The sequence below is a fragment of the Enterocloster sp. 210928-DFI.2.20 genome (assembly GCF_020554465.1).
Classification (GTDB): Bacteria; Bacillota; Clostridia; order Lachnospirales; family Lachnospiraceae; genus Enterocloster; species Enterocloster bolteae.
On record NZ_JAJCHK010000029.1, the window covers coordinates 1 to 57,671 of the forward strand.

45 protein-coding genes and 3 tRNA genes (1 of these 48 running past the window's edge) are annotated in these 57,671 nt (G+C 51.1%); all 48 read right to left on the bottom strand.

What is annotated here, in order from left to right:
* Positions 1-128: 128 nt before the first annotated feature.
* Entirely contained in the window at positions 129-455 is a 327-nt protein-coding gene (locus LI015_RS21005; RefSeq protein WP_002564372.1) for a hypothetical protein, read from the bottom strand.
* A 182-nt stretch (positions 456-637) separates the two neighbouring features.
* Positions 638-1,471, bottom strand: coding sequence for an MBL fold metallo-hydrolase (locus tag LI015_RS21010; protein ID WP_002564373.1), 834 nt, complete (start codon positions 1,469-1,471; stop codon positions 638-640).
* Between the two features lie 246 nt (positions 1,472-1,717).
* Entirely contained in the window at positions 1,718-4,018 is a 2,301-nt protein-coding gene (locus LI015_RS21015) for a FecR domain-containing protein (RefSeq protein WP_227126295.1), read from the bottom strand.
* 21 nt (positions 4,019-4,039) lie between these two features.
* Positions 4,040-5,887: a CHASE2 domain-containing protein gene (locus LI015_RS21020; RefSeq protein ID WP_117626962.1), complete on the bottom strand. Its 1,848-nt coding sequence runs from the start codon at positions 5,885-5,887 to the stop codon at positions 4,040-4,042.
* A gap of 22 nt (positions 5,888-5,909) precedes the next feature.
* The gene (locus LI015_RS21025) at positions 5,910-6,899 is read right to left on the bottom strand and encodes a hypothetical protein (protein ID WP_002564376.1); all 990 of its coding nucleotides are present in this window, start codon (positions 6,897-6,899) and stop codon (positions 5,910-5,912) included.
* The gene (locus LI015_RS21030) at positions 6,900-7,784 is read right to left on the bottom strand and encodes a CPBP family intramembrane glutamic endopeptidase (protein ID WP_117626963.1); all 885 of its coding nucleotides are present in this window, start codon (positions 7,782-7,784) and stop codon (positions 6,900-6,902) included. It lies immediately after the preceding gene.
* Positions 7,785-7,798: 14 nt separating this feature from the next.
* On the bottom strand, positions 7,799-8,071 hold the full coding sequence (locus tag LI015_RS21035; protein WP_002564378.1) for an STAS domain-containing protein: 273 nt from the start codon (positions 8,069-8,071) through the stop codon (positions 7,799-7,801).
* A 37-nt stretch (positions 8,072-8,108) separates the two neighbouring features.
* Complete coding sequence (locus LI015_RS21040; protein ID WP_002564379.1) at positions 8,109-8,516, bottom strand: ATP-binding protein; 408 nt, start codon at positions 8,514-8,516, stop codon at positions 8,109-8,111.
* Positions 8,517-9,725, bottom strand: a complete 1,209-nt coding sequence (locus LI015_RS21045) for a SpoIIE family protein phosphatase (RefSeq protein ID WP_227126297.1) — start codon at positions 9,723-9,725, stop codon at positions 8,517-8,519.
* A 23-nt stretch (positions 9,726-9,748) separates the two neighbouring features.
* Positions 9,749-10,534, bottom strand: coding sequence for a hypothetical protein (locus LI015_RS21050; RefSeq protein ID WP_227126298.1), 786 nt, complete (start codon positions 10,532-10,534; stop codon positions 9,749-9,751).
* A gap of 39 nt (positions 10,535-10,573) precedes the next feature.
* Positions 10,574-13,615 (bottom strand): hypothetical protein, encoded by a 3,042-nt coding sequence (locus LI015_RS21055; RefSeq protein ID WP_227126300.1) that lies wholly within the window; start codon positions 13,613-13,615, stop codon positions 10,574-10,576.
* Positions 13,616-13,617: 2 nt separating this feature from the next.
* Entirely contained in the window at positions 13,618-16,047 is a 2,430-nt protein-coding gene (locus LI015_RS21060; RefSeq protein ID WP_227126302.1) for a hypothetical protein, read from the bottom strand.
* Between the two features lie 100 nt (positions 16,048-16,147).
* The gene (locus LI015_RS21065; protein ID WP_054355248.1) at positions 16,148-16,468 is read right to left on the bottom strand and encodes an Mbov_0395 family pilin-like conjugal transfer protein; all 321 of its coding nucleotides are present in this window, start codon (positions 16,466-16,468) and stop codon (positions 16,148-16,150) included.
* 50 nt (positions 16,469-16,518) lie between these two features.
* Positions 16,519-17,637, bottom strand: coding sequence for a hypothetical protein (locus LI015_RS21070; protein WP_118018900.1), 1,119 nt, complete (start codon positions 17,635-17,637; stop codon positions 16,519-16,521).
* A gap of 4 nt (positions 17,638-17,641) precedes the next feature.
* Positions 17,642-17,935 (bottom strand): hypothetical protein, encoded by a 294-nt coding sequence (locus tag LI015_RS21075; protein WP_002564386.1) that lies wholly within the window; start codon positions 17,933-17,935, stop codon positions 17,642-17,644.
* A gap of 11 nt (positions 17,936-17,946) precedes the next feature.
* Positions 17,947-18,663 (bottom strand): transporter substrate-binding domain-containing protein, encoded by a 717-nt coding sequence (locus LI015_RS21080; protein ID WP_117627048.1) that lies wholly within the window; start codon positions 18,661-18,663, stop codon positions 17,947-17,949.
* Positions 18,664-18,703: 40 nt separating this feature from the next.
* The gene (locus LI015_RS21085; protein WP_227126304.1) at positions 18,704-21,415 is read right to left on the bottom strand and encodes a VirB4 family type IV secretion system protein; all 2,712 of its coding nucleotides are present in this window, start codon (positions 21,413-21,415) and stop codon (positions 18,704-18,706) included.
* Positions 21,412-23,475, bottom strand: a complete 2,064-nt coding sequence (locus LI015_RS21090; protein ID WP_227126337.1) for an Mbov_0396 family ICE element transmembrane protein — start codon at positions 23,473-23,475, stop codon at positions 21,412-21,414. Before LI015_RS21090 ends, LI015_RS21085 begins: the two co-directional genes overlap by 4 nt.
* 21 nt (positions 23,476-23,496) lie before the next feature.
* Entirely contained in the window at positions 23,497-25,323 is a 1,827-nt protein-coding gene (locus LI015_RS21095; protein ID WP_118024258.1) for an Mbov_0396 family ICE element transmembrane protein, read from the bottom strand.
* A 12-nt stretch (positions 25,324-25,335) separates the two neighbouring features.
* A complete protein-coding gene (locus LI015_RS21100) occupies positions 25,336-27,048 on the bottom strand; it encodes a hypothetical protein (protein ID WP_227126306.1) in 1,713 nt (570 codons plus the stop codon).
* Entirely contained in the window at positions 27,045-29,048 is a 2,004-nt protein-coding gene (locus tag LI015_RS21105; RefSeq protein WP_002564392.1) for a type IV secretory system conjugative DNA transfer family protein, read from the bottom strand. The genes LI015_RS21100 and LI015_RS21105 overlap by 4 nt, the downstream gene beginning before the upstream one ends.
* Before the next feature lie 253 nt (positions 29,049-29,301).
* The gene (locus tag LI015_RS21110) at positions 29,302-31,194 is read right to left on the bottom strand and encodes a sensor histidine kinase (RefSeq protein ID WP_227126308.1); all 1,893 of its coding nucleotides are present in this window, start codon (positions 31,192-31,194) and stop codon (positions 29,302-29,304) included.
* Position 31,195: 1 nt separating this feature from the next.
* Positions 31,196-31,915: a LytR/AlgR family response regulator transcription factor gene (locus LI015_RS21115; RefSeq protein ID WP_002564394.1), complete on the bottom strand. Its 720-nt coding sequence runs from the start codon at positions 31,913-31,915 to the stop codon at positions 31,196-31,198.
* A gap of 200 nt (positions 31,916-32,115) precedes the next feature.
* Complete coding sequence (locus LI015_RS21120; protein WP_227126310.1) at positions 32,116-34,035, bottom strand: sensor histidine kinase; 1,920 nt, start codon at positions 34,033-34,035, stop codon at positions 32,116-32,118.
* Complete coding sequence (locus tag LI015_RS21125; RefSeq protein WP_227126312.1) at positions 34,032-36,557, bottom strand: hypothetical protein; 2,526 nt, start codon at positions 36,555-36,557, stop codon at positions 34,032-34,034. Before LI015_RS21125 ends, LI015_RS21120 begins: the two co-directional genes overlap by 4 nt.
* A 12-nt stretch (positions 36,558-36,569) precedes the next feature.
* Complete coding sequence (locus tag LI015_RS21130; protein WP_227126314.1) at positions 36,570-37,277, bottom strand: response regulator transcription factor; 708 nt, start codon at positions 37,275-37,277, stop codon at positions 36,570-36,572.
* A 379-nt stretch (positions 37,278-37,656) separates the two neighbouring features.
* A tRNA-Thr gene (locus tag LI015_RS21135) sits at positions 37,657-37,729 on the bottom strand.
* A 67-nt stretch (positions 37,730-37,796) separates the two neighbouring features.
* Positions 37,797-37,868 (bottom strand) — tRNA-Glu (locus LI015_RS21140).
* 10 nt (positions 37,869-37,878) lie between these two features.
* Positions 37,879-37,952: transfer RNA gene (locus LI015_RS21145), tRNA-Pro, on the bottom strand.
* Between the two features lie 108 nt (positions 37,953-38,060).
* Positions 38,061-38,255, bottom strand: coding sequence for a heavy-metal-associated domain-containing protein (locus tag LI015_RS21150; protein WP_002564398.1), 195 nt, complete (start codon positions 38,253-38,255; stop codon positions 38,061-38,063).
* Between the two features lie 112 nt (positions 38,256-38,367).
* Positions 38,368-39,465 carry a hypothetical protein gene (locus tag LI015_RS21155; protein ID WP_227126316.1) on the bottom strand — a complete coding sequence of 366 codons (1,098 nt, stop codon included), beginning with the start codon at positions 39,463-39,465 and terminating at the stop codon, positions 38,368-38,370.
* 39 nt (positions 39,466-39,504) lie between these two features.
* On the bottom strand, positions 39,505-40,995 hold the full coding sequence (locus LI015_RS21160; protein ID WP_002564400.1) for an MBOAT family O-acyltransferase: 1,491 nt from the start codon (positions 40,993-40,995) through the stop codon (positions 39,505-39,507).
* Between the two features lie 60 nt (positions 40,996-41,055).
* Complete coding sequence (locus tag LI015_RS21165) at positions 41,056-41,361, bottom strand: metal-sensing transcriptional repressor (RefSeq protein WP_002564401.1); 306 nt, start codon at positions 41,359-41,361, stop codon at positions 41,056-41,058.
* A gap of 89 nt (positions 41,362-41,450) precedes the next feature.
* Positions 41,451-43,835: a heavy metal translocating P-type ATPase gene (locus LI015_RS21170; protein ID WP_227126317.1), complete on the bottom strand. Its 2,385-nt coding sequence runs from the start codon at positions 43,833-43,835 to the stop codon at positions 41,451-41,453.
* A gap of 250 nt (positions 43,836-44,085) precedes the next feature.
* Positions 44,086-46,059: a PTS beta-glucoside transporter subunit IIBCA gene (locus LI015_RS21175; protein WP_227126319.1), complete on the bottom strand. Its 1,974-nt coding sequence runs from the start codon at positions 46,057-46,059 to the stop codon at positions 44,086-44,088.
* A gap of 18 nt (positions 46,060-46,077) precedes the next feature.
* Positions 46,078-47,850: an alpha-glucosidase gene (locus tag LI015_RS21180; RefSeq protein ID WP_119204781.1), complete on the bottom strand. Its 1,773-nt coding sequence runs from the start codon at positions 47,848-47,850 to the stop codon at positions 46,078-46,080.
* 116 nt (positions 47,851-47,966) lie between these two features.
* A complete protein-coding gene (locus tag LI015_RS21185) occupies positions 47,967-48,821 on the bottom strand; it encodes an HAD hydrolase family protein (protein WP_227126321.1) in 855 nt (284 codons plus the stop codon).
* 154 nt (positions 48,822-48,975) lie between these two features.
* A complete protein-coding gene (locus LI015_RS21190) occupies positions 48,976-49,746 on the bottom strand; it encodes a MurR/RpiR family transcriptional regulator (protein ID WP_117626991.1) in 771 nt (256 codons plus the stop codon).
* On the bottom strand, positions 49,721-50,494 hold the full coding sequence (locus LI015_RS21195; RefSeq protein ID WP_003525556.1) for a MurR/RpiR family transcriptional regulator: 774 nt from the start codon (positions 50,492-50,494) through the stop codon (positions 49,721-49,723). The genes LI015_RS21190 and LI015_RS21195 overlap by 26 nt, the downstream gene beginning before the upstream one ends.
* A gap of 160 nt (positions 50,495-50,654) precedes the next feature.
* Positions 50,655-51,203, bottom strand: coding sequence for a DUF6144 family protein (locus LI015_RS21200; RefSeq protein WP_227126322.1), 549 nt, complete (start codon positions 51,201-51,203; stop codon positions 50,655-50,657).
* 98 nt (positions 51,204-51,301) lie between these two features.
* Entirely contained in the window at positions 51,302-52,135 is an 834-nt protein-coding gene (locus LI015_RS21205; protein WP_330361545.1) for an AraC family transcriptional regulator, read from the bottom strand.
* Between the two features lie 81 nt (positions 52,136-52,216).
* Complete coding sequence (locus LI015_RS21210; protein WP_002564410.1) at positions 52,217-53,125, bottom strand: helix-turn-helix transcriptional regulator; 909 nt, start codon at positions 53,123-53,125, stop codon at positions 52,217-52,219.
* Positions 53,118-53,597 (bottom strand): DUF3788 family protein, encoded by a 480-nt coding sequence (locus LI015_RS21215; RefSeq protein ID WP_227126324.1) that lies wholly within the window; start codon positions 53,595-53,597, stop codon positions 53,118-53,120. Before LI015_RS21215 ends, LI015_RS21210 begins: the two co-directional genes overlap by 8 nt.
* Before the next feature lie 257 nt (positions 53,598-53,854).
* Entirely contained in the window at positions 53,855-54,343 is a 489-nt protein-coding gene (locus tag LI015_RS21220) for a hypothetical protein (protein WP_227126326.1), read from the bottom strand.
* A gap of 2 nt (positions 54,344-54,345) precedes the next feature.
* Positions 54,346-54,546: a helix-turn-helix transcriptional regulator gene (locus tag LI015_RS21225; protein ID WP_002564413.1), complete on the bottom strand. Its 201-nt coding sequence runs from the start codon at positions 54,544-54,546 to the stop codon at positions 54,346-54,348.
* A 352-nt stretch (positions 54,547-54,898) separates the two neighbouring features.
* On the bottom strand, positions 54,899-56,272 hold the full coding sequence (locus tag LI015_RS21230; RefSeq protein ID WP_002573239.1) for a sodium-dependent transporter: 1,374 nt from the start codon (positions 56,270-56,272) through the stop codon (positions 54,899-54,901).
* A gap of 126 nt (positions 56,273-56,398) precedes the next feature.
* A complete protein-coding gene (locus tag LI015_RS21235; protein WP_002574801.1) occupies positions 56,399-57,352 on the bottom strand; it encodes an ABC transporter permease in 954 nt (317 codons plus the stop codon).
* Positions 57,349-57,671: the end of an ABC transporter permease gene (locus LI015_RS21240; RefSeq protein WP_002573241.1), read on the bottom strand. The gene runs 778 nt beyond the window's last position; the window shows 323 of its 1,101 coding nt (coding positions 779-1,101); its start codon lies beyond the right edge, outside the window — the gene reads right to left on this strand; its stop codon occupies positions 57,349-57,351. Before LI015_RS21240 ends, LI015_RS21235 begins: the two co-directional genes overlap by 4 nt.

A 57,671-nucleotide genomic window follows, 5' to 3' on the forward strand; every position in this document is an offset into this window, starting at 1 on the left:
GGCGGATTCCGGACTTTCACCAGTTAGAGACGTGCGCCGCCGGGCGCACTGAAAAGCGAACGGGGTAATGCCGTAATGGCACTGCCCCGTTTGTTCTATATAAGATATGTCCCCAAATTTTCCCCTTCTCACATTCCCAATATGGAATCCGTATCAGGGCGGATGATATTCCAGGCGGAAACCAGTGCCTCTTTCAGCTTTACCTCACCTGCAAACTCTTTTTGTCTCTTTAAAGCATATGCTGTCTTTTCTTCCGGGGACAGTATATAGTACTCACTGTCGTCCCGGTATGTATCGCTCAAAAAGATATAGTTTCTCGAAGGCGGCCTCCGGTAGGCAATATCGGCTATAGACCATTGTACATGATATCCCTCGCTGTACACCTCATTATAATCTACAAAAATAATGATGTCCTCCTTCTTGTCGGTCTGGTACTTTAACGCCTCTATTCTCATAAATCCCACCCTTCCTTGCAGCAGCCGGCCCTTGCTCATCCATTGCCCGTGCAGATGTATTAATTAAAATCTACCATATCACCCGGGATTTTTCAATACAATTTACAAGGTTAGGATTAAAGTTACAGAAAACGGTTATTCTCTGCGGCTCCGGTCTATAGTACAGCTGTATTATCAGACCTTTACAGCCAGACCGTCATACCTTCACGTACATATTCGCAGTTAGGATTGCAAAGTGTGGCCTGCCTTTCCAGACAGAACAAGGTACTGCTGTCCGCTTCCCAGTCAAAATGAGTAAGCCAGATCCGTTTCGCGCTGCTGGCTTCTGCCAGCTTAAGAGCAGCTTCCCATGTGGAATGTCCCCATCCCTTGTGGAAGATATAGTCTTCCGGTGAGTACTGGACATCACAAATCAGAAGTCCGGCATTCTCAGCATAGTTTGACAGCACATCCGTCATCTCCTGGTTTAATTCACAGTCAAGTCCATAGAATACCATGGTTTCTTCTAGCTGTATCCGGTACAGCACCGTCTGGTCCGGGTGGTTGGAACGGATGGGGAGAATCTGTACGGACTGCGGCAGTGGCAATGACAGGATTTTCCCGGCCTCCACTTCATAGTACTCAATGGACGCACTGCATTGGCTGAGGGAAACAGGCCAATAAGGAGGCCCTATAAACAGGTTCAGCTGCTGCTTTAAGGAACGGCCGTTGCGGCTCTCTCCATAAAAACAGATGCGGCGTCCAGTCTGAAATAGTGGCTTAAACAGCGGAATTCCTATAATATGATCCAAATGAAGGTGACTTATAAAAATATGGATATCCCTCTTGTCATCCGGATTTTTCATCATCTCCCGGCCCAGTGCCGCCAGCCCTGTGCCGCCGTCCAGAACCAGAAGCATCTGCCCTGTCTCTATGGTGAAGCAGGAGGTGTTTCCCCCATATTCCATCTGCTCTGTGTAGGGAGCCGGGCCGGATCCCCGGCTCCCCCAGCAGGTGACTTTTATATTATTATTCATTTTACCTACTCCGTATTGTCATTAATGTCCGGCTTCCGGTATTTCTTCCATAGATTCCTTATCCCGGCAGATTTCCATACTCTTCCGGTTTACCTGTTGCAGGCTGGTTTTGCCCTTTTCCGGAATTCCTTCTACTGGCCGGTTTGCGCCTTCTTCAGAACTTCCTTCTTCCGGCTGGTTTCTGCCTTCTTCCGGACTTCCTTCCTCTGGCTGGTTTGCGCCTTCTTCCGGACCTCCTTCTTCCGGCTAGTTTGCGCCTTCTTCCGGACTTCCTTCTTCCGGCTGGTTTGCACCTTCTTCCGGACTTCCTTCCTCCGGCCGGTTTCCGCTTTCTTCCGGACTTCCTTCCTCCGGCCGGTTTCCGCCTTCTTCCGGACTTCCTTCCTCCGGCCGGTTTCCGCCTTCTTCCGGTTCTCCTTCTTCCGTCCGGTTTCCGCCCGCTTCCGAACTTCCTTCCTCCGGCTGGCTTCCGCCCTCTTCCGGTCCTCCTTCCTCCGGCCGGTTTCCGCCCTCATCTGGTTCTCCTTCTTCCGGCTGGTTTCCGCCCGCTTCCGGTTCTCCTTCTTCCGGCCTGTTTTCGCCCTCTTCCGGTTCTCCTTCTTCCGGCCGGTTTCCGCCCGCTTCCGGACTTCCTTCCTCCGGCTGGTTTCCGCCCTCTTCCGGTTCTCCTTCCTCCGGCAAATTCTCTCCCTCCTGTAGCTCTTTCTCTTCCTCATTCACATCCGGCAGTTTTTCAGCATCTGCCTGAAGAGGGATAGAAGTATGCACCTCTGCCTGTTTTTTTTGTTCCTGGACAATACCAGTTAAAACCCAGCCCGTCTCTGTCTCTTCGCTCTCAAACATGGACTCTGTCAACTCTTCAATTTTATATTCCTCTCCATCCATTTCTAAAATACCTGTGCCGGTTATAAAAGGAATCCCATCATCTGACCTTTCCAAGATACCGCTTTGTACATTCAGCTTATAATTTTCTGCAAAGATTACCCCTTTGACCCCACGTTCAGCCAAAACCTTTCCTCCCTCCAGGTTCAGCTCTTCATATGTTATATTCTCTCCATCTTGTTTCTTTACTGCGGTAATCCCCCCGCCGTAAAATCCCCCTGTTACCAGAATACTGCTGTCTTCCAGTGAAAGCATCCCTTCCACACACAGGTTATCGCCAAATTCCCCGTCAGCGTTTCTGACTGTCAAATCACCATGAAACAATGTAGTTCCGGTACCGAAATCAAAGGCTGCATTATCAATAACAGCTTTTCTCTCCACCTCAAGCCGGCCCTGTCCGATAGTTTGGAAGCTGCCGCCTTCCTGCATAAAGGAACCATTTGCCGCCACTCTCCCTTTATTATTCAGTGTTCCGCTTCCCACATAATCTCCTTTAATATCCAGGGTATTCATACTGGTATTCGTTACAGTTCCTCTGTTTTCCAGGTTTCCGTCCACAATCAAAGTTCCGTCCACCTGCAATGCTGCCGACGTTCCCACCACCAGCCCCATTCCCCCGGCTAATTCCAGCCGGCTGCCTGCCGGTACGGTCAGGCTGTTATCAATGATAAGGGGATTGCTGTCCGCAGCGCTGTGAAGAACCACATCAGATGTCCGCAGCTTTTCCTCTATGGTTTCCGGGCTCACCGGCATAGTAAGCTCCACCGTAGGTCTGCCCGGCTGTGTGCCGGTTCCGGAATCAGAACCGGAATCCCCTCCGTTAAAAAGAGGGGTGTGAATATCCTTCCCGCCAGGCTTAGAACCTGATGTTCCCTGCCCTTTCTCTGCCCATTGGGAGTTTTTATCCTCTTCTTCCCTTAAAAGCCGCTCCGCGTTTTCAATCATCCAGTCCACATCCCAGCCTGCTTCTCTCAGCCTTCTGGCAAGCTCCTCATTCTCATGGATTTCCCAAAGCACATAAGGGGCAATGTCTGTTTCCGTAAGGGGAAGCGTCTGTATCTCTCCCTTCCGCTCCATGCGGTCAGGACCGATAATAAGTGCCTGCCGGCCCTTCTCTATGTACTGCCCATTCCGGTCACCCTCCACAGGATTCACCGGTCTTACAAGAACCTGCCCCTCCAGGACGCAGACGCGGCTCGTATTGCTGTCAACCACTTCCGCGTATACTACCGTTCCCCGGATTCCGGTTATCATGGTAGAGGTGCGGATGGATAGGGACTCCTCCCCCTTAAGAGGCGCGGTTACATCACAGAGAAGGCTTCCTTCTGACAGAAGCAGCTCCAGCTGCTTTCCTTTCTTCCGGATCTCTCCTTTGCTCAGTTCATCCATCTTCACGGCCTTTACGTCATCCAGGGCAAGGCCTGCGTAGCTTGCAGCCTCTGTTTCCAGGTAATATCCGCTCTGAAGCCGCATGTTATCAAAGGCCGCAACCGCCTTTCCTCCTTTTCCCGACACATTTACCGTGCCCTCTCTGGAAGAAAGACGCATGGTTGCCCCGCTTACAGAGGTGTCGGCTGCCGCAGGAAACACATTTCCTGCCAGCAGACAGCAGGACACCGCAAAAGCAGCCCCGCATCGTATCAGATTTCTCCCGCGCTCTCTCATATACCATCACCTTTCCAATACTTAATCCGCCTTCTTACCCTCTGACACCGGCATTCTGCCGGAGCTTCCTTCCGCAAGCCCTTCCAGCTCCAGCACCTGAAATTCCCCTGCTTTTCCCTTCAGCCGGATGCTACCTATGGCCTTTGCATTAATCCTTCCCTCCAGCGCATTTGCAACAGCTGCGGATATGTAAATCTTTCCCCCGGGGGCATTGGACTCCAGCCTGGAAGCCGTGTTTACCGTATCCCCGATGGCAGTATAGTCCATTCGGTCAGGCGCCCCCACATTTCCCACCACAGCGGGACCTGTGTGGATTCCGGTTCCAAAGGTAAGCCTGCGCCCGAAACGCGCCTCCAGCTGATCCCCCAGGCGGTCCGCCTCTTTTGCCATATCCAGAGCAGCCAGGACAGCCTTCATCACATAATCCTCCTGTGCCAGGGGCGCGCCCCAGAAGGCCATGGCCGCGTCCCCAATAAACTTGTCCAGGGTTCCTCCATGGTTCTTGATGGAGGATGAAACCAGGGTAAGATAACTGTTTAATACCTCCACCACTTGTCCCGGTTCCAACGCCTCAGACATGGAGGTGAATCCCCTGATGTCCACAAACAGCACAGCCAGCTGTGTAAGCTTTCCGCCCAGCTCCAGAGACTGGGTTCCCTGCCTCAGTATCTCATCCACAATCTCCGGTGCTGCATAACGTTTGAAGGTGGCCGTCACCCGCTGTTTCTCCAGGACAGCCTTTCCATAATGGATCATCACCGACGCCCCGAAAAAAAGGGTCAATCCCAGGGGAATCCAAAGAATACGCAGGACCATTCCTTTCTCATAGGCAGCCTTGGCAATGATTACATATGCGAAAGAGCCTGCCAGCCACACTGCCCCTCCCCCTGCCAGCCGGCTGCTCTTAAACCACGCGCCGGCTGCCGCCAGCACCAGGAACAGAACCGCCAGCTGGATGCCAGCGCCTGGTTCCTCCTTATAATCACCCTCCAGAAGCGCATGTATGGCATTGGCCTGTATCTCCACGCCGTACATGGGGTCTCCCCTGTCTGCGGAGGTAATATACTGGTCTCCCAGCCCTGCGGCATAAGGCCCTATGAGCACAATCCGATCTGCAAAATATTCAGGCGGAATATTCTCTTCCAAAAGATCCACTATAGAAATGAACTCACTGTAATCCTCCGGCAGCCCGGAATAATTCAAATACCAGAAGCCCCTGGAATCCACAGGCGGAAGACCGGCCTCCCGGCCTCCTTCCTGTTGTATATACTTCCTTGCTATGGTCAGGGCAAAGGATGGAAATACGCGCCCGTCCGGCAGCCCAAGCTCCAGCAGCTGGTGGCGCAGGATGCCGTCCTTATCATACATTGCATTGATATGTCCCTGGGCGGTCACGTCCCTCAGGGCTTTGTAAGGTTCATCAAAGGACTTCACGGTAAAATCATCCAGATAAAAGGTGCCGTCCGCCGCTGTAACCAGAGAGGAACCAAAGGTTCCCGCTGCTGCGGTGACCACATTTTCCCCGGTCCCCGCAGCCTCTGCCAGAAGTAAATCCCCTTCTGTCCCGGTTTCTCCTGCCAGAAGTACATCCAGCCCGATAACCGCAGGACGGATATCCCCCTGGTTCAGATAGGAAACCGTCTGTGCCAGTATCCGCCGGTCCCAGGTGCCAAAAGGCCCCAGCGCTTCAAGGGATCTCTGGTCAATACCCACAATGGCGATTCTGCCGTCTGTCCCCCGCCGCTCCTGATACAGCGCGTCTGACAGACGGTTATCCATCTCATAGAACAATCCGGACGCGGCCGCTATGGTAAATATCCCGGCACATAACCCCCAGGGCAGGTACGCCTTTATCAATTTTTTATCCATACTGCCTCCCATCTATTCCCTGTTATCTGGGCAGCACAAACACCTTTCTCAAAAAACTGTCGCACAGGTAAATATGATCCCCCATCACCATCATCCCCTCCGGGGACGCGATGGTCAGATCCGGGTCCGCCGCATCGGCGGCCGGTAGGGTGGAAACATTGTCCCCCCATATCTTCCGTACCACACTGTTGCCTGTATCCGACACATAGAGGGCGCCGTCCTCCGCCGCGGTAATTCTCTGAGGTCCTGAAAACATGGCCTGCGACACAGGGCCGTCCGCAAATCCGTCCTCTCCTGTTCCCGCGCTCCAGACCACGGCTCCGTCCATAGCCTTCACAATCCGGTTGTTGCCTGTGTCCGCCACATACAGCGCACCTTCATAAAAGCATATGCCTGTTGGCGCGGACAGGCCCCGCAGATAGGTATCCACCTTCCCGGACAGGGACAGGCTGCGGACTACGTCATTATCCGTGTCTGCAATATAAAGTATTCCGTCAGGTCCCGCAGCCAGGCCCGTTGGGGCGGCAAACAATGCTTTTGAGGCCAGATTATCCTCATAACCTGCTTTTCCGGTTCCCGCCGCGGTCATGGCGCCCTCCGGGGAAATATAGCGCACTACATGATTGCTCCTGTCCGACAGAGCATATCCATCCAGATAAGGAATCATATCCCAGGGCTCGCCGATAAGCATTTCCCCAAGGCTTCCGTCCCTGTAGCCGCCACGGGGTTCCCCATACTTCCCGGCAGCTCCCTTCTGCCCCGCATAGATACTGCGGCCTTCCTCTGTCACCTGCCAGATTACCTTGTTAAATCCATCCGCCGCCAGAAAACATCCCTCCCGGCCCTGTACCATGACCCGGGGTGAGAAGCCATCCCCTGTATTATCAAAAAAGGGAGCGGCACCCGACAGACTCACCCCCAGAATGCATCCGGAACATACCAATGACAGGACAAAGCCCAGCGCCTTCGTCCCACAGCCGGTCATTCCATGTCTTTTCCAGATAGTTTTCATTTACCTCTCTCCCTTTCTTTTTATCCGAGGAAAATATTCCGCCAGCTGTCTTATATCCAAAGGATACTGCCGGAGACAAAGCACAGCCACTGAGATTCCGATTACTCCATAAACCCCAATCAGTGCCGGGGATGCGAAAAGGACCATGGAAATCTGCTGGCTCTCATTGGCAAACCACACCGGCAGCGTCATTATGTTATAACCCATATGAAGAGCCACCGCATAAATAATATTGTCCTCCACAATGGACACATGGGCCAGCAGCAGACCCATAAAAAGTCCGTACGCAACCCACAGGGGAGTTACATGGCAGGCCGCGAAAATGCCGGTACAGAGCAGCACTGCAAACGTCTGGCTCTCAAACCTGCGCAGGAAGCGGTTCAGCACATATCCCCTGAATATCAGTTCCTCCACCAAAGGCGCAAGAAACATAACCGACAGGATAGCCAAAATCTTATCTACCTTACCGAACACTTCATAGGTCATCTCGTGATAAGGGCCTATAAGAAAGTCGGGAAAGGGAATCACCGTAAGGGCGGCGGACATAAAAAGGTTAAGTCCTGCCCCGGCTCCCATAAGCAGGAGAAGCTTTTTTGCGTTTACCCCTCTCCAGTAAAGAGTGGTTTCATCCCAGATGGACACTCCCCGCTTTCTGCATTTCCTCCGCATCAGATAAAATACAAGAATCAGGCCCAGAGTCCTGTAAAACTGGCCGCTGCGCCACAGGAAAAACTCTATATGCTCCTTAAGCCCGGCGATAAAAAGCCCGAAAGCAGAGATAGCGGGAGGCAGTAAGAGATAAAGGAGCAGTGGCCTTATCCCGTAGACAAAGTCTCCTATCCATTTCCACACCCTTTGCTGCCAGGTCAAAGTTTTGTTATCCATTCCCGTCTCCCCTGTCACTCAAACGATAGTACGCCTACAAATCCCGTCACCTCAAAAATTTCCTTCATCTGAGGCCGGACATTCTTAAGCACCATGGTTTTCCCCGATGCGTTTATCTTTTTTTGAATGGAAGCAAATACCCGCAGTCCAACGGAGCTCATATAAATCGTATCCTCCATATTGACCACAATCTCTTTTTCCTCTGTTTCCAGCACGGATTTAAGGGCCTTTTCCAATTCAGGAGCCTGAGCCACGCTGATTTTAACTGCTGTCTTAACCTCTGTCATATAACTTACCTCGATTCTGCCGCAGAAGGGCATATAATTATGGGCGTATGCATATCTTCAGCCGGAGAATATTGCACCCGTCCCTGTACTGGTACTCAACGCTGTCCGCAAACTGCCTCACCATATAGATTCCCAATCCCCCCACAGGGCGTTCCTCCAGGGGAAGCTGTAAATCCGGCGCCTCCCGGTCAAGAGGATTAAAAGAAATACCTTTGTCCTCCACCTCTAACACCAGCTCCCCACCCTCCAGTCCGCAGTATACCCGCACCGGTCCGGGCTCTCCCCCATAGGCGTAGCTGGCAATATTAGTGAACAGCTCTTCCAGGGCGATTTCCAGATGAAGCGCTGTTTTCTTTGGACAGTTTACTTCTTCCAGATACTCACGGAGCGCCTCCAGCACCCCATCCATATATTCCATTCCGGCCGGCACCTGCTTCTCCAGCATTTATCTCTCATTCCCTTCTTTCCGGCATAATGCCCTGACACACAGCATGGTAATGTCATCCGTCTGCACAGCCCCTTTTTTAACCGAGAAATCCTTCACTGCCATGGATATGCGGCTGATAATCCCTTTTGGGTCCTCCTCCGGAGCGCAGCGGTCCAGCACCGCCTTCAGGCGCTGTTCCCCAAACATTTCTTCTTCGGGATTTTCAGCTTCCGTAACCCCGTCTGTATAAAGAAAAATGGTTCCCTGTTTTCCCAGCTCCATTTTTTGTTCCCTGTACTTCATATCCTCCCACAGGCCCAGTACAAAGTCCGAATGGCAGGCCGCCTGGTGAAACGGTCCCTGCTCCGAAGATACATATGGATGGTTATGTCCGGCATTTACAAAGGTGAGAATACCTTGCTCCGTGTCCAGCATTCCAATGAAAGCAGTGACAAACATTTCCTCCGGGTTATCTTCACAGAGCCGGTTGTTTACCCGGAATGCCAGCTCCTCCAAAGGCATATCCAGCATAGCGTAGTTTTTAATATGTGTTTTAGCCATGGTCATAAATAGGGCAGCAGGGACTCCTTTGCCCGACACGTCCGCTATGACAATACAGGCTTTCCCGGGAGCAGCCGGGAATATGTCATAAAAGTCACCGCCCACCTCCTTGGCGGGTTCCATTAAAGCCCAGGCCCGAAGACCCAGCTGTTCTTCCAGCCCCCCAAAGTCTCTGCGAAGAAGTCCAGTCTGTATCCTGGCGGCAATATCCAGCTCAGAGTGGAGGCGCGCCTGCTCCCGGACAAGACTGGTGGTCTTTTTGTAGACCACATTCAGCAGTTCTCCATACAGCCTGCGGTTACTTCCGGCCGCCTCCTCAAACTGGACTCTGGAAAGGCGGGCCGCCCGGACCCGGGTGATTGCCCGCACCGTGGCGCCTCTGGGCTCGTCCCGTATTAAGGCCATTTCCCCTACAATACTACCCGGCCCCATAAGAGTGTTAATCTCCTCTCCATGGCAATCTAACACCTGGGCGCTGCCCTCCATAAGGATGTACATTCCATCCTCCCCCGCCTGCCCCCAGGTCACTATATCCCGGCCCGGGGGGAAGTCAAGCTCCTCCATGGCGGAGAGCAGGAGGCAGCTTCCCTCCGGCAGGTTTCCCTTCTCATCTGCGGGAAACAGTTCCCTCACTTCCTTCAGGGCCAGCAATCTGTCTATATCCATCTTCTGCACTCCCTTCAGCAATACTAGCCCGAGGGCCGGAGATAATACCGCCCGTAACCTTGTCCTGCCTCATATATCACGCTGCAGTCTCCCACAGATGTAATTGCGGCTCTGGATATGTTCCAGCTATTGTCCCCCTGCCAGCTGCTGTATACAGCTTCCTCCAGCTGGTCGGGGGTGGAGCTGACAGTGGTCAGCATGGCCTTAAAGACTTCATAATCCAGCGCCTCTCCAAGGGATTGTGTCTCGCTGTTTCTGTCCAGTAGAATAAAGATATCCAGTCTGTAGCCTCCGGTTGTACTATCCTTATAAAGGCCCATGTACCTTGCGTCATCCTTGGTAGACTTGACAGCTGACTTATACTCAATTGCCGTACTGTCAATCAACAGCTTCCTTTTCCCGCCGGAATCCGCACTTATCTTCCCTGCGGCTCCATTGAGGGCGGCTTGTGCGCCGCCCCATCCGTCTCCCAGGCTGATGCTGTTCTGGAATCCGGCCGGCAGAGGGAATTCCTGCCCCAGAAGCTCCCTCTTTGCCTCATACCAAGCCCCGTCTGCGTCTACCCTGAAACCATCCGGGGTTATCTCGTTCATGGCGCAGTGGCCGTCCTCATAGAGGTAGTAATGTTTTCCCCCCACCTCAATCCATCCGGTGCACATGGTTCCTCCTTCATCATAATAATACCAGCGTCCATCCTGCTCCTGCCGCCAATCCCCGGAAGTTCCCGGCGCAGCCATGGAAGTGACTGCGGCGGCGGCCGTCAGCAGCACTGTAAGGCAGAAACCTGCCGTCAACTTTCCTGCTTTCATCCTATTACCTCCTCTGATGGTTATTACCCGCTCCAGTTCCTACTTGGCCGGCTTTTTATTATCCTGACGGTGGCTGCCTATGCCGCTCTCCTTCTGGAAGGACCGGCTGCTTTCTTTGTGGAAGGGGCTTAAATCATGCCTTTCCCAGGAGCTCTGGGGTTTTGCAGTTGCCCCGGCTGCCTTGGCTTCCTTCTCTGAAAGTTCAAGCTCCACGAAAGTCACTTCCGTTTTGCCTTTGGCTCCGCCGGATTTCTCCGGCCCGGCCTTCTCTGCCTCAGCCTTCTCCGTCCCGCTCTTCTCTGCCTCAGTCTTCTCCGCCCCGGCCTTCTCCGGCCCGCTATTTTCCTTCTCAGTCTTCTCTGCCCCGGCCTTCTCCGGCCCGCTCTTTTCCTTCTCAGCCTTCTCTGCCCCGGCCTTCTCCGCCTCAGCCTTCTCTGCCCCGGCCTTCTCCGGCCCGCTCTTCTCCGCCTCAGCCTTCATATTCTTCACCGGCTCTTTTTTTACAAGCTCTTTCAGGTCATCCATCAGAAGCTGGCGCATTTCCCACTGGGCGCTGAAGCTCTCCGCATACTCCACGCCTTTAACTGCCGCCTTGGCACAGGCAGGATCTGTCTTTAACGCCTCCTCATAAGCAATACTGATTCCGATTCCCTTGGCATTGCTGCCTGCCAGTGAAACGGTTCCTGCCTTGGCTCCCGCTATGGCTTCCATGGCTGTGCGTCCTTCTGCCAATGTCTGCTTGGCCTTGTCACTCAGGCCGCTGGTATCAATGGGTATACTGTCCATATAACGGAGCGTCATAGCAGCCTGCTCCTTAGCCCAGTACGGCTTTGTCTCATCAATGGTAGACAGATCCTGAGCTCTGAAATTCTTAACCATTTCCCTCCGGTCCAAATACTGTATCTCCGGGCCGTATTTTGCGTCCAGCTCGCCAATCCGCGCCAGCGCCTCCTCTTTTGTGGCAGGAGGAATATAATCCGGGTGCAGCAGTTCCGCCTGATTGAACTTTTTAATCTGAGGCGTGCGGTCTTCCCCGTTCATCTCCTTAAGCTGGTTCAGCCTTGCCTCCTCCATGGCCCGCTCCTGCAGCAGTTCCTGGGGAACTGGTGTGAGCCCTTCCTCCAGAACCTGAAGCCTCTTTTCCTTTTCCTCAATCTGTTCCGGAGACATTTCACCGCAGGGATGGCTGTTCAGCGTATCTTCACATTGTTCCAGATGTGCCTGAGCCCCCTTCTTAAACTCCTCCAGGGTGTCCCCAATCACTTTCTCCCTTTCCTCAGGTGTTTTCGCATCTAAAAGCCTGTTCACTGCCTCCAGCCTGTATTCATTCTTCTTCTGCCCCTGATCCAGAGAGGCGTTAAGCCTGTCCCTTCGGGCTTCCAGCTTCTCCTGGCTTAAATCCCTGGCAGTACGTATTTCATCAAGTTTGTAATACCCCGGTAAAAAGTCATTGTCGTAAGAATTTCCAAGTTTTTCCTTCTGCTCCGGCCCATAATCCGGTATAATCGGATCCATGACTTCCCGTATATCTACCTCCAGCAAATTGCCGTTATCCATAACAGCCTTCGTGGTGTCCAGCTTGCTTTTTGCCTTGTTAAATCTTTCCCGGGCTCCCTCATATACCTTTCTTCGCTCCAGTTCCCGGCTTATATTCCCGATCTCTTCATAGCTGGAAAAATTCTGTTTTTCAATGTCCCCAATCCTGCCTTCGATTCCCCGCAGCTTTTCCTCCTGTCTCTGTATCTGGGGCGTTACCGGTTTGGGGGACATCCCCAGATTCTCCATGAGATATTGTTTGGACTCTCTGGCCTCCAGTCTGGAAGCAATGCTGTTTGTAATCAGTCCAGTGCGTTCCTCCATCTGCCTGTCTTCCCGGTTTTTCCTGTCAACATTATCTGCTTTTGTCCGTATCTTTCCGGGCCCCCAGTCAAACAGGCGCCTGAATCCGCTGTGCTCACTGCGCTTTTCCATCTGGTCGTAGGCGTGAAGATCCGCCTCCAGCGTATGGGTGACAGCCTGCATCCTTCCCCTGGCTCCCAGCCCTAAGGTGACGGCATCCACACGCTGTCCGTCCATAATGGCGCCCATGACCTCCGCCTTTATCATTTTGTTCTGTTCCCACTCCGAAAGATTGGCATATTTATTGCCATAGCGCTCTCTGGCTGACAGACCGTCCACATGGATTAAATCCAGGGCGTCAACCCCCATCTCATTCATTGTGGTAGCCGGAAGCCCGGAGCGGTAAAGGGTTGCCAGGGATGTGTCAAATGCTGCCGCCGCATTGGTTTTCATCTGATTGGTCAGATTTCCCGCTGCCAGCTGCCTGGACAATCCATATATATTGCCGTTCTCCGGCCCCAGAGAGAAATTTAACCGGTTCTCCCCTGTACGTCCGCCCTGCAACCGGTCCATGGAATTTCTGTAAAGATTTACAGCAAGATCCGCCGCCACATATTCGCCGTCCCCGGCCATCGGCGCCACGTTCCCCCGGTGCAGCCGCTCATTAAAGCCGTTGTTCCTCAACATATTGTCCGTATATGAAATTAAGCCGTTCATCATAGCCGTGCGCCTGGCCTCAAATTCCGCCCGCTTCCTTGAATCCGAACCGTACCGCTCCTGCGCATAACCGGGATTCTCCTTCAGCTTTACACTTAGTGCCTGCTCCCGGCGAAAGGCGCCTATAAGGCTCATAAAATCTTTTTCACTGCCGGTAAGCCCTCCCGGCTCCCTGGGGCCGGTGTCCGTGCCCTTGAGGCAGGACAGATCCAGGCTGGCGGGATTAAAGCTGTCATCCCTGTCATAGATATCATCCAGGCATTTTTTACGAAGCTGCGGATCTCCGCTGGTGTAGTCTCTAACGAAGTGGCGCACATATTCCTTCTGCTCTTTCTCCGATTTCTCCGGAGACAGGTTCATCATCTCCACGAAATCCCGGTGATCCAGTTTTTCCTCACCCTTGTAGTTTTTGAATTCCTCCACCGCGTAATCATTTATTCTGGTTCTTAGCTCGCCCATCTGCGTCAGGGCCTGAATCAATTCAGGTGAAAACTGTACAATCTTAAATCCGTTGTCTGCTGCCATTTCTATTCCTCTCCTCTCATTCTCTCTTGTGCATCCTTCCACATCCTGTCTCCCACAGCTCCTGTCTCGGTAATGGTCACATCCGGCAAGGTTTCCATTTCCTCCCTGGACGCGGAGCTGGTGGGGGGAATGGAATTCTCTTTTATATCCTGCTTTATTCGTTCCATATCCTGTGGAAGGTCAGGAAGAGTCACCCCTTCATCCAGACTGGGCTCCCGAGCCTCGTTTTCCGGCGGAGCCTTCCTTTCAACAGGAATCTGATAACCGGCCGCCTGTTCCTTAAACTCCTTTAAACTGAGTTTATAAACCCGGGCCATTGCCATATCCATGTAATAGTAAACTGCATCTGTCCGCTGAAAGCCTATGCAGGTTATCTCATCCTCCCCGGTCTGCCACGCCTGATACAGAGTCCATTCAGACAGGTGATACCCTTTTCCGGTGGAAAGCTCCGTACTCATGCTGTACCTCTCCGTTTCAAAATAAAGCATCCCGTTATAGAAGCTGGTAAACAAAAGATTCTTTGAATCACCATTCTTTATCACCAGTATGTTATCCCTGCCGTACCGGTCAGGATTGGTATAGGCATTCTCTTTATCTATTTTGTAAGTGCTGTTCTTGTTAAATCCCTTCTCTTCCCTGTATTCTTTCCGCTTCTCCACCTCGCTCAGCAGTTCCTGATCGGCAGATGTCTGTCCATAACCGGAAGCATTTAAATCATCCGTTTTTATGGTTATGTATTTACCATCCCCTGCATATATGCTTATAATCTCCTTCTCCAGATTATGGGCCATAGGATAGCTGTCTCCCGCCCGGCCGCCAAGGATGCAAAAGCTCAGATTTCCCTCATATTGCTCCCCCATCTGCATCTCCCACTGGGTAACTGCGGGAAAAAATACTGCCTCATTTGCGGTCTGGTCTTTGAAATAATCAATGCACAGGAGAATGGGGCCTATATTGATACCCATGGAATAATTTCCGCTCCTCCATACAGGTCCGGCTGTCACTCCTATTCCGGCTTTATTATCCAGGACATAGAACTGCTCTACAGCCGCCCCCTCCGCAAAGAGGGCCTTTCTGCGGATAACCGCCTGGATTTCATCCTCAATTTCTATCTCCTCGCTCTCACCTTTACTGTTGGTCTTTGTAATCGTATACGTTCTTGTCTCTGTCTTTAAAATATCCGATCTCTGGCCCACTTTGCCCACCAGAGGGCAGTACCCCTCCCCGGGGCTTAAGAAAAAGAATTTCATAAGGTTCTGCCCTGTCTTCAGTTCCCACACATCCGTGAAGATGGATTCCTCATCCGGTATAGCAAAAAGTTCGGCATATCCCTCATTTTCCTTGCTGTCTGCAGTAGAAATCCCTTTCTTTCCTTCCACAAAATTCCTGAATTTCTGATTTTTCCACTCCATCAGCCGGTACAGAAAGGCGGGCGCCCAGTCATAGCCTGTGGACACATAATAGGGCCCCCATTTCACCGGATATTTCTTCAGGGCGTCCTTCCAGTCCTCCTCAGGATCCCGTTCGCTGTTCCCTGAGTCTGCTATGGCCTTCCACTCCAGAACCCGTTGATTCCAGTTTAAATCCGCCTGGAGAAGATATTCTGTATTGGGAAAGGTACCTGCTCCAATAGGAGAGTATGCATACTGCAGTATATACTCCTCTTCACCTATCTCCTCCTCCCTGGTGTAATCACCTTTATAAAGAGTAATGGGAACATAAAAACAATAGCGCCCGTTTGTGGTGACATTTGTAATATCCTTGCTGAAATAAGACGGATTCGTTCCCCCCACGCCAAAGATTGAATCTATGAGATAAAGAAAATCCTCCCCCTCATCCTCCGAGGTCCGGGAAAAAACAACCTTTCCCTCCCCGTCAAGAATGAATAAATTTCCGCCATCATACAGGCTGATTCTGAGCCGTCCCAGTTTATCCGCGGCGAGATGGCCGTAGAAGCTGTATTGTGAGTCTGTATCCGTCCCCGCTGCTCCGGGATCTACCTTGTTCTCATAGAGGGACTTGTATCTTTCTGTTTCATATTCGTATGAGGCCAGCGCATGTACCTCCTGCCCTGTGTTTATCTCTTTTGTGACATAATAATAATAAAATCTCCCCTCCAGCAGTCCCAGGACCTGAAACACTTTTATATCGGTATGGCTCAGTGAATGGTTTTCTGGGAAAAAAAATGCTCTTGGACCCGTAAGCTCCTGAAACCGCTGCTCCAGATACACAGACGCCTGCTCCCCCACTTCCTTTTCCACATCCGGCAGGCTGGCCGGCGTGCCGGTTGTCTCCACCGGCCTCTGGGGAGGGCTGGCGCTCTCAGGCACCAGCGTTTCCATGTAGAGATTCACTGATTGGTTTTTACACCCTGTGAAAAAAAGACTAAGGCCGGTAAGGATGGCCAGGCAATTCCTTAATTTTCTTTTCATAAAGCGCACCTCCTCCCAACTGCTTCCCTTGTGTGTCCTGTCCCGCATGGGCGGTACTGCGCCTTATAAGGCGCAGCACCGTTTTCCCGTTATCTGCGGACTATGGAGCTACATTACTCATGGCGCTGTTCATCCAGTTAGACATAGCATCCATACCAATCTTCAATACCACAATGAGTACAAATATCAGCACAAACCCTATAATTGCGTTTTTCAGGCTGTTCTTGGCCTTTTCCCTGTCCTGGGGCTCCTCGGCCTTTGCCAGCTTTGCTCCAAGAAAAATGCAATAAATCGCTCCCAGCGCCCCTACGATTCCAAGGGCGGGAGTAAGAGCCATGTTAAGCAGTTCAACCACGGGTTTGGATACCTGCTCAAAAGGGTTTCCTCCTGTTGAATTTAATAACATTACCGGTACATTCATATCATATCCTCCTGCATATTTTTTTCATTCCATCCATTAAAATGGATCTATTATAAAAACCTGGGGTGCCTGCGCTGATAGAAAAACCATCCGGCTGCAGCTCCCACCCCTAAAATGGTTATTATAATTGTCTTTGGCGAGGGCGGCCGGAGCCGCTCTGCAATTCTTATCTGGTAATACCGTTCATTTCCCGCCCTGTCCCAGAGACGGAACTGGTAAAGTCCGGCCAGCTCCAGCCGTTTTATGGGGATGGGCGCCATCCTTCCGTTATAATACATTTCCAGAGATGTCATGTCCTCTGTAAGCTCCAGGAAGACCGTATCCTTCATCTCCTTTTTGTCCGGAACAGGAGAAATTGTAAAAAGGGGCGCCTGGGTATCCCGTTTAAAGGAAATGTCATAGAAGAGCCCTCCGTTTTCCTGGGCGAATCTCACCTTATAGCGCCCATCCCCATGCAGAAAATGCCATCGGGGATTATCGGGTAAAATACCCCTTCCGTCCAGTTCCATCTTCTCTATGGCAAAGCCCTCCGGGGCCTTCAGCAGATTCAGCAAAGACACCTCCCGGGGCAGGATGGTAAACCGGAAGTTTACCTCCAAAAGTCTGCTTCCTCCCTCTGAAGAAGTGGGTAGAATCACCATCCGGATGTGGTACTTCCCAGGCTGGCTGTAGATACCATCCCTGGAAGTTTCGATGCCAGAGCCATTACGCAGGATAGTGAGGATGGCATTCTCCACAGGCTTAAATGTCACCGGATCCGTTACAGTCATTCCCTGGGGCACACTGGCGGAAAACCGGCTGCCATCGGGCAACGTATAATCCAGAAGCCCTTCTGTCTTTGACACAAGGAAGTTCATGGGCGGATCCACTACCTTCTCCATCCCTGCTGCTTCCTCAGGCAGTAAGGTAGGGACTTCCATTCCCAGAGCCTCCAGCAGCCGTTCCAGTTCCTGACTGCCTTCTCCGTAGGGACTTTCCGGTTCTCCTTCCACCTGGTAGGAAAACATGCTCTCCTGCGCCTCTTTGTCCAGTTCTCTAGCCTCACCGCCGGCGCCGTATCCCTGGTCTGTCTGACCGGCAAAAGATCTGTCCGCCGAGCCCCACAGCGTCAGGCCTGCGGCCAGCAGAGCCATGGCGGCCAAAAGGAGCGGACTTCTGATTCGTTTCATCCTATCACCCCCCTTTGGGGCCAATGGACGGGCTGGGGGAAGGCTTTGACACCTCCCTTTTCCTCCCGGGAGACATATCCCGGCTTCCCGCTTCCCTTCTGCGGGAAGCAGAAGCCTCCTCCCTCTCCAGCTGTTCAAAGGTAACAGGTTTTCTGTGCTGTCCCTCCGCCATGGCGCCCCTTTTTATTTCACCTGTATCATGAAGCCTTCCTGCTGCAAAATCCTCCTTCTGCTGCCGCAGCTCCTCCAATTCAATCTCCCATTTGACCCTGTTCTTGGGGCTGTCAAAATATGCCATTTTTTCCTCCATTACTCCGTCAGCTTATCAGTAATGCCCTGGTTCGCAAGTCCCAGAAGCCGGTACTGCAGCTCACCCGTATAAAAGGTATAGGTTTCCGGCCAAAGGCCGGGCAGTTCCTGAATCTGGATGCCTTCTGCCGCCATAAACTCCCTGGCTTCCGTCTCGCCGCACACATAAGCTGTGATGTCCCCCTTCGCAAGCCCGCTGACGGCATCCCCTGTCTCCACCTCCTTAAGCTCAATTCCGCTTAAGGTATTAAGCTGCCGCAGCACCGCAGGCCCCGTGTTTACGGAATAACCCACAATGCCGTCTGCCAGCGCCCCCCAGGAGTCCAGAACCGTGCCGTCTGCCACTGCCAGATAAGAGGCCCTTCTTCCATAAGCCAGGGAATATCCTTCGTCCTGACGTCCGGGAAGCACAGGGACTCCCACCGCCACGTGAGCCCTTCCCTGTTTCACTGCCGGGACAAGATCCTGCTCTTTTACCCGCTCAATCCGGAGGGTGACACCTATATCTGAGGCCATTTCCTCCAGAACCTGCTGCTCCAGCTCCCTGGCATACGCCTGATCCCAGGCAGACCGCTCCCCTTCCTCAGGCACGGCTGCCACAAGGCTTCCCTGGGCTTTAATCTCATCCACCCTGTCTTTATCCCCGCAGCCGGAAAGGCCCGGGAGTATCCACAGGAGAACCGCGGCAACGGTTATTTTCCTCACTATGCCCTTCATAAAAGCTGCAATCCTTTCCTCATAGCTGTAATCTTCCCGCCTATATGCCAAACAGCCGCTCAATATCCTTAGGTGTTTCAATATCAATGCTGCTGCGTTCCGACGGAGAGGTAACCACGAACGCCCGGCCCCGGCCGTTGTTGATGATTTCATCCTGCTCGCTTTCATTGATGGCTCCCGCCTTCTCATAAAGCCTGCACAGGTCATGCATATCGTTAGGCGACAGGGGGAAAATAAAGGAATACTGGCAGGCGTTGATGACAGCCGTAGATTTTCTCGCCAGTTCTTCTGTTCCCACAAAGTCCTTAATGTTCTGGGTAATGATAATCTGCATTCCGTTATACTTTCGGATACGCTTGGCCATCTGGTACATGAAATCCAGGGCCACGGGATACTTGCTGTCGATAAATACATGGGCCTCGTCGATAACGATTATAATTTTTCTGGAGGCGCCGTATCTTAAGTTGTAATCTCTGTTCTTGATAATTTCATTATCCAGCCACTTTAAAACAAGAAGCATCTGGGCATTGGCTACGGTATTATTCTTGTTGGCCAGCAGGGACTGGAAGTTAAACACAATAAAATTTTCCTGGGTGCTTATGGAGGCTTCACCGTTCCACAGTCCCGCGTTTCTTCCTCCGGTGGCAAATTTGGATATGTAGTTCAGCAACACCGTCAGATTCTTCTTGCTGTAATCCCCGGTGGACATCTGAAAATCATTGAGTATCTTCTCATACAGATCGTCAAAGGTGGGGTAGTCCCCGGGTGTCAGCCCGCTTAAATCAGTCTCTGCGTCAATTCCCTTTGCCTCGTACATCCGGATGGTAATATTATTCAGGTACTCCAGCGCGTCCGCTTCAATTCCCGGCAGTATCTGCCGGTAAAACTCTTCCAGGAACTGCATGTGCATATTAAAGCTTACTTTGGCACCCGGAATCTGGTTCTCTTCCTCATCCCCGTCAAGTTCATCTTCCTCATCCGAGAGTCCGGTGATGATGTGGAAGGGATTCAGTCTTCCCTCGGTGGCGCTTCCCACGTCTATAATCTTTCCCTTAAGGGAACGGGCCAGCCCCAGATACTCGTTCTCCGGATCCAGTATGAATATTTTACTGTTCTCCGCGGCCAGGTTGGCCAGAATACTCTTGGTTGCATAGGATTTACCAGAACCGGACTTTCCAATCACCACCATGTTGCTGTTGACCCGCTCCTTGTTCCTGGCAAAAAAGTCCAGGAATACAGGACGCCCTGCGCTCTTTCCCAGGCAGATCCCTTTCTTTTCCATCATTACCTTATACACGTATGGGAATGCCGCGGCCACGGAGCCGCTGTGGATTCCCCGCCCGTCCTTGGAAAATGCGTCGAAGGCGGATATATGGCCGGAAGCGTAGGCATCAAACTGCCGCATGAACATATCTGAGGATTTGAACCCCCATTCCGACAGTTCCCTGCGGATCTGACGCTTCATGCCGATTCCCTGGCCCGGGGGCCTGTATCCCGGCCCCAGCAGCTCCGGAGACGCCTCATAGTCATAGGCAGTGATAAAAATATTCACGTCCATCAGTATCTCGTTATCCCCCTGCAAAAGCGAAAGCACCTCAGCAAGGGTATCTATATGGCTGCCCAGCTCCATCAGACGGCTGGTTTTTCCGGTGCTGGCTCCCTGCTCCCGCAGTTCATCAATCGCCCTGTCAATCTGTTTAATTCCCTTATATCTGTCAATGGGCCTCATCTTCAGCGTTACACGCACATCAGGCCGGTTAAAAAGGGCGTGGCCCCATGCATTGGGTACCACAATGGGATAATCGGTTACCCGCAGATTATGGGTTACAAGGCCGTCATAGGCAACCGTCCTGGATGTAACCGCCAGCTTATCCGGAAGAATCCAGTCCATGTACTGGTCCGGTGTCAGCTTCCACGCCTCCCGCTCGTCAAAGACTCCGCTGTAGTTGTATTTCAGGAATATAGCCAGCTCCTGCTCTTTGAGAATTCTGCATTCTATACCATGGGGACCTAAGGTATCCACCATGTTCTGTGCCTGCTCTGTGAGACGCCCCCTGTCCCGCCCGAAAAACACCATATAATGAAAGGGCAGATATACCGTCTCTTTATTATTAAACAGCTCCAGCTGGCTCATCCGGTCCTGTATAATCCCGATACGCACCGTCAGCTCCTCATCGGTCATCAGTCCGCGGATATAGGCTGCTTTTAAATCCTCCATCTTTTTTTCTTCGCCTTCGATAAAGCTGTCATAGAGCACCGGGCGGTCCAGCTTTACCATAGCGGCGGAATCTGTGTCATTGACTGTCCGAAGGATAGAACCATACACCTGGTCAATAAGCTGGTTCTGGCGCGGCTCCGTAAGGAATCTGAACTCAATGGAGGGAATCTCCACCACTACCCCCAGGTAAGAGGTTCCATATTCAATAAACATATCTGAGATGCCTGTAAACGGGGTCACCCCGGCTACAGGTATCTGTCCCTTTTTCTCCGGATGCTTTACAAACTCTTTATAGCTCATGGCATATCTGATTGCATAATACAGACTCTTATATGCCTTCTCATCATCCAGAGGGATAATGGAGGCTGAAAAGACAATAAATACAATCAGGGCGGCCATCCATCGCAAAGGCAGGTTGGACAGAAGCATAAAAAGGGTCAGGGTCACCCCTGCTGCCGCAATCATAATGTCCAGCAGTTCAATTCCCTTAAAAAATTCCATGGAAACCCTGGTTTTTTTTGGTATTATTCTCATTTTTTATCCCCTTTGCTTTTATCTGGATTGAGCCTTGTACCATTGGGCAGTTTGGGCTTCTCTGGATAGAAGGCGATTTGTCCCTTATTAATTCCGCTGCTTATAGGAGTTTTGTCAATCTTACAACCAAAGGTGCGCTCCAGACGCATTCTATCGGCAGGGTTAAAATACATTAAACTGTTTTTATCATCAGACTGGTGCTGAAGCCAATTTGTAACGTACTGGGACCGCTCCTTGGGATCGGAATAAGACAAAGCCTCCTCCCTGACCTTGACGATTTCATTTCTTTGCGCAAGTACGGCGCTCTTCCTTTTAGCAGGGTACATAAAGTCTACGGTGCCGTCCTTATTTCTTATAAACGCATTATCCTTTCTAAATTGGTCGTAACCGTATTTAAAAGGCCTCTTATCATTTTCAAAGTTTATATGCTTTAAGGTACTCTTCTTTACATTCTTAAGGGCTGCCTTTGAAACAGGCTCCAGCTGCCTTGACCTTCCTCTGGCAGGACGGTGCCCGCCTATGGTAAAGCCGGAACTGTTTTTCAGCTCGTCATAAATAACGGCCTTCTTAAACTTTGGCTGCTTAGGCGGCTTAGATCGCAGGCGGCTGGTCCTTACCTCACTCCGGGCCCCGGACCCCTTAGGATCTCCGCCCTGAAGCCGGGTTCCCACATCCTTACCTGCGCCGGTAATCTTCTCCTCCAGCTTTCCGGATACCTTCTGCTCCAGCCGGTTCTTAATTGCCCTGAATGGGGCAGCGGCAAGCATGGCCGCTCCATAGGCATCCCGGTTGCTCTCCTGCTCCAGCCGTCCTGCGGCTTCATTCACCAGACCGGTCAGCAGGCTGCCTGCTTTGTACACGGTCCAGGCCCCGCCCATAACATAGAGGGCTGCCATGACAATCCTGCTCTCTCCCCCCATGCCCTCGGCTGTTATTCCTCCCCTGAGAATCAGGGGCATCAGCATCAGATAAATCTTCATCAGAACAACGGTACCGTAGCCTGTAAAAAGCTTTCCCATAAACATCCCGAACCACTGTTTAAATTTCTCCCCGTCATCCAGGGGCATCATCGCCACAAAGTAAGGAGACACCAGGTACAGCAGAAGGATTTCAAATATCCTCCGTATGACCGTCAGGAAACAGAGGAAGAGGATAACGCACAGGAAAATAGCGGTCCATCCTCCCATCAGATAATCAAATCTGCTTAAATCAAAATTGAGAACCACATTGGGGATGTTGGTATATCTTTCATAAGTGTCATTCAAATAAAAGTTCTTTCTCGGCTCCTTTGTTATATCAAAATCCGGGTTGGCTTTGTCCAGCACCTTAAAGCCAAAGCCCTCATCCAGTTCCACCGTTCCCCATTTAGACATATTATTCTCGCTGTCCCAGGCCGCGTTTACGGATGCAATGGTAAATATGGTGCTGCCCAGAGTACTCCTCCCTCCATTGTCATCAAAGGACACTGCGGTGTTAAGGGTTGTAAGTATAATCATGGACAGCTGTATCATGAACCAAACCGCAAAGGGAATCAGGAAAGCGCCCAGAACAGATTTAAACAGCTGCTTGAGCACATGGCTTACCGGCCGTTTATTTTCAAAATCCAAGTCAAAGGACGACTTTGCCACCCCGAATATAGTCAGAAGCAGGGCAATACCTACGCCTCCCAGGGTGATAACCTTGAAGGCCTCAGAGATGGCGGTGCTGGTGAACAGCACCTCTAAAAGGCTCCCTGTCACGGCAGCTCCCTCTCTGCCATTGGGATAGTAGGTAACCGGCTCCAGGCCAATAAAGATATCAAACGCCTTTTCCAGACAGTCCACCACCATCAGATATCCTATAAACTGCAAATAGTTCATAAAGGCGCCCAGCACCTCTACTACCCGAATCACCCAGTAGAACACAACCTGGAGCACAGGAAGGAGTATGGGCCCCAGGATGTACTGAAACACATATCCCCAGGCAATGTTTATAATCGAAACCACAAAATCAAACACAGGTGTGACAATACTTGAGAGGACCTTTTCATATACCCACTCATAAATCCCCAGATATGACATCTCCACCTTATCAGCACCTCCTTATCCGTCTCTGTCCCCGGAATCCTTTGCCGCTCCCGCGGCGCCAGAGGCCGCCCCCTGGACCCCCTGCTTTGCCGCCCCCACAGCGTTTTTGGCCGTGGATTTGGCTGCGGATTTAACCGCGTTTTTAGCTGTGCTGCCGGCCGTCTTGGCAGCCGTCCCTACTGCCTTGGCCCCTGCTGTGGCGGCTGCCTTGGCTCCTGCCGCTCCCGCTGTGGCCGCAGCGCCAGCGCCCCCGGTGGCCAGACCGGTGCCCAGGCCTACACCTGCAGCCACACCCAGCTGAACGCCAGTCGATGCCGCCTTCCTTGCCGCTCCCACCGTATATCCCATGGCCAGCATGGTGGATGTCTTGGCATCCTCTGCCGCTTTAGGGTTGAGGATCTCCAGGAACATGGCGCAGCTTTTATATACAGCAAACATACCTCCCAGGAAAAATATGGTTTTAAGTATGGAATCAATCATGGATTCCTCCAGAGAAGGTGAATTCCTGTCCACAAGGCCCATGTTCACCAGTACGCTGTCCATGGCCGAGTGGTTCTCCATATAGCTCATGCCTGTTTTTTCCCAGGCGAAATCCACAGCCTCTTCCATGCGGTTTACCTCCTCCTGATACGCAGGGTTACCTGAGCCCGGAAGTTCTATTCCTCCGGTCTGCTCCCTCAGATTATCAAAAAACTTATCTTTGGTCTGGTCATAGACACCTCCCGCATACAGCCGGTCCATTACAAAGGAGCTGCCAAGGCTCAGGTTATCACTGAAAATCAAAGGCAGCAGCAGCATGAATATTTTCAGGGCATAGATAACTCCAAATCCCGCCAAAAACTTGGCTATAAACATTTCCCTCCAGCGCTTAAACATATCCCCCCGGTCCAGAGGGATTGTCGCCACAAAAAATGGAGCTACAAGGTACAGCAGCACCAGTTCCAGCAGCCTGCGTATAAACTGTATAAGCACGCCTGCCAGCATGATAATCATGAAGATGCTTGCGCTGAAGCCCAGAAGATAATCAATTTTGGCCGCGGAGAAATCAGAGCCCGAATCCCTGAAATCCAGGTAATCCTTATCACCGTTCAGATAACTGCGGCGCAGGTCGTCGCTCATACTGGGCGGCAGGTATTCAACACGGAAGGCCGAATCAAGACTGGTCAGTATCTCATAGGTAAACTTATCGCCCAGCCCTTCCGCAACATCTGCCGTCTCCTGTAAGACAGGAATCTCAAAATCCGCCCTTCCGGCTCTTAAGCTGGCTGTCAGGAAGATGTAAAGGCCCATGCTCGGATCCCCTGCGGTGCCGGACTCGGCCTGTATGACCGCTTTGGTCTGCTTTATCAGAGCCGAGCTCAGCTGCATCAGGGCAATGCACAAAAAGGGTACCAGCATAAAGGAGACACAGGCTTTCATGGCATCCTTCAGCACCTGGCTGATGGGATTCTTGTTTTCCAGCGTGGAGGAGGACATGGAGCGCACTATGGCAAAAATGGTAAATAAAAAGCATATGCCTACGGCCACCAGAGTTATCATCAGAAAGCCTTTGCTGACCGCGTCCTGGTTGAACACCATCTCCATAAAGGTCATTGGCTTGTTATCCACAATAACATTCTCAGTGCCTGCGAAAATGCCTATCATTGTTTCCAGGGAGTCCAGAATCTTGCACACTGTAATCAAAAAGAAGTATGCCAGGATGGAGACGCTGTGGGACAGTACATACATTGCTTTTTCATAGAACAAGGACAGGATTTCCGTCATAACCGGCACAAATATTTCGTTAAATAAAAGCACCATTGTGGTATAAAGCACATCAGTAAAGCCCTTTGCCACTTCCATTCCATCAACTCCTTACCGAACCGTCAGATTCCTTTTTTTCCGAACCAGCATCACTGCTCCTGCCGTTATGGATATGACTATCGCCGCTATGGCAATGACCCCATACATATTTACCTTATACCGCAGTGAGAATTCCTTAAGGGTCTGGTTGCCGGCCCTGTCTGTTACTGTCAGTACATAGCTGCCTGTTTCGGTTATCGTAAATCCGTTAAATTCCCGCGGTTCCCCGCCGTTCTTTGCCAGGGTCACAGAGGCCAGATCCGTGGAACTGTAGGTTATCCGGGCCGTCTGCCCCTCTATCTCCACTTCCACTGCCGGAGGCTCCGTGTCCCGGTTAAGCTCTACCTCCAGAGTCTCCCCGTAATCTCCTTTCAGGGTAACAAGGTAGCTTCCGTCGGCCTCCATGGTGAGCAGAGTTCCCTCTCCTGTGTCCAGGGAATTCCCGTTAAAGGAAGCTGCTGAAATCCTGGTCCCTTCAGGCGCTCTAAAGGTATCCCGGTTAACATATGTATTGCTGATTTCAAAGGTAAACTCATATTCCCCGGATACCAGACGGTATATTCCGTATTCCGCCGCCTCCTGCCGCTCGTTCAGGGCTGTTTCCTCCTCCCCTCTGTAGAGAGTGTACTGCCCTTCACCCGGATAGATTGCTACGGACTGGTTAATGAGCATTCCTTCCGGCACGCTGGACCGGAACGTAAAGCCGTTCTCCAGGGTTACCAGGTACATCTTTTCATCCTCCAGATAAACCTGGCTTCTCCCGGAGACTTCTCTGCCTTCCCTGCCGGAACCGCTTCCTTGGTCTGAACCATTCTGACCGGAATCCCCCTCCTGGCCCGCACCGTCCTGACCGGAATCCTTCTCCTGGCCCGCACCTTCCTGGCCGGAATCCTCTCCCTGGCCCAGGACGCCTTCCGAAGATGCGTGAAGCCCCTGGTCCGTGTTCCCTGCCTCATTATCTGTCCCGTCATTGCTTCCTTCCCCTGCCTCTCCTTTATCCCCGGATTCGGAAAAGAGCTGGCCGGCCAAGGCTGCCGCAATGTCATCACCGGCAATCCCTGTCTCCGAAGTAATCTGGTTCAGCAGTCCTGCGGTATCACTTCCGGTGAGTCCGTCTATCTGCCGGGCCAGGGCGCCTGCGGCTCCTGATACGGCGCCTGACGCGTCCTGCCGTTTCTCATCAATGCGGAACCGGAATACGGTTCTGTACTCTTCCTGCTGGGAGAGGGGAACATTCTTATCATATACTGCTGTTAAGCGCATAACATAGGTCCCTCTGTCCGACAACAGCTGGCCGGATGTATAGTTCATGGGCACGCCGTCCTTCTCAGCTGTACAGAACACGTCCACAGGTATCTCCACATATACGGGGCGATCCGTTATTCCTCCGTTGGATACATTGGAATAAATAAAATATCTGCCGTCTATGGAATGTTCATATAAATCATAGTCACTGTGATACTTCTCTCCCATGGACACCTCATGTATCCTTGGACCCGCCAAAGCGCTGTCCTCCTCCAGAGCGGTCTGCGCCGCCCCCGGTCCGTTGAATACGTCCTCTGCCCCTCCCTCTGATATCCAGTCCTCTGCCTCAGTATAAATCCTGGACAGATAGGAGTCTGCCGTGTCATCGTTATAGGAAGCTGCCAGCGCCCTGTCCGGCAGCCCAGCCGCCATACAGCAGCCTGCAAAAAGCAGCAGTCCCTTTTTTATTCCTCTGTTCATTCCGCAGACACCTCCATCTCTTTTTCCTGCCGGCTGGCAATGATATAATTGCGCTCATCCAAATCATAGTAAACCTCGTCCCCGAAAAAGGCATTCATCCGTACCTGGCTTAAATCCATGGTCTTCATCTCATAGAGAGGACACTTGTAGCTGGGCGTAAACTGGGTCTTTAAGGGATAATTTCCAAAGGTTACGATAATGGCGTTGCCGGTGCTGTTCTTATTGTTCAGCTTCTGCAGCTCCGAAGGGTATATAAGGGGCCTGGTCTGCACCTGGCTGGATACATTGATGTTCCCTGTCTTGTCCCCCAGAGTAGAGGATACGCTCTGTGTGGAAACAGTCTTGTTGCCGCAGAGCTTTGAGAATTCCTCACAAGTTTCTATATCATTGGAACCAATAAACATTTTCAGGCCGCAGTTGCTCTTGATGATATTGCTTATGGTCTGCCCATATACATTGTCTAACTGGGCATAGGACTGGACTACCATGTTGAACCAGATTTTACGGCTCCGGCCAACGGTTATCATTTTGTCGAACTTGTCTATCTTAGGCATGTTGCCGAACTCATCCAGGATGAAGTATACATTTCTCGGAAGGCTTAAATCCTCCCTGGCGGAGGCCACCTTAATCAGCGCCTTGTAAATGCACAGTACGAATACGGCCGCCAGGGCATGGCGGGTATCCTTTTCATCCGGTATCTTAAGGAACAGCGCCGTAGGCTCGGCTGCAAACTGCTGGGGATCGATATCCGTCTCCGAGGTAAGGGAGCAGAGTCCCTCGTCGTTAAACATAGAGAGCTTATCAAACGCAATGGACATATAGCTGGCCAGGGTGGTATCGGCCGCTGACAGAACCTGCCTTGAAAGTCCAACTGACTTGGACAGCTTGGGGCGTCCCATAAAATATTCTTTTAAAGCCCTGAACTCGTCCTCCGAATTGCTGATAGCCTTGTTTACATTATAGAAGCAGAACTTCTCCCTGGTCATCTCCAGCTCCGGATACTCGCTGTCCTCCAGCATGGCCAGGCATACTGCCATGATAATGGAACGGGCTCCTTTTTCCCACACAGGATCGTCCTGGGATTCAATGGGACAGATCACGCTGATAAGGTCATTTAAATCTTCGTAAATCTCATCATATATCTTCTGCTTTTCCACCTTGATAACAGTCAGCAGCTCCCTGCGCACAGCGTAGGCTTTTCCCTTATACTCGTACCACACATCCTTATACTGGTCCGCCTCATTCACCAGCTCCAAACCGCTTTGCCTCACGTCCGTGTCGCACTGGAAGATTCCCTGTCCCGCCTTAAGGTAAAGCTGGTACCTGTCATAGATATCTCCCAAAGGGTTCCAGCGGAAGGAGCTGTAAGGATCCCTTAAGTCCAGAACCATTACCTTATAGCCCTGTTCCGCCAGCATGCCGCTGTGAAGCTGGAACAGCTCTCCCTTGGGATCCGTGCAGATCATGGAAGAACCGGCTGAGGATTTCCCCAGTATCTGAATCATGGGGTTGATAAAGGATGTGGTTTTACCGCTGCCTGTGGCGCCGATTACAAGGCCATGCATGGGCTTGGCAATGTTGATGTTGAGCTCCTTCTTTTTCTTGTTGTACACCGCGTATACAGGAATCCCGTCCTTTTTTTCCTCTTTAAGTCTGGTAAAACGCTTCGGGGAGAAATTATCATCCTTCTCCTTGTCGGTCATAAAGCGTGAATTCTCCAGGGAACTTTCAATACTGTCCTCCTTGGCCTTCATCAGACGTTTGGCCCGTTTTACAGTTCCCACGTGGAATACCAGGTACAGCATATAAACCATTACCGTGACCACCGCTCCATATATCCAGACAGCCGGCTTAAGCAGAAGGCCCGGATTCCAGAGTCTTCCCCAATCCCGGGTTAAAATGGCCGGAACCAGCTCCGTCAGCATCATAGCAGTAAGGTACCCCAACACCATCACCACCACAATACCTCCTAATATGTATCCTGCTATCTTCTTTATCATAGGGCCCTCCCGCTTTCGTATATGCTCCATATGCCTTCTGTCCATAAAACCTCGGACAATCACTGCTTTTTTATTGCTTTCATACTACAATAGCATTTATCCTGAAACAATAGCCTGCGACCGAAAGTCAGTTTTTCCGACCGAAACTCAATCCCCCTTCCGATTTACCCTTACAAGTGCTTCCCCGCCCATTAGAACATATGCCCGCCGGGTACACAAAAACAGGCGGCACAGCCGTGAAGCCGCGCCGCCCTTATCCCTCATCCTTTAGCGGCAGGATAATGGAAACCTTGAATACCTTCTCCTCCGGCACAAAGGTGCCAATCCCCCCGTGACGTTTTACGATGGCCTTTACCGACTCCACCCCAATCCCCACGCTCTCCCGCTTGGAAGACCGGAAATATCCCCTTTCATACTGCACATACCCCATAAAGCTGTTGTCCAGCACAATGGACAGGCGGCTGTCGTCCTGAAGGCACCTTAAGAATATGAACTTCCTGCCCGTCTCCTGCCGTTTGCAGGCTTCTACCGCATTTTCCAGCAGATTTCCCATAACCACGCATAGCTCATCATCAGGAAGAACGGTCCGGCCCGGAACCATAACCCGGATATCTGTTTCAATCTTCTCCTTCTCTGCCAGGGCAGTGTAATGGCACAGTACTGCGTCCAGCGCATAGTTGCTGGTAAATGTAACAGGCCCCATCAAATCCATGGCAGGTGAAAGCTGTTCCAGATACGCCTTTACATGCTCCAAATTTCCTTCCGCCGCATAGGCCTGCAGCAGTCTTATATGATGGCGCATATCATGGCGGATCCGTCTGGTTTCCTCAATTCTGGCATTGAGCTGGCGGTAATGATCTCTCTGCATAGCCAGCTGCCGGTTCATCCGTCCTGTCTCTGTTACAAAAAAGGTTCTGGCCCGGAACGCGTCCGCCATATCCTGCCACAGAATACTCAACATTCCCACCATAATGACCACGCAGCCAATGGTCAGGAAGCTTCCGCCTATTATAGGCTCGTACAGCGGCAGAAGCTGTTCCATAAACAGGGCGGAAACAAGTACAACCGCAATTACCAGCAGGGTCTGGGAACGCTCCATTCCCTCTGCCATCGCCATATATGCCACCAGTATAAGGTGACAGGCAATGGCAAATTTATACCACTGGGTAATATAGCTGAACAGATCCGCCGCGGCCGCCGTCCCATACTGGGCATAACAGCCGTATACCAGGGCCAGAATACAGAATATTCCCATGGCGGCGGACACCTTTCCCCCTTTGATGCGGTACAGGTCATTTTCCAATATGACCATCAGCCAAAGCATGGCGTAAAAGCAGAACACCTGGATCCCATACCAGGGCTGCAGCCCCAGCTGAATCCTTTCCCGAGCCAGAGGCCACAGCTGATACCCTACGAAGCACAGGCAGAACAGGCAGAAGAGAAAGCCTCTCCACCAGCGGATTTTCACAGCCAGATGCAGGGAGAGACCGGCGGCGGACACAGCCAGCCCCAGAACCATCACCTTCAGCAACAGCCCCACATCCCGTATTCCGGTCACGGCATCGTAGACTCCAAGAAGCGGCGGACTGAAGTTCTGGGAATGAAAGGCGCCCAGAGCCGCGGCCTGTATGATAAGCTCTGTGTCCCGGCCCTGGGTGAGAGGAAAGACAAACCGCTTCATACCGGAGCGGACATCCTCTATGCTTCCCCATTCCCGGACCAGCTCTCCCCCGATATAGACCCTGCTTGCCCCTTCTATCTCAGGCAGTTCCAGGGCAAAGGGACCGCCCTTTTCCGGCAGCTCCAAAACCAGGCGGTATGTACCCTTTGTTCCCCTTTGATTCCGCCTCATCTGTCCATATTTTCCTACTGCCGCAGTTACACCGGCAGGTTTCTCCGCTCCGTCAAACGCGTCCGGTCCCAGAAGCAGATCGGGATAGAACTCCCATCCCGTAACAAGATACCGGTATGGATTCTCCTCCATATCCCCCAGCGTCAGCTCCAGTCTTCCCAATTCCGGCTGCTTTCCCCCCACCGTGTATTTATTATCTGCATAGTAAAGAATAAGTATGAATAAAACAGAGAGAATGGCTGAGGCAGTAATAACAATAATAGGCCGTAAACTTACCAATTTCTGATTTTTCATCTTACCTCCGCAGATCCTTCAGGGCATATTCCATATATTCCTTTTTCACCTGGGCCCTGCCTCTGACCCGTACAGGCAGGGTTTCCCCATTTTTCAGACGAATAACAGAGTCTCCCACCTCCTGAATCCAGTCCATATTCACGTAAATCCCCCGGTTGCAGCAAAGGAACCTGGAATCCGGCATAAGCCGCCCGGACACAGCCATAAAGGACTCCGCAGCCTCCAGTACGGTATCGCTGGTATGTATCCGCACCATACGTTTAAGGCTGTCCACGTACAACAGTTTACTAAAGGGCACCACAGCCTCCACTCCGCCCTTCACCATCACCGTAAGTCCCCGTCCCGCCTCCAGAAGCTCTCTGGTAAAGCAGTCCAGGGCCAGGGCCAGATCCTCATAGCTCAGGGGCTTCATCAGATAGTAGGCGGCCCTTACCCGGTAGCTGTCCACCGCGTAATCCGCGCTGGAGCTAAAGAACACCAGACGGCAGTCCTTATCTCGCTCATATACCAGAGAGGCTGTCTCCATACCGGTAATCCCTCCCATATATATATCAAAGAATATAATGTCATAATGCCCCGGCTCATAAGCCTCTAAAAATGCTTCTCCGGATTCAAACTCTTGAATCTCAGGTACTGTCTGATGCCCGGAAAAATATTGGTCAAGCATACCCTTAAGCAGTTCTCTGTCCTGCATGGTATCATCCACTACTGCTATAATCATTGGTTTTTCCTCTTCTTTTGTATTAAAAACAGCGGTCTGTTTTCCCTGAAAACGGCACATTCCATATGCGGACGGTTCATCCTGAAAGCAAAAACGCCGGCTTCCTTCTTTAGCTGAAGGAAACCGGTGCTCTTTGCATTAAACCATCTGTATTTTATTTTACCACGCTAATCCGGGATTTTTACCACGTTTAACAAAATTTAAAGTTCACCGTCTTTCACTGCGTCCGGCAGGAATATTCGGGCGGAAAAACTATCCGTATACCATGTTGTCTCAAATGTCCCCCTATACTCCCGGACCACCTGGCTCATAAGCTCCATACCATACCCATGGGCCCGGCTGTCCTCCTTACTGGTACTTCTGCCTTCCTCACGGGGCAGGCTGCTGTTGGTGCACAAGATAGTAAGGCCGGTTCCAACCCGCCCAATCTCCAGGGAAATCCATTTCTCCCCATCCTCCGGAAGCCGGCTGCAGGCTTCTATGGCGTTATCCAGAAGATTCATCAAAAGCGCAGTGAGATGGGCGTCATTGACCGCCAGGCTTCCGGGCAGCCTGTCCCCCTCTGCTTCCACGTATATCCCCTGGCTCCTTGCCGTTCCAAGCTCCACCGCCAGGATGGAGTCCATAAGGATATGGCCTGTATATTCCCCATTCTCCATGTCCACCGTGGAAGAAACAAGCCCTTTCAGATATTCCTTCAGTTTATCGGTCTCCCCTGTATCCAGATAATGCTTAATCAGGGTAAGCCGGTTGCGGGTTTCATGAAGCTGCTTTCTGGTTCCCCTGATATACTCCTGCTGAAGGGCACCGTATCTGGCTCTGGCTTCCAGCTGGACCTGGGACAGCTGCTGCTCCATCTTAAGCCTGAGGCTTTCCTTATAGGTCCGATCCACATCATATATCATAATCCCGCCTGTTATGAGGATAATGACTCCGCCAGCCAGCTCTGCGAACCACCCTGTCAGCACCGGTTCATGGAGCGGGAACATCTTCCCTGCCACAAGGGCACACATAAAGACACTGTTTCCGGCCAGCACGGCAAGACAGCAGGAACGCTTCTTACAGACAGCCCAGCCGGAAGTGGCCAGCAGCCAAAAAGCAGTGAACCACTTATACAATCCAAGTATATTGCCATATGTGTACAAGGCTCCCGCTGTCTCAGCCGGAATCAGAGGCTGGATAAGGACGCTCAGACAAATTAAAAAACCTGCCGCGCAGGCGGGAACATATACTCTCCCAGGCAGGCCGCAGATCTGCCACTGGATCCACATCATAGAAAAAAACATCCCATAATAACAGAAGCGCTCCGCCAGCAGGACCCAGTACATACTCTCCGACATTACCTGGAACAGGGGCCAGGCCGTGCTGCCGCAGAAACAGAAGCAGAGAAACGCCATCGCCCCATATGGCCTGGAAAACCGTCTGACAGCCCCCAGGCACAGGCACATGGCTCCAATGAGAAAAGCCGCCATAATTGCAGCGCCATGGATTAAAAGCCGCAGTTCAGAGGTTCTGGACACCAGCTGCGGCACGCCAAAAGCCGGCGGATATACCATGCCGCTGTAAAAATGGCTGTCATCCTCCGCCTCAACTACAATCTCAATTCTGTCCTTAGCTGTGAATGTTACCATGCTCACCGGGGGACGGGGCCCCATGTCCCCGTTTATGTTCCCGTCCATGCCCACACTCTGCTTCAGCTTACCGTTCACCCAAAGTCTCCAGCGAGAGTAGACCGGTGTCAGCTCCAGTCCGTATTCCTGCTCATGCCCCTCTGTGAGGATCACTGTCCTATAGGTTCCTTTCCCGTGGGGAGAAGCCTCCCGATCCCCCAGGTCAAAGCCTCCATACCTGCCTATGTAAAAATATGCGTCCGGAGTATGGTTTTCAATTTCATCCGGGGACAGCAACTTGTCCTGGTAGAAGGACCAGCCGTCTGTAAGATAGAACATAGGGTGCCTGCTGTACCACTGATCCTCCAGCCATATAACACCATCCCTGGAATATGGGCGGGGACGGGTATATTTATTATCCTTTTCATAGCAGTAATAGAAAAAAGCGAAGCTCAGAAGGATTACAGCTGTTATCAGCAGGAACGCCTGCTTCTCTCTGACTTTCATCATGGCTTCCTCCTGCTCCTTCTTTTGTACCAGGATAACACCGCTATACCCGCTGCCGCTCCCAGGACAGTACGGAAGATGAATCCTGAAGGATTATCCCTTTGAAGGCGGCCGGAGTCCGCATCCGTACCCTCTCCGGCAGGTTCCTCCCGGTTTTCAGTGGCATTTTCTTCCAACAGATTCCCTGTCCTCAAACCATCTTCGTGAAAGGAGTCTTCTGCTTCCCCGCCACCGTATGCCCGGCCGTCTTCTCCAAGCGCTGAACCGGAGGCCCCCGGCCTATCCCCTGCGCCTGCGCCAGACGCGTCCCGCGCGGCCATGCCGTCCTCTATGGAAGGTTCCTGTCTGCCGATTTTGTCCGCAGCTAAAGGCCCGTTTGGGTCTGAGCCAGCCGCCGCGGAGGGCTCCTGTGTATCGGCGGCAGCCGTCGTGGAGAGTCTCTGTGTACCGATCCTGTCCGCAGTACAGGGCTCTGGTATCCCGGCGCACTTCACAGCAGATGGCTCCAGGGACAGAGTGCCGTCCCCATCTGACGTGCCGGATGTTCCGTCTGCTTCTGCGGTTCCCCTGCCGTCACTGTCAGGATCCCCTGAACCGCCAAATTCATCCCCCGGAGGAGGCGCGCTGTTCCAGGGCGGAAGGTCTCCCTGGTCATCCCGGTCATCCCCGTCACGGTCTCCATGGCCAAACCGGTCTGAGTCATTCTCATAATAACCAAAGGATTTCACCGATGACAGCCCTTCCATGGAACCTCCGGTGACAGCAACACAGAACCGGTATGTATGATTAAATTCAAGTCCCTCCACAGTGATTGTCAAGGGATCTATCTGCACAGAGCATCCGGGCATAGAGGCTGCGTCCTGCCATGTATCCCCTCCATCTGCTGAACAAAACAGCTCAATCCTCTGTGCGTCCTCTACAGGATTCAAAAAATACAGTACAGCCATATCCTCCATCCTGAAGATTTCCTCAATATGGACCGTTTTAGGGTCCACAACATAAATCTCAATCTCAATTTCTGGTATCTCTATAAAAAACCAGTCGGGATATCCCTCCGCTTCTACCACAGCCCTGTAAACCCCTGGCTCTGAAAGTTCCTCAGGCAGGTCTTTCCAGTTCAGCGTAAAATCCCGGGTCCACATTTTCCTTTCCCCTGTGGGATCGCAAAATACATATGACGCCGACGGCGCCAGCTTATCATACAGCCCCTGACAGTCTGTTCCCGCTTCTACGCTGACCCCGTTTTCATCCAGGCGGCCATCAAGATAAATCTCCCTTGTAATCACCTCAGACTGTTCGGGCAAGGGAGTCACCTGCGATGTGTCCACAATGAGCACTTTATCCGTGACAACGGAACTGCCCTCCGCCTCCACCAGGCAAAGCTTAAGCTCTACCGGCGTGTCTGCCTCAATGCCCACTGAGTTTTCCCCTTCTGCCTCAATATGGGCATACTGCAGGCTGCAGTCCCCCTTTCCCGTCCACTTTAAGGCAATGCTGTTGTCCCCGGAAACTCCGATATAAGCGTTATCTGTCTGAAGCGCATATTTACCGTTTTTCGTTTCTGAAATCTCCACCGCAACCGCTCCGTCGCCCTCTGCCCACACCCCGGCACCATTTTTAAAGGTGGTTTTTCCGGATATCTGAAACAGCGCTTTGTCTCCTGTCGCGCCCTGGAAACGGATGGAGCCGTCCACAAACAAATTCCCCTTGTCAGACACAACGATGGAATATCCATTCATATTCACCACGGCTTCATCTTCCGGAGCAATATTCAAATCAACTGAACCTGCAACAAGAATATCCCCTGTAAGGCAAATCTCCTCCCCGGTCTCCAGAAGGGTTAAAAGTTCCTCCACAGTGCCGCACTGGACCTCCTCATCCAGCGGTATCTCAATCATCTGTAATTGAATTTCCGGCTGACGGATATCTCCGGGATTCTCTAACTCCTCCTGATTATGGCCTGTCTGTCCGGAATCCGGATGTTCCGGATTCTCTCCCTCTATATCTTCTCTGTCCGGAGGCGGCGGGGTTTCTCCCTCTCCGTTTTCTTCGTCCGGGGATGGCGGGGTTTCTTCCTCTCCATCTTCTCCGTCCAGGGATGGCGGGGTTTCTCCCTCTCCGTTTTCTCCGTCCGGGGATGATGGGGTTTCTCCCTCTCCATCTTCTCCGTCCGGGGATGGCGGGGCTTCTCCCTCTCCGTCTTCTCCGTTCGGGGATGGCAGGGCTTCTCCCTCTCCGTCTTCTCCGTCCGGGGATGGCAGGGCTTCTCCCTCTCCGTCTTCTCCGTCCGGGGATGGCGGGGTTTCCCCCTCTCCGTTTTCTCCATGCGAATTTTCCGGCGCTTCCCCCCGGCTTCCTTCTCCGTCCGGGGATAAAGAGGCATCCTCTTTTCCATCTTCTCCTGTGGATAATTCGGACATATCCCCGTCACTGACCATACCATAAGCTGGAAAAATTACTGTTTTTCCAGCCAGAAAGCCAGCCAGTACCACTGTCAATACAATTCTATAATACGTTCTCCTCATCTGTCCCACCGTCTAATCTTCACTCTCACCCTCAAACATCACAAGCTTATATCCCAGTGCACGTTTACATTCTATATCCGCTATCAACTCTCCGTCTGCATCCTGCAGCTTCTTTCTCAGATTAGATATATGAACCCAGACTGTCCGTATATCCCGGTTGGGCGCCATATCCCATATCTCCCTGTAAAGCTCCCCGGCCTCCATATATCTTCCCCTGTTTCTCATCAACGCGGCCAGGAGACGGTACTCCTTTGGCTTTAAAAGCATATCTCTCCCATCCAGATAAGCCCGCTGGCTCTTCACATTCAAATATAACCTGCTGCCGCCCTGGTGGATATCTTCCCCGCCCCTGCGCTCTAATCTTCGGAGATGTGCCTCAATTCTGGCTGCCAGCTCCTCAATATCATAAGGCTTTGTAATATAATCATCACCTCCGGCCCGGAGCCCCTGGACAATCTGACTGCTCTCCCCCAAGCTTGTGAGGAACAGAATCGGCCCCTGAAACTGCTCACGCAGCCTTCTGCACAGATCTACCCCGGAACCGTCCGGCATCATAACATCCAAAACCAGCAAATCCGGATTATCCCTGAGAACACACGACTCCGCCTGGCCCAGTGTGGAAACCGCCGTAACCTGATAGCCGCGCTGTTCCAGCTGTTCCCTGTTATATTCCAATATATCCGGTTCATCCTCTCCCAGCAGAATATGATATCCCTTCATCACAATTCCTCCCAGCTTTCTTGCGCCATCTCAAATCCATTCAGGTCCGGGAATCTTATTGTATCTCTATTCCCCCAGCCTTGGTCTTTTGGATAAGACAGTCGGCAGATGTTTTAACTCAATCATTCATTATACCGAAAAATTTTGTTTTACAAGCAACATTTTACCACATATCCTATCAGATTAACAGAATAAGGGACTTTTTCTAAATACGCAGACATTTCCATCTGCCTTATTGTAGTATACTTTTTTGCAGGAGTGAAAAACAAGACAAAAAAAATAGCTGGTAAACATTAAAAGTTTATCAGCCATGAAAGAATGCTTAACTAAATATCACTATCCTAATAATATTGCCTGCAGACACAAGGAATTTTTAACAAGCCACTGGCCGGACTCGAACCGGCGACCCACGCATTACGAATGCGTTGCGCTACCAACTGCGCTACAGTGGCATCCGAACAGCAATTGCCATTCCTTTGATACAACAAGGCTGCTGCCTAAGCAACAGCCTTGCCATCATGACCTGACCGGGAATCGAACCCGGGTTTACGCCGTGAGAGGGCGTCGTCTTAGCCGCTTGACCATCAGGCCTAAAGGTAAATCGAGGCGACGTGATTCGAACACGCGGCCTCTGCGTCCCGAACGCAGCGCTCTACCAAACTGAGCCACGCCTCGATACCTTTGGTAGTATAATACATTTATTCCAGAAAGTCAACCATAAATTGTCAAAGTTTTTAAAATAATTATGATAATTTCCGAAAAGCCCCAGTTACAGGTTCTGTACTACACTTCCACCGCGGTAAATCCAAGGTCGTCTAAAATCTCCACTGCCTTGGCCTCGCAGTCCTTATCCCCGTCAATGGTCACTGTCTTGACGGACAAATCCACCGTATTCTTAATGCCTGCTCCGTCCAGTCCCTTCTTAATCCGGTTCACACAACCCTCGCACATCATTTCCTCGCACTTATAAGTTTTCATGTTCATTCTCCTTTTCTGTTTTTATATTAACAGGCTTTCCCCGCCCTCTGGAGGCAGGGACGCCATCCTGTCCGGCTGTCATGAGGCTGTCATGACTTTCTGAAACATCCCGTCATTCATAAATGCTGTCATAATCATAGTTTGCATAGAAATCCGTGATTCTATCAAAATAGCGGTCCACATTGTCGTTTGTAAGCATATGCTCTCCTGCCGCCATCCATTCCAGCAGCTGGTCACCGATGTCCTCCGAGTAGTGGATTACATCCATATAATGGTCCAGATTGCAGGTAATGTCAAACTGGTCGTCAAAGGCAAAGAGGCGTATGTTTCTGCACTCCAGCAGCATGCGGGCCATGAGGCGGTATCCCTCCATCTGCCGTTCAAACTCCCCTTTTACCATCAGCTCGCTGTCCCACCAGCTGATGCTGTAGGGCGGAATAAAGTAGTAAAAGGTGACCTGGGGATTGGCCCTGGCCGTGGCCAACACATTCTGTTCCAGGTTCTCCATGACCGTACGGCGGTCTTCTTCTGTAAAGGGAACGGTTCCATTTTTCTGCGGCTCCCGTTCATATGTCTTTAAGACAGCCTCCCTGCCCCAGTCCCGCTCCGGTGCCCAGTGCATGTATTCGTCAAAGGTGGTGGTCTGCCCGCCTGCCTTTGTCCTGGCAAAAACACCCTGAATAGTGCCGAAGATCACTTCCTTGTTGAAAATATAATTCACATCATTAAAGGGATTGTCATCCGTCAGATAATCGGGGGAAGGAGCCGCCGGATTTTGCTGGTCCTTCTGATAAAACAGGAAGCTCCTGTCAAGGCTCCTGCACACCACCTTTACCTGGGGGTTATAGGACAGGGCCCTTCTCACAGCCTGGTCCACCTCCTTATAATATCCTCCCGCATATGGTATCTTGACGGATGCCACGCCGAAAAGACTGTCAAAACGGCTGGCTTTAAAATTCTCCATCATGGATGTCCCTGTTAGCACTGCGTCGTATGTAAAATTGCGGCTGATACCGTCATTCTGGTACCGTTCGCTGTCAATGGGGTATGCCAGATGTTCAAGGGGCTTGTGATAGTGGAAAAAAGGATCCACCCAGACCACCAGTCCGCCAAGCATAACCAACATGGCCAGTACGGCTCCCACGGTAAACCACAGCCATCTCCCATACCTCATGTCTTCTGTCCCATTTTCCTGCTTTTGTGTATCCAATATAATCTCTCCTGTAGCTGTTTATTCAAATAAGCCTAATTAGAACTGAAAATAAATGAAGCCGGATATTCCTGCCAGGGACAGGACGGACCAGACCAGAAGAAGGGCTGTTCCCGCTCCGCGAAGGAAGGTGGGACGAAGCTCTGTCTCCCCCATATTCCTGGCATTCATCACCAGGCAAAGCACGATTCCATACAGCCCCAGCACGGTAAATACCCGGTGGCCTGTCAGCCAGAGAGGCAGTTCCACCATCTTGAAGCTGTCCATAAAGGACGGATTAATCTGCATGTTTCCAAAATCCAGCAGCCGTTTCAAAAACAGCTTTGCCTGGGATATGCTCTCTGACCGGAAGATAACCCAGGTCAGGTTGACAAAGAGAAAGGTGGCCATCCACCTAAAAGCCGTGTGCAGATTCTCCCACTGCCGTTTAAATACACGGTTAAGGGCCTGGGCAGCGCCGTGAAGCGCCCCCCACAGGATAAAGGTCCAGGCAGCGCCGTGCCAGAAACCGCTTACCAGAAACACTATCATGATATTCATGTAGGTGCGCAGGCTTCCCTTCCTGCTTCCACCCAGAGGAAAATAGATATATGTTCTGAGGAAACGGGTCAGTGTCATGTGCCAGCGCTTCCAGAATTCCACCGGAGACAGCGCTTTGTAGGGAGAATTAAAATTAAGGGGCAGTTCCAGGTTGAACATCCTGGAAATTCCCATGGCCATGTCACAGTAACCGCTGAAATCAAAATACAGCTGGAAGGTGTAAGCCAGCATGACCAGAAACGCGTCTGTGGAGCTGAGTATCTCCACCTGGGCATACCCCCAGTTTACCGGCCCCGCAAAAAACTCAGCCAGGATGACCTTCTTAAACAGTCCCACGGCCAGTATCATCAGTCCCTCTGCCATATTGCGGGAATCTGCCTTCAGGCGGGATGGGTCCTTAAGCTGGGGAATGAACTCTCCGTGCAGGAGAATAGGTCCCATGGCTATCTTGGGAAAATATACGGTAAACAGGAAATAATCCCAAAAACTGTAATCTCCTGTCTCCATGCGGAAGGAGTCAACCAGCCACGCAATCTGCTGGAAGGTAAAAAAGCTGATCCCCACCGGAAGGAGAAGCCTTGTAAAGGCAATGTCCTTTCCCAGAAACGCGTTCAGGTTCTCTATAAAGAAATTCGTGTATTTAAAGTAAAAAAGCAGGGCCAGATTGGCGCATATGCCAAATACCAGAACCATCCTACTGCCGGGCCTGCCGCTCTTTTTACCATCCGTCCTGCCGGGCGTCTTACCATTTCCTTTGGCTGTCTCCTTATTTCCTTCTCCTGCCAGCACTCTGGAAACAGCCCAGTTAAATACCGCGCTTCCCACCAGCAGTCCCAGATACCATGGATTCGCGTAGGCGAAAAATACCAGGGACATGGCAGCCAAAAATCCTCTGGCCCATGTATGGCGCTTCATCCGGCAAAGCCCGAAATATCCTGCCAGCACAGCCGGGAGGAATAATAATAAAAATAAATATGAATTAAACTGCATGTATCGTTTCGTTTCCTTTATCTCTGGTTTCTATAATTGTTTTCTATGTCTGGTTTCCTGTTATTTCATCATCTTCTGCAGGGTCCTGCAAAGCTCCTCCACCGTGGCGTCGCTGTCGCCCCGGCGGATATCATCCACCACGCAGCTCTTGATGTGGCGCTCCAGAAGCACCTTGTTAAAGCTGTTAAGGGCGGCCTGGACCGCTGCCACCTGGGTGATGATATCCACGCAGTAGCGCTCGTCCTCCACCATGGACTTGATACCCCTTATCTGTCCCTCTATCCGGTTCAGCCGGTTCATGAGACCGCGTTCTTCCGTCACTTCCCTGTGTTTATGGCGGCAGGTGCAGCCTTCTTCCTGATTCATGTGATCCTCTCCTTTTACCTTACTGTTCCTGGGGGAAACCGCCCCTGTTCCGGACAGGATCGGTTTCCCCAGGTCTTTTAAGACCTGTGCTACAGCTTCAGATTCCTGAGTCTTAAGGCATTTCCCACCACACACACTGAGCTTAAAGACATCGCAAATCCTCCCAGCATAGGGCTTAAAAGCGGGCCGCCCAACAGGTACAGCACTCCGGCTGCCACCGGGATGCCCAATGAGTTATAGAAAAACGCCCAGAACAGATTCTGCTTTATATTCCGGATGGTTGCCTTGCTCAATTTGACAGCCCTGTAGACATCCATCAGGTCAGATTTCATCAGCACCACATCCCCTGACTCCAGGGCAATATCGCTGCCGTTTCCAACCGCACAGCCCACATCCGCCTGTACCAGCGCAGGTGCGTCGTTGATGCCGTCACCTACCATCATAACTGTTTTTCCCTCTTTCTGCAACCGGTTTACCACCTGTGCCTTATCTTCCGGAAGCACCTCAGCCACCACCTGGTCCACATGGGCCAGCTTACCGATGTACTGGGCCGTTTTCTCATTGTCACCTGTGACCATGTAGACGGTCACTCCCAGACCCTTTATTTTTTCCACTGCCTCCACACTGGTTTCCTTAATTGTATCGGCCACACACACGATTCCGGCCAGACGTCCGTCTATCACAACATACATGGGAGTCTTTCCTGTATTGGCGTACTCTGAGGCTGTCTTTTCCGTATCCTGGGATACAGGCACATGGAGGTGGTCCAGGAGACGCCGGTTGCCCACTGCCACCTTCCATCCCTTCCAGGTGGTGATGATGCCTGCCCCGGTGATGCTCTCAAATGCTTCGGGCATGGCCAGGTCCATCTGCTTCTCCCTGGCGGCGTTTACAATGGCCTGGCCCAGGGGATGTTCCGACATCTGTTCACAGGAAGCAGCGATTCCCAGAAGGTGCTCCTTTTTCTCGTCGTCAGAGGCCTGAGGTTCCATGGCGCTGTCCTTGGAAGCACTGCCTTCCTGGTTCTCACCCGCGGCAGGCAACACAGCCCCCGGCACAGAGGAGGATTCCAGTTTCCACACCTGCTCCACCACAGCACCGCTGATTACATTTACATCGGTCACCTTGGGCTTTCCCTCTGTGATAGTCCCTGTCTTATCCAGTATGACAGCATCCACCTTATGGCAAATCTCCAGGGCCTCTCCGCTTTTAATCAAAATACCGTGCCCGGCTCCCACTCCGGTTCCCACCATAATGGCCGTGGGCGTGGCAAGCCCCAGCGCACAGGGGCAGGCAATGACCAGTACGGCCACGAATATGGTCAGCACAAAGGAAAGTTCCTTTCCTCCCAATATCCACCACAGCAGGGCCGCCACCAGGGCAATTCCCATGACTGCGGGAACAAAGTATCCGGCCACCTTATCCGCCAGCTTGGAGATAGGGGCCTTCTTGCCCTGGGCATCCTCGATCATCTTAATGATTTTAGACAGGGTGGTATCGCTTCCCACATGGGTCACTTCTACCTCCATGGCTCCATTGTAATTCATGCTTCCGCCGATCACGCTGTCCCCTGGCTGTTTCTCCACCGGGATGCTCTCTCCGGTAAGCATGGATTCATCCACGCTGCTGCTGCCCTGTACAAGTATACCATCCAGGGGTATCCGGCTGCCCGGTTTTATAAGGATATGCTGACCCACAGACACCAGGGAGGTCTCCACTTCCCTTTCCATGCCGTTCTCATAGAGAATAGCTGTGTCCGGCGCCAGCTCCATGAGCTTGCGTATGGCCTCAGATGTCTTTCCCTTACTGCGGCTCTCCATGAATTTGCCCAGCATGACCAGGGTGACCACCACGGCCGCCGACTCGTAATACAGCTGGTGGGCCTTCATGTGATCTCCGGGAATGCCAAAGGTCATCACAAGGCTGTAGATAAATGCGCTCCCCGTACCAATGGCCACCAGGGAATCCATGTTGGGATTGCCCTTAAGCAGGGAACGGATGCCTACCAGATAGAACTTACGTCCGCAAATAAGAACCGGTACGGTCAGTATCAGCTGGGCCAGGGCAAAATTGAGAGGATTCTTATCCATCTGCATGAACGCCGGCAAGGGCAGGGTAAAGGGCAGCATATGACCCATGGAAATGTAGAGCAAAGGCACCGCAAAACAGATAGCTGTAACCACCCTGCGCTTCACAGCCTCCAGCTGTTCCTCCTGCTGCTGCCATTCCTCTTCTTCCTTTTTCTTGTTCTGTTCTTCCTCCACAATCAGGCTGGCAGAAAAACCCGCCTTGGATACCTTCTCACAAATCATTTCAGGTGTCACCTGACTCTCGTCATAGGTAATCACCATGCGGTTGGTCGTCAGATTCACATTACTGCTCTCCACACCGTTTAACTTTCTCGTAACACGCTCCACTGCGCTGCTGCATGCGGCACAGGACATTCCGTCTATATGATATTGCTGCGTGGTCATATGTTTCACTCCTTCCTTATACCCCACCTGGGTATATTGCAATTATAGAGCACTAACCGCATATTGTCAATAGGTAGTATGCCCGGAATGAAAAAATTTACTATATTTACTGATTCAGCAAAATTTACGATTACTCAAAAACAGACAGATGCACGACGGGGATAATCTTGTATCCCTGGGTGCATCTGCCTGTTTTCTTATATGTCTACTTTTTTGCTTCCTCATCCGTTTCCATTTATAACAGCTTATATCAGGAAAGCTCTGACCCGCAGGTTCCCTTCTGCCCAATCCGTATTTCAAATCCAGCCCCGGCCGTCACGGCCTCCCCGCTTTTTACGGCTACGCTTTCTCCTGTGGTAAAAATAAGCATGGTGGTCAGATCTTTTCCAGACTTCCTCACTTCCTCCAAATCCACGTCCACCAGACAATCTCCCCTGCGTACCTTCTGACCCTGGGAAACATGAAGGCGGAATCCCTTTCCTCCCAGTTCCACGGTATTGATACCAATGTGAATCAGGATTTCCATTCCATTCTCCGTGCGGATTCCCACTGCATGGCCCGTGTCAAAGGCAGCTTCAATTGTACCGTCTGCCGGTGAAAGGATACGGCCGCTGGTAAGCTCCACCGCAAAACCGTCTCCCAGCACCCTTCCAGCAAATACCTCATCCTTTACCTGGTCCAGAGGCAGGATATATCCGTCTGCCGGAGAAACCATATCATATACTGCTTCTCCTGTTATTTCACCCGGAATTTCACCGGCATTTTTTCCTGTCAACTGATTTTCCCGGAACGCTGGGTCATGGGGTTCTCCGTCCGCTTCCAGCACCTCCTGTGGAATTCCGAAAAGGCATGTAAGGAAAAAACAGCATGCAACGGAACATATGGAAATGATGAAATACCACATCAGCTGGTTTCCCTTGTATATATACATCAGATATGAGGGAAGCACCGCCAGTCCATAGGAATTTGACTGTATTCCCAGCACAGACAAAAGCGCTGCCCCCAGGCCGGACGTAAACAGCATGATGACAAGGGGACGGAGATTGTAGCGCAGCTGGATTCCAAACAGCACCGGTTCACTGATTCCGAACAGCTGGGACAGCATGGCCCCGATGCTGGTGGATTTTACGCTCTGTTTCCTGGATTTCACAAAAAAGGCAAGGCAGGTTCCCACGTTGGCAAAACCGTACATGGCGCATAAGGTAATGACAGGGTTAAATCCGGTATTGGCCAGCAGAGAGGTCTCTATCATGGTATAGGTGTGATGGAGTCCTGTAATCACCAGCAGCGGATAGGTGGCTCCAATCAGGAATCCTCCTATGCCAAAGGGCAGGTGCACCAGCATCTCCACAATGGTTACCAGCTTAAGCTCCACCACATGCATGACGGGTCCGATTCCCAGCATCACCACCAGAAATGTTCCCAGCATCACCAGAAAGGGAGTCATAATCAGGTCCAGGGCATTGGGCATAATTTTTCTCAGCTTTTTTTCCATGGAAGCCCCCAGAAACGCTGCCAGGATAGCTGTCAGAACGCTTCCCTGACAGCCTACAATGGGGATGCGTGAAAATGCCATCACTGCCTCCACGCCGCTGCCAGGAGTAGCCACCGCATATGCGTTGGGAAGGCTGGGGGATACCAGCATAAGTCCGATGACCAGGCCGATGACCGGAGTTCCTCCAAACACCTTGAAGGCCGACCAGCATATAAGGGCCGGAAGAAAGGCAAAGGCAGTCTCTGTGAGCACGTTCACCAGGGTCACCACATAGTCCGGTATGATGGATGCGGACAGGCCCAGAAGGCCCAGCACATTGTCATTGAACACACAGCCCTTAAGTCCCAGGAACAGACCGGTAGCTGCAATCACCGGAATGATAGGAATAAAGATGTCGCCCAGCATGCGCATCATGCGCTTGACGCCCTTTTGCTGGTTCTTTACCAGTTCATCCTGTTCCTGCTTGGACAGGGTATTGAGCCCCAGCCCTTCCATCTCCCCATAGACCTTATTCACAATCCCTGTGCCCAGGATAATCTGGTACTGGCCGGCGTTGAAGAAGGTTCCCTTGACCATCCCTATTTCCTGAAGCTTCTTTTCGTCAATCCGCTCCTTATCCTTTACTATCAGTCTGAGCCTTGTGGCGCAGTGGGTGGCTGACAATATATTGTCCTTTCCCACCGCCTCCACTATCCGTCCTGCCGCATCCCTGTACTGATTCCCTTCCATCACGATTCCCTCCGCATTCTAACAGCTGCCCTTTAAAAGCAGCGCCTGATATGGTTCCAAATAAAGCGTTCCGTCCTCTATGCCGGTTCTATTACCGGCGGTTTCTTTGCCGGCTGTCTTTTTGTCAGCTGTTTCCCCATTAAACATCATTCCGTCCATTGCCTCCCGGTCATTGGCCCATATGCATCCTGCACTGATTCCCGGCAGTCTCTCCACCGTCCCTGTACCGCTGAAATTAAAGTAACACCAGATAACCGTATCCTCTGTTCTTCTCTCATAGGCAATTACATGTTCGCTGCACGCCAGAGGACGTATGGCGCCGTATACCAGGCAGTCCCTCCAGGGTCCCCACTGTCTGAACCGAATCATGGAGCGGTAAAACTCCAGTATGCTGTCCCTGTCCCCTTCCTGGGTTTTTGCGCTGTTCTCCGGATATTCCCGGCTCATGGGCAGCCATGGCGCTGTTTCAGAAAATCCGCCGTATCGCCCGCCGGTCCATGGGAACGGAGTCCTGGCATTATCGCGGCTTCTCAGGTTGATGATTTGAAGCGCCTCCTCTTCACTGAAGCCTTCCTCCAGAGAACGGTGGTACTGGTCTATGCTGGATATATCGTTAAATGCATCCAGGGAACTCCGTTCAAAATTCACCATTCCCAGCTCCTGCCCCTGGTACAGGAAGGGGGTTCCCCTCAGGAAGAAATACATGGCTGCCAGCATCTTGACAGCACTGGGATTTTCTGCTGCTTCCTTCAGATATTTGGTTGCCGCTCTGGGCTGATCATGGTTTTCGATGAAGTTGGCCCCCCATCCATAGGTCTGGACAGCCATCTGGCTTGCCATGATTTTATCCTTAAGCTCTTTCACCGTCCATTCCCTTCGCTTAAACCATTCGCTGCCCGAGGCTATATCTAAATCCGCATAGCGGAAATCAAATATCATGGAAAAATAACCGTTCCTTCCGATGAAATCCCCCAGTCCTTCATAGGGAACGCCAGGCGCCTCCGCCACAGTCACACATCCATGCCTGTCAAAGGTTTCCCGCTTCAGTTCATTGAGAAATTCCCCGATTCCCGGCTGGTTCCTGGAAGCCTTGGTGCATTTGGCCCGTCCGTCTGCCCCGTCCGGCTCTTGGTCTGCAAAGGTCAGGTCTTTCTTTATAAAGGTAATGGCGTCGATGCGGAATCCGGCAATTCCCCTCTCCAGCCACCAGTTGACCATCTCATACAGCTTCTTCCGAAGGGTTTCATTTTCCCAGTTTAAGTCCGGCTGTTTCTTCCCGAATGCATGGAAATAATATTCGCTGCGTCCTTCCACCTTTTCCCACACACTGCCTCCGAATACAGAACGCCAGTTATTTGGTTCCCTGTCCCCCTTCTTAAATATATAGTAGCCGTGTTCCTCCCCTTCGGGATCCTCCAGGGCCTGTCTGAACCATCGGTGCTCATCCGAGGTATGGTTGATAACCAAATCCAGTATGATTTTGATTCCCATATCTCCCGCCCGCTCTATGAGCTCATCCAGTTCCTCCATGGTTCCGAATTCAGGGGCCAGTGCACAGTAGTCGGACACATCGTAACCATTGTCATCCATGGGAGACTGGTATATGGGGCAGAGCCACAGCATAGTAATCCCAAGCGCCTTCAGATAATCCAGCTTTTCCAAAATCCCCCGTATATCCCCTATACCATCGCCGTTGCTGTCCTTAAAGCTTCGGGGATAAATCTGATACACCACCTCTTCCTTCCACCACGGTTCCTCCGGCCTGATTCTTAACTGCTCTTCTGCTCTCATCTAATCCTCTCCTTCTCCCGATAAATTTTGTCTAATATCACTCTGTATGATATATCCCTGCCCATATCTCTCTGCCTGATATATCCCTGCCCAACATCTCTCTTCCCGGTAAAACCTCACTCGATAATTCCCCGCCTTACCAGTTCCCTGTATATCCCATCACGGGCAGCCGGCCTGCACAGGGAATCCGCCCATTGCTTCAGCTCCTCATCCCCGTCTTCCATGGCCACTCCGATTCCCGTTGTCCGAATCATATCCACGTCATTCTTTCCGTCCCCAAAGCTCATGGTATCTTCCAATCTTATTCCATTGCGCCTGCACCACCAGCGTATGGCCTGCCCCTTGGTGCAGCCCGCAGGCTGGAGCTCCAGATATCCCCATTTTCTGATTTTGCCGTCCGTGGGGGCAGACTGCTGGACGACAGCGCCCCATCCCGGAACCGTTGCACACACGGCCTCCCAGTCCTCAGGCCGGCACCACAGACAAAATTTGTGTATGTGATCCGGGCTGTGCATATACTCTTTAAGGGTATCTTCATATGGGATACTGTTTTCCTTCTCCCGTTTCCTTATTTCCTCTGCTCCCAGTCCCTTTAGCTTGCCGATAAAGTCCTGTCTAAGCAGCACTGCCGCAGCCCTGTTCATGAATATACGCTCCTGGGACTCCATGGCAAAAGGCAGTTCCCTTGTTAACAGGTATCCCTGAATCCGTTCTGTTTCCGGTTTTTGAAAATAACTTTTCTTCTGCACATATCCGTTTTCCGCGATCAGACAGCCTCCTCCGGCTATGATGCCGTCTGTATCCATGGACAGGATTTCCTCCTGAATGGAAGCCAGATTCCGCCCCGTGCATATCAGTATCCGGATTCCCCTTTCCCTGCACATGCGGACCGCTGTATACGCGCTTTGGGGCACGCCGCTGCATTCGTCCCTGAGTGTGCCGTCTATGTCCAAGAAAATTGCCTTAACCATTTTCCCTACCTTCCTTATCTGTGTGACCTCATTCTAGCAAAAAACAAAGGCCCCGGCAATAGCCTGGACCCGCTTAAAATCTTTGTACACTTATAGTACATTTTTTCGGTTTTTGAATATTTGTAAACATGTTAAAAATGCTTATTTCAGAGATTTACAGGGAGTCCAACCGGCGTTTCAGGAACTCCTGGTATGCCAGATACAGATATTCTATCAGAATAAAATAGGGGGTGGATATCTCATATTCAACCCCGTATCTGGACGGCAGGGTGATGGAATGGATATAGAGATTCTCATCACAGACAGATGCCAGTGTATTATTGCCCAGCCGGGTAATGGAAAGGGTGGGCACTTGTCTCAGCCGCAGTTCCCGGGCCAGACTTACCGTGGCCTCAGACTCCCCGGTCAGTGATATGATGACTGCCATGTCCCGTTCCGTCATCACCCTGGACAATGCGCCCCGCATGTCGTGTCCATGGATATGAAACATTTCCTTCACCGGAAGGAAAATGCGCTTCATCTCGCTGGCTGCCCTAGTCTGGGCTGAGCCGCTGCCATAGAGAAATACCCGCCGGGCCCTGTACAGCTTTTCAAAGAGGGAATCCAGGCCGCGGCCAATCAGCTCATCCATCATTTTGTGGTAACTGTCTGTCACCGTATTAAGCAGCTCTTCCCCAGGCCCCAGGGCTTCTTCTGTTTCCTGCTCCTCCAGTCTGAGCCTGGCCTTCAGCTCCCCGTATCCCGCCAAACCGTTCTTCTTTGCAAAACGCACCAACATGGATTCCGACACATGACAGCTTCCGGCAAATTCTGTTATGCTCATGACGGCGCACTCCTTTTTATGCTCCAGCAAATACCGGCAGATATACTGTTCATTTTCCGTGAACCTGTTATAATTTTTATTGAACGCTTCTTCCAGTCTCATGGCCCTTCCTCTCATATTCCAGGTAATTTACCGACAGCATGTCTAACAGGATGTAGAAGGCAGCCACCATCTCATATCCCGGCTCCCCGCCTCCGCTTATCATTCTGGTTCCGGCATAGAGATTGTACCGGCACATCCGGGCCATGGTATTATTGGTCCAGCGGGTAATGGACAGGGTTTTTATTTCCCTGCACTGGACAAAACGCAGTACCTGTACGCCGTTTTCCGATTCCCCCGACAATGAGATGGCCACAAACAAATCTCCGGACTTAAAATACCGGGAAGCGTACTCCACCTCCCCGTAATCGAATAAATCAATGCAGCACTTTCCAAACATCAGGAAAATACGTTTGAATTCCTCCCCAATGGCCTTCTGCTCATTTCCCGTGCCATAGAGATATATGGTACCCGCCTCATGGATGGCCTCCAGAATCACGCTGTAGTCGTACTCCCTAAGGCCGTCCACCATGCGGTGGTAGTTGGATATGATTTCCTCCATATCCAGGCGGGCCAGCTCCTGCATCCCGGCCCGTTCTTTCAGTAAAAGCCTGAACTCAGCAAAGCCGCCGATTCCCAGTTTTTTAAACAGCCTGATCAGGGTTGTCCTGGACACATGGCAGAAGGCCGCCAGTTCCGTACTGTTCATACCGGCAGACTGCGCCTTGTTCCGTAAAATCCGATTCAGAACCTCCCTGTCATTGGCCGTCAGACGGTCGTAGCTTTCATTGATTCTGTATTCCAGGTTCATGGCTGTCTCCTTCCCTTGGACTCCTTCACTGCGCTTCCGTTACCCCAACTACACTGTAAAGGAAAATGACCCGGATGTCAATGACCCCTGCCGGGTACTTGACCGGGCAGGGGCATGGCGGCGGTGCAGCACCGTGTAACCCCCTGCGTCGTATTCTCTTTTATTGCCAGACAGGGTTGTGGGGAGTAATTTTCATAAGACACACAGAATCCCCCATCTTTATACTTTTCAGTAACTCAACATCCACTTTACAGGCAAACGCTTGTTCAAAAAGGACCTTGCTGTAGCCGGTAGTACACTGGCACCATGCGGCTGTCTCTAATCGTTCCACCTCGGCAAGCATAGGACAGGGACAAAAATCAAATTGCAGAAAGAGCTCGCCGCCTTTACAAAACAGACCCGCCGCCTTTGCCTTCTCTGAATTTGTAAATTCTTCTATACTAGCAGCTCCTGCCATCAGCTCCTTTACAAGCACAAGCTTTTCGTTCATTCCGTAACCGCATTGACAGTCCATTCGTATTTCTTTGACATCCTCTGATTCAAATTTATTTTCCAGACGCCGCATAACAGACTTCACCCAGTCAGAATTATTTTCCGTATGAGCGGCCTTCTCACAGCCGTATACCACTTCACCAGCCACATCTGCATTGCTTTTTGCTCTGACAGCTTCATACATTACTTTCTCCTGCACTTTTCTTATATCAAACATATTTTCCTCCGTATTTATCTTGTACCAATTTCTATAAAGGCTTAATACTTCTTATATTATAAAAAGAAAGCGCGCTGCCCGCTTCTGAATTCTTGCTGTTATGAAATTGGGATGTACAAATCCATTATAACGCTGTGATTATCCCGGTCAACGCGGCGATAAATATTGAGTCCATATCTCCGCGTCATCTTATAACCACTTTGGGGAAACCAAACGCTGAAAATCCCCTCCAGTGTTTCAAAGATGTCTTTGATCTTTCCATCGAAATGATACACGATCCATTGGCCGCCGCTGATCCGCATGACATTACTTAGCCCACAATCCGGTTCCACAGTCATGCAAATATCGCAGATACATTGCAGCGGGCTGGTAATAGCAGGGTCATTAAAAAACCGCTCAACCAAAAGCGTCTTTTCATTCAAAAAATCCTTGTACTTATCTAAAAACTGATACCAGTTTTTTTCAAGGTCCGCATAAGTTCCAATAAAACGTTCATACAGCACAAACAGATCCTCCTGCTTCTGGACTTCGATTTGTGCGGTATATTCCTCCGCTGTTTTAAAATGGACAATCCGCTCTGAGGAAAAGGGAAGAGACATACTGCGGGTGGGTATTGACTGCCTAAACATAGATGGCGGGGTATCATGGTGCTGTCTGAATACGGAGCTATAATTGGACGCACTATATCCGTAATCCAAACCAATGTCTGTGATTGCTTTTGCTGGGTTGAGTTTCATGTCGATTGCGCTTTGGTCAATTTTACAGCGCTTGATAAATGCATAGACACTTTCGCCAGTTTCTTCCTTGAAGATTCGGCTGAAGTGGTATTTCGATATAAAAAAATGAGCGGCTACTGTATCAAGAGACAAATTTTCATCTAAATGTTTCATAATATAATCAATGCTCTGATTGATAAGTTTTTTTCTATCCATATACCATTCCCTAATGCTTAAAAGCATCATTAATCTTTTCCTTACAAGTAACCGCTGTCAGATATATAGTATACAGCTATTCTAAATGATTGACAACGCCTGTAAAATCCGTTCTTTAACAGCCTGCCTCAAATTCTCCGGTTCCAGGATAGTTACATTCCCACCAAAGGATAGCAAAAAGCTGTAAAGCCATTCAGAATCCGGTAATTGCGTTTCTACTATGATGTTATCATCCTGCCGAATCATAGTATCATCTTCAAAAGCATCATATAAACGATATGCTACCGACTTATTAAACATTAGCCTTACCTTGAGCAGAGGTCCGTAATTCCCGTCCAGCGTAAAATATGGAGCTTCCTTTTCAGGAGAATATTCAAAGAGTTCTTCTGTCAGTCCAGTCTTTTTCATGCGGGAAAGCCGAAACACACGCGGTTCTTGTCTCATGAGACAATATCCGGCCAAGTACCATGCACGGCAGCGATAAATGAGTTTCGCAGGTTCAACAGTTCGTACCGTCATTTCACCTTTGGCACTATAATATTCAAAGTGAATACGCCGCAGCCCGGTAATAGCTTTACGAAGTATTGAAAATAGTTCCTTATCTCTGTGAACCGTTTCGGCTGTTCCCCAGCGTGTTAAGTCAACATCAATCCAATCGCGGTCCTGGCTCATAAATAGCGCGCCTAATTTTAGAAGAACAGGGTCAATATCAGGATATTGAACAGCTCCCAGCCCTTGCAGCGCTAAAAGTATTTCAGCCTGCTCTGTCTTTGAAAGCGTTACTTTATCTAACCGATATCCCTCCAAAAGATAGATACCGCCCTTACGGCCTCCCTGCATGTAGATTGGAATACCAGCAGCACTCATTGTATCTATATCACGGTAAATGGTCCGTACTGAAACGCCAAATTCTTCTGCAAGTTCTGGTGCAGTAACCCGCTCATTGTTCAGCAGAATATATAAAATACGGAAATGGCGCCCTTCATGCATTTTTGCCCCCAATCTTTTTCGGCTTGACTTTAACGCCTACCAGTCGGATCAGGTCAGGCAGTTCTTCATCACTTATAACCGAACGATTAAGCCAACCGCCGTCTGCACCGCAGGCATATCGGTTAAGCCAGCTTGCTTGTATTTCCGGCAATAATTCGCCAAATATGGAATCAACCTCCTGAGCGCCTTTATCCTTGATAGAAATAGTACAGCAAAAACCGCCTTCTTCAAAAAACACATACAGCAGCAACGACTTTTTATGAGAATACCGGAAACTCCAGCCATATTCATTGCCGAAGGGAAACCTTATTTCGCGGCTTACATCGTACCGCTCTCTTAGCATTTCCTCAAAGCGCATTAAACGCTTCCAAGCCTCAATGCCCATAAAAATCCGGATAAGAGACTCTGGCGGCTGTTGATATTTTTCAGTCAGCCTTGTTTTCTTTTTTTCATATCGAATTTTTTCTGCCATATCAAAACACCTCTTTAATCTTTATCTGTTAATTATAGTATACCATAGATACCATGACACGCTCTGTCATGTTTTTGTTGGGTTAGTCATCTTTTTTATTTGAGTACATGGTTGTCATTATTATAAAATTAAAAAAATCCCATACCGGCGGAAACGCCGCACATTGTCTCCAATGGCGGCGTTTTTGTTGTGTGTTGGCTCCTGTGTTTTCATTTGTCTTATTATGCCCTTGCCTAGAACCGCTAACTGGTATGTCCCTACATAACCTTCTGCAAAAGCCTTTTGAACACCAGCAGGAGCACCGCAAAAAATACGGCTACGGATATCAGGGTCTTTGTCACGGTCATGCTGATGAACCCGCTTATAAGGATTCCGATATAAAGCGATATCATCATGGTGTATCCCGTATAGGCCCAGCAGCGCAGCCCCAGCATACGGTTCCTCTCATCGGTCTCATATATCCTGCGCTTCTCCTTAAGCTCGGGATTTCGCAGATATTTCAGATTGCGCATGATGGATATGACGCCGGCCGCGGCCAGGCCGAATCCGGTCCCACTGTAAAATCCCGGCATAAAATCCTTGTATCCCTGTTCCAGATACATCACCATAGCGTGGTTTCTGACCGCAAAGGACAGGCCTATGGCCGCTGCGCCCAACAGGATAAAACATATTCCATACACAATCCTGTTTCTGCACCTCTTCTCAAAATCAATGGGATTTTCAATAAATAACTGATTCAGCCACATAATCATTCCTCCTCTTCAAATAAAAATATATCCTCTATGCTCTTTCCGAAAAATCTTGAAATCTTAAAAGCCAGCTGCAGGGAAGCATTATACTTCCCGTTTTCCAGGGATATTATGGTCTGCCTGGTCACCCCCAGGGCCAAAGCCAGCTCCTCCTGGGTTACCTTGTTCTGTTTCCTTAGTTCCTGTATCCTGGTTTTCAATCACACCACCCTCTCGTTTCGTTCTTACCCTATTTGTTCTAACCTCATTCCGGCATCATTCATTCCGGCCTTAAATCTTCACTCCTCATTCTCGTCTCCATCTCTTACAGTATAGTTTGCTTTACATTTTCAGTATAGTATACTTTACATTAAATGTCAAGGTCGTTTTACATTTTTTATCCGGAACAAAATCCGGAAGACAAAAACCTGAATACAACTATCTGAATACAATTATCTAAATACATCTATCTGAATACAAAAACCGCCCCTGAGGATTCCGATTACAGCGGATCCCCAGGGGCAGCCCTTTGCATTCATTCTGTTCTTGTCAAATACACTTTTTAATTACCTTTTAATTTCCCAGAAACTTGGAGGCATATCCCTGAATAAATATGATAAGTACAATCAAAGGCAGGATATAGCTCACATAAACCCTGGTCCATGCGGGGAAATGAATCCCCTCCCCTTCATTGGCCTCCGCCATAAATTTCTTAAAGCCCCATCCGTAACGGCTGGTGCAAAACAGCAGATAAAGCATGCTGCCGATAGGCAGAAGGTTGTTGCTGAGGATAAAATCCTCCAGATCCAGAACCGTGCTTCCCTCTCCCAGGGGGGCAAAGCTGCTCCAGAGGTTAAAGCCCAGCACACATGGAAGGGATAAAATGATGATGGCGGCTATGTTGCAGAGAACCGCCTTCTTAAGGGTGCAGCCCGTCAAATCCGTGGCAAAGGAAATGATGTTCTGGAACACCGCGATAATGGTGGAAAAAGCCGCAAAGGACATAAACAGGAAAAACAGCGTCCCCCAGATTCTGCCGCCTGCCATATGGTTAAACACATTGGGCAGGGTGATAAATATCAGGGACGGCCCTGATTTGGCCTCAATGTTGTAGGCAAAGCAGGCCGGGAATATGATGAGTCCTGCCATGAAGGCCACCAGGGTGTCCAGCAGGGTTACGCTGACTGCCTCCCCTGTCAGTGTCCTCTCCTTGCCGATATAGCTTCCGAAGATGGCCAGGGCTCCGATGCCGATGCTCAGGGTGAAAAAGGATTGTCCCAGGGCAGCAAACACGGCTTCCCCGATACCCGACTCCACCATTTTCCCGAAGTCAGGCTTCAGGTAAAACTCCAGACCGGGACCGCCTCCCGGCAGAACCATGGAATGTACGGCCAGCACCACCATCAGCACCAGCAGACACACCATCATGACCTTTGTAATGCGCTCCACACCCTTCTGAAGACCCATGGCGCAGACTCCAAAGCACAGGAGCACCACGATGACCATGAATCCTCCCATCAGCGCAGGATTGGCCAGCATACTGACGAATTCACCGGCCACTGCTTCTGCATCCATGCCGCCGAAATCCCCTTTAAGGGTTTTAAAGAAATAAAGCATCATCCATCCGCCCACTGTTGTGTAGAACATCATCAGAATATAGTTGCCTGCCATAGCGATGTACTTGGTCAGATGCCACCTGCTTCCCTTTGGCTCCAGCAGGTCAAAAGACAGGGCAGCGCTTTTCCGGCTGGCCCTTCCCACTGCAAATTCCATGACTACGATGGGAAGTCCCAGTATCAGCAGGAACACCAGGTATACCAGCACAAAAGCGGCCCCTCCGTATTCGCCTACTATATAAGGGAACCGCCACACATTGCCCAGACCAATGGCACACCCTGCGCTTATAAGGATGAAGCCCAGCCTGGACGAGAATTTTTCGCGTTCCATCTATATATCCCCCGTTTCGTATTATATCGTGAGTTACCGGACTTTTCAGACAGCCGGACTCAATAAAAGAGCCCTTAACCCTAAGGACTCTTTCATATACTACCATATTATTACATAAATATCAACCTATCTCTGTCCTTTGTCGTAGGGAACGCCGGAGGCCCTGGGCGCCTGGGAGTTCCTGGATGTAAATACAAGGACAATCAGGGTAGCCACATAGGGTATCATCTTATACACATAGCTGGGTATCCCTGTTGCCGCCAGGAACGGTATGCCGGAATAGGCTGCCGCCACCGCCTTCATGAGGCCAAAGAACAGGGAGGCCCACATGATTTTCACCGGCTTCCACTGTCCGAAGATAAGGACCGCCAGGGCCAGGAACCCGTATCCGGCCACGTCCGCGTTAAAGTTGGTGGATGTGGGCACCACGAACACCAGCCCCCCTAAACCGCCCAGGACTCCGGATATGAGGACGCCTGCGTACTGCATGCGGCAGACATTGATGCCCGCTGCGTCTGCTGCCTGGGGATGCTCGCCGCAGGAGCGCAGCCTCAGGCCGAACCTGGTCCGGTAAAGCACCAGGGTGGACAAAATCAGAATGGCGACGCCCAGATACGTGGTGATGTATGTGTTCTGGAATAACAAAGGCCCGAAAAACGGGATACTGCCCAGCAGGGGAACGGATTCAATCCGGAAGGTATTGTTAAACTGAATCTGCTGTACTCCCTGGATGACCCTGGCCACAAAGATGGCAAAGGCCGGGGCAAACATGTTAAGGGCGGTTCCGCTGATGGTCTGGTTTGCCTTCATGTTGATGGATGCATAGGCATGGAAAAAGGCAAAGACAGCTCCTGTGGCCGTGGAGATAAGGATGGCCAGAAGCAGCTGCATCTGTCCGCTCATCCTGCCTCCTGTCATGTTCAGGAACAGGATGCCTGTAAAGGCTCCCATGGTCATGATTCCCTCCAGGGCAATGTTGACCACGCCGCTCCGCTCGGAAAACATGCCTCCCAGTGCCACAATCATCAAAGGAATGGTAAAAAGCATGGTCTGCTGGAATATAAAATAAATCACACTCATGTCCGGCCGTCTCCTTTCTCCCGTTTACGGTTCATCCGGGTCAGGATGGTCTTCACTATCAGGGCAAAGGCGCTGAAATAAATAATGACCGCCACAATGATATCAATGATCTCCGTGGAGAATTCAAAGAGCTGCAGGTAAAATCCCCCGGCTGTCAGATACGCAATGAACAGCCCGGAAAACAGCACTCCGATGGGATGGCTCAGTCCCAGCAGCGCCACGGAGATACCGGTAAAGCCTTCCGACGCAAGCACATCCTTTATCTCTATGTGCTTGCCGGTGCCTGCCAGGTAGAGAAGTCCCCCTGCCATGCCTGCTA

Excerpts from the sequence above, each read along its gene's own strand:
- LI015_RS21165 (WP_002564401.1), bottom strand. The coding sequence starts at position 41,361 with ATGAATCAGGAAGAAGGCTGCACCTGCCGCCATAAACACAGGGAAGTG.
- LI015_RS21085 (WP_227126304.1), bottom strand. The coding sequence starts at position 21,415 with ATGAGAATAATACCAAAAAAAACCAGGGTTTCCATGGAATTTTTTAAG.
- LI015_RS21070 (WP_118018900.1), bottom strand. The coding sequence starts at position 17,637 with ATGAAACGAATCAGAAGTCCGCTCCTTTTGGCCGCCATGGCTCTGCTG.
- LI015_RS21090 (WP_227126337.1), bottom strand. The coding sequence starts at position 23,475 with ATGTCATATCTGGGGATTTATGAGTGGGTATATGAAAAGGTCCTCTCA.
- LI015_RS21150 (WP_002564398.1), bottom strand. The coding sequence starts at position 38,255 with ATGAAAACTTATAAGTGCGAGGAAATGATGTGCGAGGGTTGTGTGAAC.
- LI015_RS21005 (WP_002564372.1), bottom strand. The coding sequence starts at position 455 with ATGAGAATAGAGGCGTTAAAGTACCAGACCGACAAGAAGGAGGACATC.
- LI015_RS21020 (WP_117626962.1), bottom strand. The coding sequence starts at position 5,887 with ATGGATAAAAAATTGATAAAGGCGTACCTGCCCTGGGGGTTATGTGCC.
- LI015_RS21100 (WP_227126306.1), bottom strand. The coding sequence starts at position 27,048 with ATGAACAGAGGAATAAAAAAGGGACTGCTGCTTTTTGCAGGCTGCTGT.
- LI015_RS21190 (WP_117626991.1), bottom strand. The coding sequence starts at position 49,746 with ATGAGACTGGAAGAAGCGTTCAATAAAAATTATAACAGGTTCACGGAA.
- LI015_RS21105 (WP_002564392.1), bottom strand. The coding sequence starts at position 29,048 with ATGATAAAGAAGATAGCAGGATACATATTAGGAGGTATTGTGGTGGTG.
- LI015_RS21205 (WP_330361545.1), bottom strand. The coding sequence starts at position 52,135 with ATGGATAGAAAAAAACTTATCAATCAGAGCATTGATTATATTATGAAA.
- LI015_RS21130 (WP_227126314.1), bottom strand. The coding sequence starts at position 37,277 with ATGAAGGGATATCATATTCTGCTGGGAGAGGATGAACCGGATATATTG.
- LI015_RS21235 (WP_002574801.1), bottom strand. The coding sequence starts at position 57,352 with ATGAGTGTGATTTATTTTATATTCCAGCAGACCATGCTTTTTACCATT.
- LI015_RS21060 (WP_227126302.1), bottom strand. The coding sequence starts at position 16,047 with ATGAAAAGAAAATTAAGGAATTGCCTGGCCATCCTTACCGGCCTTAGT.
- LI015_RS21195 (WP_003525556.1), bottom strand. The coding sequence starts at position 50,494 with ATGAACCTGGAATACAGAATCAATGAAAGCTACGACCGTCTGACGGCC.
- LI015_RS21045 (WP_227126297.1), bottom strand. The coding sequence starts at position 9,725 with ATGGATATAGACAGATTGCTGGCCCTGAAGGAAGTGAGGGAACTGTTT.
- LI015_RS21120 (WP_227126310.1), bottom strand. The coding sequence starts at position 34,035 with ATGATGAAAGTCAGAGAGAAGCAGGCGTTCCTGCTGATAACAGCTGTA.
- LI015_RS21110 (WP_227126308.1), bottom strand. The coding sequence starts at position 31,194 with ATGAAAAATCAGAAATTGGTAAGTTTACGGCCTATTATTGTTATTACT.
- LI015_RS21080 (WP_117627048.1), bottom strand. The coding sequence starts at position 18,663 with ATGAAGGGCATAGTGAGGAAAATAACCGTTGCCGCGGTTCTCCTGTGG.
- LI015_RS21210 (WP_002564410.1), bottom strand. The coding sequence starts at position 53,125 with ATGCATGAAGGGCGCCATTTCCGTATTTTATATATTCTGCTGAACAAT.
- LI015_RS21115 (WP_002564394.1), bottom strand. The coding sequence starts at position 31,915 with ATGATTATAGCAGTAGTGGATGATACCATGCAGGACAGAGAACTGCTT.
- LI015_RS21010 (WP_002564373.1), bottom strand. The coding sequence starts at position 1,471 with ATGAATAATAATATAAAAGTCACCTGCTGGGGGAGCCGGGGATCCGGC.
- LI015_RS21065 (WP_054355248.1), bottom strand. The coding sequence starts at position 16,468 with ATGAATGTACCGGTAATGTTATTAAATTCAACAGGAGGAAACCCTTTT.
- LI015_RS21175 (WP_227126319.1), bottom strand. The coding sequence starts at position 46,059 with ATGGAAGGGAATCAGTACAGGGATGCGGCAGGACGGATAGTGGAGGCG.
- LI015_RS21075 (WP_002564386.1), bottom strand. The coding sequence starts at position 17,935 with ATGGCATATTTTGACAGCCCCAAGAACAGGGTCAAATGGGAGATTGAA.
- LI015_RS21015 (WP_227126295.1), bottom strand. The coding sequence starts at position 4,018 with ATGAGAGAGCGCGGGAGAAATCTGATACGATGCGGGGCTGCTTTTGCG.
- LI015_RS21185 (WP_227126321.1), bottom strand. The coding sequence starts at position 48,821 with ATGGTTAAGGCAATTTTCTTGGACATAGACGGCACACTCAGGGACGAA.
- LI015_RS21160 (WP_002564400.1), bottom strand. The coding sequence starts at position 40,995 with ATGCAGTTTAATTCATATTTATTTTTATTATTATTCCTCCCGGCTGTG.
- LI015_RS21215 (WP_227126324.1), bottom strand. The coding sequence starts at position 53,597 with ATGGCAGAAAAAATTCGATATGAAAAAAAGAAAACAAGGCTGACTGAA.
- LI015_RS21180 (WP_119204781.1), bottom strand. The coding sequence starts at position 47,850 with ATGAGAGCAGAAGAGCAGTTAAGAATCAGGCCGGAGGAACCGTGGTGG.
- LI015_RS21220 (WP_227126326.1), bottom strand. The coding sequence starts at position 54,343 with ATGTGGCTGAATCAGTTATTTATTGAAAATCCCATTGATTTTGAGAAG.
- LI015_RS21095 (WP_118024258.1), bottom strand. The coding sequence starts at position 25,323 with ATGGAAGTGGCAAAGGGCTTTACTGATGTGCTTTATACCACAATGGTG.
- LI015_RS21125 (WP_227126312.1), bottom strand. The coding sequence starts at position 36,557 with ATGAGGAGAACGTATTATAGAATTGTATTGACAGTGGTACTGGCTGGC.
- LI015_RS21030 (WP_117626963.1), bottom strand. The coding sequence starts at position 7,784 with ATGGATAACAAAACTTTGACCTGGCAGCAAAGGGTGTGGAAATGGATA.
- LI015_RS21200 (WP_227126322.1), bottom strand. The coding sequence starts at position 51,203 with ATGTTTGATATAAGAAAAGTGCAGGAGAAAGTAATGTATGAAGCTGTC.
- LI015_RS21025 (WP_002564376.1), bottom strand. The coding sequence starts at position 6,899 with ATGAAAACTATCTGGAAAAGACATGGAATGACCGGCTGTGGGACGAAG.
- LI015_RS21050 (WP_227126298.1), bottom strand. The coding sequence starts at position 10,534 with ATGAAAGCAGGAAAGTTGACGGCAGGTTTCTGCCTTACAGTGCTGCTG.
- LI015_RS21035 (WP_002564378.1), bottom strand. The coding sequence starts at position 8,071 with ATGACAGAGGTTAAGACAGCAGTTAAAATCAGCGTGGCTCAGGCTCCT.
- LI015_RS21040 (WP_002564379.1), bottom strand. The coding sequence starts at position 8,516 with ATGCTGGAGAAGCAGGTGCCGGCCGGAATGGAATATATGGATGGGGTG.
- LI015_RS21170 (WP_227126317.1), bottom strand. The coding sequence starts at position 43,835 with ATGACCACGCAGCAATATCATATAGACGGAATGTCCTGTGCCGCATGC.
- LI015_RS21055 (WP_227126300.1), bottom strand. The coding sequence starts at position 13,615 with ATGGCAGCAGACAACGGATTTAAGATTGTACAGTTTTCACCTGAATTG.
- LI015_RS21230 (WP_002573239.1), bottom strand. The coding sequence starts at position 56,272 with ATGGAACGCGAAAAATTCTCGTCCAGGCTGGGCTTCATCCTTATAAGC.